This window comes from Vibrio ostreae (assembly GCF_019226825.1).
In the GTDB taxonomy this organism is placed as follows: domain Bacteria; phylum Pseudomonadota; class Gammaproteobacteria; order Enterobacterales; family Vibrionaceae; genus Vibrio; species Vibrio ostreae.
This window is the reverse complement of record NZ_CP076642.1, coordinates 633,962-691,632: the sequence shown is the minus strand read 5'-3', so window position 1 is coordinate 691,632 and position 57,671 is coordinate 633,962. Positions and strand designations below refer to the sequence as shown.

Genomic DNA, 57,671 nt, shown 5'->3' with positions numbered 1-57,671 from the left:
TCGCCCTGTAATCCTTACAGCGTTGGCCGCAATTCTAGCCTTTATTCCACTCACACACTCTGTGTTCTGGGGAACATTGGCTTACACGCTGATTGGTGGGACGTTTGCCGGAACCGTTTTAACATTGGTTTTCTTACCTGCCATGTATTCGATTTGGTTCAAGATAAGGTCAAACGCTTGAGAAACGTATCATGCAAAGAAGCTTATGCGACTGCCTACTATCGAGCCATATGTAAAAGGAAATAACACTAGAGGTCATCCATGAACAGAGCTGAAGAAATGAGAATTGTCATCACAGGAATGGGGACCGTAAGTCCCTTAGGGGTTGGTACAGAGGCAACATGGCAGCGCTTATTAGCTGGGCAGTCAGGTATTCGGATATTGTCCGATGAGTTAACGGCTGGCATAGGAACAGCGGTGGGAGGTCGAGTCCCCAGCTTGGAAGAAGATCCACTCGCTGGCTACAACCCCGATCATTTCATTGCGACGAAAGAACGGAAAAAGATGGATCGCTTCATCGAATTTGCCCTGGTTGCTGCCGAAGAAGCATTGACACAAGCTAATTGGCGCCCGGTTACGCAAGAGGAACAAGAACGAACCGCTACGATTATCGCTTCTGGTGTCGGAGGCTTCGGTGCTATAGCCGAGGCGGTTCGTACAACAGACTCTCGTGGCCCCCGTCGTCTATCACCTTTTACTGCCCCTTCGTTTTTAGCCAACATGGCTGCAGGGCAAGTTTCCATAAAATATGGATTTAAAGGTCCATTGGGTGCCCCCGTCACCGCTTGTGCCGCTGGGGTTCAGGCTATAGGGGATGCGGCTCGGATGATTCGCAGTGGCGAGGCTGATATTGCAATATGCGGTGGAACAGAGGCCGCAGTTGACCGAGTTACTCTCGGATGTTTTGCTGCTGCTCGCGCGCTATCGACAGGCTTTAACGATAATCCTCAACAGGCTTCACGCCCGTTTGATCGAGACCGGGACGGATTTGTGATGGCTGAAGGCGCGGGATTGCTGGTCATTGAGTCGTTGGCGCATGCACAAGCTAGGGGGGCTCGGCCTTTAGCTGAAATTGTTGGGTATGGTACCAGCGCTGATGCATATCACTTAACCGCAGGCCCAGAAGACGGTAATGGTGCCGAGCGCGCCATGAAAAAAGCGCTCAAACAAGCAGGTATTGATCCACACGAGATACAGCATATCAACGCCCATGCGACTTCTACACAAGTTGGCGATAAAAGCGAACTGGCGGCTATCAAGGCGGTATTTAGTGAAGGTTCTTCCCCGGCTATCACGTCAACTAAGTCGAGTACCGGTCATTTATTGGGCGCCGCCGGAGGGATTGAGGCTATCTTTAGCGTGCTTTCTCTTCGCGATCAGATTGTTCCGCCAACGTTAAACCTTATCAGCCCAGATACGGCAGCGGATGGCCTTGATTTGGTTGCCTTGCACGCGCGTAAAATGCAAATCCAGCATGCACTGTCAAACGGGTTTGGGTTTGGTGGAGTGAATGCCAGTATTGTATTGCGACGTTGGTCGTCTGTCTGACGCATATCGCTCAGACGTAGCGTTATTACTTTACGCAGGCGTTGTTCTATAAAGGAAGAGGACTTCCAAGTCGATTTTACTTAAAAGTGAGTGGGCATCCACTCAATAAGGAAGTGTGAAAATATGTCAAAGTTAACTGGGTTTACGGAAGCCAATGTCCCTGATCAATCGGGCAAATGTTTCATTGTCACCGGAGCAAACACAGGTATCGGCTTTGAAGTCGCCCGAGTGCTCGCTGCACGTGGTGCTCGGGTTATTATGGCTTGTAGGTCAAAGGAAAAGGCGACGCAAGCCATCGCCCAAATTCAACAGTTAAGCCCTACTGCCGATCTATCTTTTCTGCCTTACGATCAGAGCAATATTGATAGTATCCGTGAGGCTGCTAGTCAATTATCGAAAGAATCACGTATTGATGTACTAATCAATAATGCAGGCGTGATGACCCCGCCTTTGACACATACCAAACAAGGCTATGAACTTCAATTTGGCGTTAATCATCTAGGATGTTTTGCGTTCACATCTCTTCTGCTGCCTACACTTGCCAAAACTAAAGGGAGCCGAGTGGTGGTGACTTCTAGCATAGCCCATCGACATGCGAGCATAGATTGGGATGATCTTAATGCTGAGAGGAGCTACAACCGAACACAGCGTTATGCTGCCAGTAAACTGGCCAATGCGTTATTTTTGTTTGAGCTGGATCGTCGTCTGCGTGCTTCTGGCTCATCAATCACCGCGGTCGGCTGCCACCCGGGATTAGCTGCGACCAATCTTGGTCGTTATATGGGACCTATCCAAATGCTATTGCCACTGGTGGGTTTATTGCTCAACAACGCCGCACAGGGCGCTTGGCCCACGCTGCAGGCCGCAACCGCTCCAGTACTATCCGGTGGTTATTATGGGCCGATTGGCTTTGGCGGTATACGAGGTGTGTCTGGGGAGTCTAGTCGCACAGCGCGGGCAACGGATGAAGCACTTGCTCGTCGACTCTGGGATATCTCTGTTGCCATGACGGGAATTGATCCCGGATTACCGCAGTGCACGCCATCGTTCAAGAGTGACAGGCAATGAAAGAGTGACATTGAGGACCTAACGAGAACAAAGCCCGCTAACAAATGTTGACGGGCTTTCCAGAGGAAGTGCTATAGGAAGATCGGTATCGGGGTTATCTAAATGACAACGAGACCTTAGCTTGTGGCAACAGCGGAAGACATACCTCAGACTGAGTTAAAGTAAGCTACCGCCATCAATCACAATTTCCGACCCCACGGTCCAGGCTGAATCGTCGGAAGCCAAATAAAGCACCGCTTTTGCCACTTCCTCTGGCTTACCAAAACGGCCAGCGGGGATTGTTGCAACGATATCTTTCATTACTTGGTCATAGTAAGCATCTGGAATACCCGCTTTGTCGTAAAGCGGCGTATCAACTGGGCCAGGGCTTACTGCATTGATGCGGATCCCACGAGCAATTAGCTCGTTAGAAAGTGTTTTCGACATATTAAGTAATGCCGCTTTGGTTGAGCCATAAACAGAAGAGTTTACTGGCCCTGTGTGAGCATTGATCGATGTATTAAAGACCACGGATGCAGAGCTCGCGAACACGGGCAGTAATGCCTGCATCAGGAAATAAGGACCTTTAACATTGATGTTAAAAATGCGGTCGAAATTGTCTTCTGTCCACGTTTCGATTGGCATATAGACAGATATGCCAGCATTTAGGAAAGCGATATCCAATTCACCAAAGTGAGCCTTAACAGCCTGAGCTAGCTCTTTCTGTGCATCCACGTTAGCAGAATCAGCGCTCAGTACTAAAACATCGCTACCCAGTTCCGCTTTCGCTTTTTCGATAGAATCAGGGTTAACGCCAGTAACAATTACACGAGCACCTTCTGAAAGGAAAAGCTTAGCGGTCTCAAGACCAATACCACTTGTTCCACCGGTAATAAGAGTGCGTTTGCCTTGTAATTTGGACATATAAAGTCTCCTAGAGGTTATCTGGATCAGTCAATTCGCTGATCGGCAGGAGCTTTACTATAGGTTTATGTATAACCGTAGATAAGATGGATTTTTCGAATATGACTCATGCTAAATATGCATAAATAACAGGACTGTTGAATGGATCGATTATTGTTGATGACGTGTTTCGTTCGCACGGTTGAGACTGGAAGTTTTTCGGCGGCTGGGCGAGATTTGGGGCTAGGGCAACCTAACGTCAGCCGTTATGTTGCAGCGCTTGAGAATTACCTACAAACCAGATTACTTAACCGTTCAACCCGCAAACTTGCTCTGACTCCAGAAGGAGAACGCTATTATGTAGAGGCGCGGCGTATTCTTGAAGCCGTGGAGGAATCCGAGTCCTCATTGCGGGATAACATTGCTCCATCTGGGTTATTGCGGGTTGCCTGTCCGACGGCACTGGCACATACATTCTTGGTTCCACATCTAGCAAGTTTTCTGGAATGTTATCCAGAATTGACACTCGATCTCCAAATTAATGATCGCTATGTCAATTTAGTCGACGAGGGGGCTGAGCTGGCGATTCGCATTGGTCATCTGGACGACAGCGCAATGCGGGCGCGCCGTTTGGCAATGTTCGAACGGGTGTGTGTGGCAAGCAAAGCTTATTTGGCCAAACGGGGCATCCCCAAAACGCCAAATGAACTGAGAGAGCACGATTGCTTGATTTATACTCTGCTGTCAACGGGATCCACATGGCATTTTAAGGGAGAAGATATCCCTGTTTCTGGGAGGTTGCGAGTGAGTTCTCCGGAAGCCATACGTGCATGTGTAAATTCAGGACTAGGGATCGCCCAAGGCCCAGAATGGCTATACGAGGAAGGACTGAAAAATGGTAATCTTCAACTACTACTGAGTGATTACACAGCTCCACCAGTGCCCATTCAAGCTGTTTATCTGGCCAATCGCCTTCTTCCCAAACGAGCCGTTGTTTTCATGGATTTCGTTGCGAGTATATTTGCCAACAAGTCGACACTCACAACGCAATGAAGGTTGATCTGATACATTATTATTGGATCCCAATTTAAACAGCTTTTCTAGACCTAAGGTTGTTTGCTATTTTCAAATGTAGCAAAGTCACTGATAAATTGTTGCCCACGGACGTTTCAGTGCATCCAGCAAAAAACTGGCACCGATGTACGCTATGAAAAGACTCTTTGGCGCTAATTTAATCAGTTTGTTTTTCGAGATAAAGAATAAGTTGTTGTTTTAATTCGTCATATAACTGGCTTTGTACTTTTTCTAACTTATATTGGTTACGATCGAGGCACAACCTAAGCTTTCCTAGTGTCGGTAAACCATCCAACTTACTAATATTATTCGGGTGACTGAAAGAAGAGCGCACCGTAATTCCTAATCCAGCATCAACAGCACTCCATAAGTTGCTCAGACTTCGGCCAACAAAGGTGATTTTCCACGGAATTCCATCTCGATCTAATGCTGCTGTGGCTTGTTGTCTGATCGTGCAAGCGCCATCAAGCATAACCAATGGTACAGGTTTTGAGGTATCAATAGGTTCTTTAAAATATTTGTTTGCTGGCCCAAACCAGTACAGTGGTAATTCTGCCAGAAGCTCACTATATGGCGCCGATTTCTCACCTCTCCAGCCTAATGAAAAATCTAACTCACCAGATTGAATGCCATCCATCAGCTCCTGATGGCGCCCAACAATGGATTGCAATTGTAAGTTTGGATGTGAGCGAGAAAATACACCTAACAGTTGTGGCAATAGCACATCACTAAAATCTTCTTGTAAACCAAAAACTACTTTTCCCGTCAATGAATTTTCCACTAACTGGTTCAGAGCTTCGTCATTTAACTGAAGCATGCGCCGGGCATAAGCCAGAATGATTTCACCTGCTTCAGTAGGCTCCAGGTGTCGGCCGATTTTGGTCACTAATGGTGTATGGCACTGCTGCTCAAGCTTTTTTAGTTGGGCGCTGGCTGCAGAAGGTGAACGATTAAGTCGTTCAGCCGCAGTTGCAAAACTGCCTAACTCAATTCCTAGGACAAAACATCGTAAGGCATCTAAATCCAGACTTCGCATATTCAATCATCCTAAATTTCAAAATCATTAATCAAAATAGTTTTGATTTTTTATATTAAAAAATCAACTTATTCTTTTCCAGTCGACGAAATCAGCTAGGAAAAATATATGGATACAAAACAAAAACACTTAATGGAACTGCTTGCCAAACTCGTTCTACAATTTCATCAACTAACGGTAGGGCTATTGTGTGTACAGGTCAGTAAAGAAGATAGTATTCAATTCAATGGAATTAAATACTGGTCTTTCTCTTCTAGTCAATCATGGAAAGATGCCGTGGGGACAATAAAATGATAGCAATGCAATATAGAATCGTTCTGCCATCGGATTATCCGATGGAAAAAATAGAAACTCGTATCAGAGAAAAAGGAAATTTGTTAGATGGATACCCCGGTTTAGTTTTTAAGGCCTACCTTTATGCACGAAAAGATGCTGAATATTATTCCAACAGCAACAGTTATGCTCCATTTTACGTATGGAAAGATCATCACTCTATGGTGACTTTTCTGAGAAGTGAAGGATTTAACGGATTGTGTGAGCAATTTGGTCGACCGGAAGTCAGGATGTGGTTTATCGAGGATGAACCAACAATACCAAATTCAAAATGTTCGCTTGCATGTATAGACCATCAGGTCTGTGAGGATGCGGATATTCATGGTGTTAACTTTACCTCCTGGGAAACGGTGAGTATCTCGTGGTTCAGTCAACCAGAGTTAGCTGAGAAAATGAGCGGCGACATCTATTCTATCGGTTATATCGCCCACGGTTAAATTTAATGAACAATTAAAAATGGTACTCGTTTTTCATTGAACCAGGTTCAGGGCGAATCTGGCTTATTATTTTTACCCTTTTGTAGTTCAGAGCTGACACTTGTTCTTATCCTATCATTAAGATTTTCGCTACCTAAATTGTCCGAAGATACACATGGCCGTCATTTGTATTTTTTTACAATTCAGTAACGAAGTTAGTTAGAATCAGCTAATAATTTATTCAGATTCAAGGTAAACATGGAAGATCAAAAAGTAGCAATTATCACCGGTGGGGGGCGGGGGATTGGTGCTGCCACTGCAAAATTGTTTTCTCAAAATGGTTACGCAGTATGCATCAATTATAAGTCTGACTCGGAAGCTGCAACCTACTTAGCTAAGGACATTACATCTCAAGGAGGCAAATGCATTGTAGTGCAGGCCGATGTATCTCAAGAATCGGATGTGCTTCGCTTGTTTGATACTGTTGACAAAGAGTTAGGTTCTTTGACCGTACTAGTAAACAATGCCGGTATCCTACAGAAACAGATGCGATTAGAAGAAATGAGCGCTGATAGAATCAATGCCATTCTTATCAATAACGTAACCAGTTATTTTTTGTGTAGTCGTGAAGCCGTCAAACGAATGTCAAAGAGTTATGGCGGGCTAGGTGGTGCTATTATTAATGTTTCTTCGGGAGCTGCACGTTCTGGTTCTCCAAATGAATATATTGATTATGCTGCATCAAAGGGAGCGATTGACACATTAACAAAAGGTTTGTCGTTAGAAGTGGCTGCCGAAGGAATCAGGGTTAACTGTGTTCGTCCCGGATTAATTTACACAGATATGCATGCTGATGGAGGAGAGCCTGGACGGATAGAGAGGTTAAAAAGCAAAATCCCACTTCAGCGAGGAGGTTTGCCTGAAGAGGTCGCTGAAGCAATTTATTGGTTAGCATCTGAAAAATCGACGTTTTCAACGGGTAACTATCTGGATTTAACAGGTGGTTTATAACTCGCTTCTGCTTAGAGCTAGCTACGCCAGCTAGCTCAGAAGTGTCGATTATCTGTCTCCATCAAAACTAAATATCGATCTATGCCTGATTTATATTACTTCAGAGCTGATCGCTGGCTCGCATCTCATTTTTGTTCTGATACATGCTTTTATCTGCTTTGGACAGAATTTCGTGGATGATCGACTTATCCGCTTTGCCCTTGAATGTATAGAACCCAACGCTGGAGGATAACGGAATCTGTTCGCCTTGCCACTGCAGCGGTGAAGTCTTAATTAAAAGCTGTATTTTATCAATCAGTTGCTCAACATCGTCCGGGTTGTGCATGCGTGGCAGAATGACAATGAACTCGTCCCCGCCCATTCTGGAGATAAAGTCCGATGAACGTGTCGATTTTTGTAGCAACATTGCGATGTGTTTTAACACGGCGTCGCCGGCTTCATGGCCGTAAGTATCGTTGATCTTTTTGAACTTGTTGAGGTCAATATTTAGAATCGTAAACACAATGTTGGCGCTATTTTTCGCCATGATGCGGTTAAGCTCATTGAACAGATAACGGCGGTTCGGTAAATGGGTGAGGTCATCCTGCAAAGAATGTTTCTGAGCACGAAAATAGTTACTGATAAAAAATACGATCAGCAGAAAACCGGCTGCAAAGATAATGGTGCCCAGTGTCATAAACAGACTTTTGAAGCTGTTTATGTTCTCAATCTCATGTAGGTCTTTATATTTGGCAAACAGAGTCCAGCTGCCGTTAGGCAGACTTATCGGATACTGGATGTCAAAATCAGACAGAACGGCTCTATTACCTTCAATTAATCTCTGTTCGATCTCATCATGGCCGTTGGCAACCAGCGCTATGTCCGCTCCTTTAATGTTATGCAGGTTGGACAGGGCAATCAGTTTGTCGTAGCTAATCACCACGCTCAAACCGCCCCAATACTGGGTATTGTAAGGTACATCGGTAAATATCGGATAGCGGGCGATAATCGCTTTGCCGCCCTGGACCAGTTCTAACGGCCCTGCCAGGAAGACTTTTTTATTCTGTCTGGCAATTTGCACGGTTTTGTACTGATGGGGGACGGTTCGGAAGTCCAGTCCAATTGCTTTTTCGTTGCTTTGCAGTGGGTAAACATAATGGATTACATCGTTCGGCGCTAAACTTATGTTCCTGATTAGTTGCGCTTTTGCCAGGAATTGCTCACCTACTTTGTTCCAGTTGTGGATCGCGAATTGGGGATCGAGCGCCACCACGGAGGCGAAGCTGTCTGCCAGGTAGGTGTCGCGAAAGATGTTAGCCTCGATACTGTATCTGACTAAGGCGATGTCGTGTTGGATGGCTTCTTTTTCTTGCTGGACCTGGTTGTCAATAAACTTATCCGTCGTCAAGGTGATGACCGTGTAAGAAAAGAAAAGGTACGCTATGGTTAATACACCGTAAGACCAACGGCTCAATTTATAGGATTTGATAGCATTACTCTCTTAGGTGGATAAGTACGACAACGCTTGTTGCTCAATAGTTATTCATTGTGTCAATAAGGTCAAGTGATAACCGGGTTATCTGATTTCATGACATATCGGCAGTTATGAGATTCCGTCACAGTTGCAAGCGGGCTGAGTGACTGAAAATTATGATAGATTTTAGCCATTTAATCAATAAAAGCCAAAAAGGCGACCTTAGGTTCGCCTTTTTATGCTTCTTGAGTAAGTCTCAGATCTTGTCAAAACCGATGCTAGACAACATGGGATCATGTTGGAAGTGGAAAGTGTAAACTAGGTGCCAGCGTTAAAGATGAATGGACTTGGGGAGTTACCGATGACGGCCTCGCTCAAACTTATATCTGTTGGGGAACAAAAGTTCGCTTGATGCTCAAGAAGCAACATAGGTCCATGCTGCTAAGCGTTAATGACATTGCTTGATTTTCGCTCTCTCGCTATCGGTAAAGAGCGAACTACCGTGATTTTTAGCCGCTAATGAGTCGACGGCTTCTGAATGTAGTCAGATTGGGTTTGTCCATGTTGACCTCCTTATTGAAGAGTATGGTCAACATTAGTAGTGCCGTATTTAGCAGCATTTATACTGATGCTTGATAGAAGCAAACAGTAATAGAAATAAATAGAGGTATACCTTAGCCAGAATGTCGCTAAGCTATTGTAAATGTTTAGAACTTATTGATGTATCGTTCAGCGCTTGCGAATAACTTATCACATACTTTCTTCTGAGCCACAAACTCAGAAGTACCTTCGGCCATCTCATCTAGGACTTCTTTTGCTGCCTGGTATTCAGCGGCCATCTGCGCAAATCGTTCTTCAAAGTTGTTTTTTTGGATCTTTTTGCTCGATTTTTTGCCTGGTTTTCTCATGTCACTCTTCCTTATAAATCCCAAAGCTTCTTTTGTTCTCGTTCTAACAAAATATGCTCAATTTTTTTTCTTATCTTATGAATGCTCTCTGTGCTGTCATCTTTAGTAAGAGTCTTGCCTTTGACCATCTTAGAGTTGGTTCCTGCTAATGGTTTCTTCAAGCTCAATATCCTTCATTCATTTGGATTGAAAAACAACCTAAAGTCCTTCCCTGTGAATCTTTTATTTCACCAGAATTGTTCAATTCACAAAATGAAAAATTTAAGTCAAATAAGTGGGTTTCTAATTTGGGGAGGATATGGCGTTTTAAAACATCGCTATTTAGCTGATGTATTGTTGATGACCATGAGGTCTTATTTTGATGAAGGAAATATTTAACTGTGAACAATTAACTTTCCCTTTTGGTATTTTTGTTCACGTAAAACGTAATACCAGTAAATTTTTCTATTAGTTTTTCTGATTATAAACTCCCAGCTAAAGACTTAACAGAAAGCTCTCACCAAGAGGCAAGAGCTTTACTGATAGACTTATACTGCTGTAACGTTAGCCGCTTGCGGGCCCTTGTTACCTTGTTCTACGTCGAACGATACTTTTTGACCTTCTGTTAAGGTTTTGAAGCCATCGCTAGCGATTGAACGGAAGTGAACAAACAGGTCAGCACCACCATTGTCTGGAGTGATGAAGCCGAAGCCTTTTGTTTCGTTAAACCATTTTACTAGACCAGTTGTTTTATTAGACATATATATCTCGATAGATTGATTAAGTTAAAAAGAAAGCTACTAAATAAGGAATGAAGAAAAAGTTATCGCAGGATAGATATGACGACTTGGATCGAAAAACAACTGAGAAGATCTTGAACTAAATAATTTATCAATAGCTCACTGTTAGAGCTGCCGACACTATACACGATATAGAGATAATAGATATTTATTTCTCAATTAAATTTTGTTGTCCTTTTAAATCAATAGCTTAAATCAATAATTAAAATCAACTTTGTTTTTTAGGCGGGCTATTGCTGAATTCAAACCAGCCGTGTTTTGAGTACAAACAACGAAAACAGTGTATTTAATATGCGTTCGTACACGGAATCAGACTTCGAATTGGGAGATGACAGCTCGCTTTGAGGATTGTCCCTGTAGCTTTGCCAGTCATAAATCACTGTCAGAAGCTTCTTTTAACCATCTAAGTGCATTTATAACACGGACAAAAAAGGCGAACATCCGTTCGCCTTTTCAATGTTACAGCAAATGATCTTAGTCTTGGTAGGAATCAATGCTCGGGCAAGAACAGATCAGATTACGGTCGCCGTACACGTTATCCACGCGGTTTACGGTTGGCCAGTACTTGGCTTCTTTTGCTTGCTTCGAAGGGAAGCAGGCGATATCGCGTGAGTACGGGTGAGTCCATTCATCGCTTGCCAGGTCAACCTGGGTGTGTGGAGCGTTCACCAGCGGGTTGTCTTCCAGCGGCCATTCACCGGCGTGAACTTTGCTGATCTCTTCACGGATAGCGATCATCGCGTCACAGAAGCGATCCAGTTCTGCCAGATCTTCTGATTCGGTTGGCTCAACCATCAGAGTACCCGCAACCGGGAACGACATGGTTGGCGCATGGAAACCGTAATCCATCAGACGCTTAGCGATGTCTTCTTCGCTGATGCCCGTTTCTTCTTTCAGCGGACGGATATCGATAATACATTCGTGCGCGACGCGGCCGTTAGCACCACGGTACAGAACCGGGTAGTGCGGCAGCAGGCGTTCCATCACGTAGTTCGCGTTCAGGATAGCCACTTCCGTGGCTTTAGTCAGGCCTTCTGCGCCCATCATCGCGATGTAAGCCCACGAGATTGGCAGGATAGAGGCGCTGCCCAGGTCAGCTGCTGCGACTGCAAAGTCAGAACCTTCCACACCGCCTTCAATGTGGCCCGGCAGGAATGGCGCTAGGTGTGATTTCACACCGATAGGGCCCATACCCGGACCGCCGCCGCCGTGCGGAATACAGAAGGTTTTGTGCAGGTTAAGGTGCGACACATCAGAGCCGATGAAGCCCGGAGAAGTCAGACCGACCTGAGCGTTCATGTTCGCGCCGTCCAGGTAAACCTGGCCGCCGGCTGCGTGGACCATGTCACATACTTTACGTACCTGCTCTTCATACACACCGTGCGTAGAAGGGTAGGTGATCATAATAGCCGACAGGTTGTCCTGATGTTTCTCGATCTTGGCGGCCAGATCGTCGATGTCGACGTTACCGTTCTGGTCACATTTCACCACGACCACTTTCATCGATACCATTGAGGCGGTTGCCGGATTGGTGCCGTGCGCTGAGCTTGGGATCAGACATACGTTACGGTGACCTTCGCCACGGCTTTCGTGGTAACGCTGAATAGCAATAAGGCCAGCGTATTCACCCGACGCACCTGAGTTAGGTTGCAGTGAGAACGCATCGTAACCGGTGATTTCACACAGTTTTTGCTTCAGATCGCTGGCCAGGGCTGCGTAACCGGCTGCCTGTTCTTTTGGTGCGAACGGGTGGATAGAACCGAATTCCGGCCAGGTGACAGGGATCATCTCGGCGGCCGCGTTCAGTTTCATGGTACAGCTGCCCAGCGGGATCATGCCATGGGTCAGTGAGAAGTCTTTGTTTTCCAGCTTTTTCAGGTAACGCATCATTTGCGTTTCGCTGTGGTGCGTGTTGAATACCGGGTGAGTCAGGTAGGATGACGTGCGACGACAATCTTCCGGAATTGCTGCGAATTCGTTTGACTCGATGGCTGCTGACAGCGCGGTAACGCTTTCCGTCACGCCGAATACAGCAAACAGTGCTTCAACGTCTGCCACGCTGGTGGTTTCATCCAGGCTGATACCCAGTTGCTCTGGCAGTTTACGCAGGTTAATGTCTGCCTGCAGTGCTTTCTGGTACAGCGCTTCCGTGTTGCTGCCGCTGTTCAGAGTGATGGTATCGAAGAAGCTGTTGTGTGCCAGCTCAAAGCCCGCTTTAGTCAGGCCAGCGGCCAGAATTGCGGTCATGTGGTGAGTACGGCGAGCGATAGTGCGCAGGCCTTCAGCGCCGTGGAATACCGCATAGAACGAAGCCATGTTTGCCAGCAGAGCCTGTGCAGTACAGATGTTCGACGTCGCTTTCTCGCGGCGGATGTGCTGTTCACGGGTCTGCATTGCCATACGCAGTGCCTGGTTGCCTTTCTTATCGATAGACACACCGATAACACGGCCTGGCATGGTACGTTTGTGCGCGTCACGCGTTGCCATGAACGCTGCATGCGGACCGCCGTAACCCATAGGTACGCCGAAACGCTGTGCGGAACCGATAACGACGTCTGCGCCCATTTCACCGGCTGGCTTAAGCAGGGTGCTGGCCAGCAGATCAGTCGCAACAGTGACTAAGGTTTTGTTCGCGTGTGCTTTTTCGATGATGTCGGTCAGATCGCGCACTTCACCTGTGGTGCTTGGGTATTGCAGCAGAGCGCCAAACACATCTTGTTCCGCCAGGCAATCGATTGCGCCAATTTGCACTTCAAAGCCCAGGAAGCCTGCGCGGGTCTTCACCACTTCAATGGTTTGCGGGTGCACATCGTCTGCCACGAAGAAGACTTTGCTTTTGCTCTTACCGGCACGGTGACACAGAGCCATTGCTTCGGCAGCGGCCGTCGCTTCATCCAGCAGGGATGCGTTAGCGATTTCCATGCCGGTCAGGTCCATCACCATCTGCTGGTAGTTAAGCAGCGATTCCAGACGACCTTGTGAGATCTCTGGCTGGTATGGGGTGTAAGCTGTGTACCAGCCTGGGTTTTCCAGGACGTTACGCAGGATCACGTTTGGTGTGAAGGTGTTGTAGTAACCCTGACCGATGTAGGTACGCTTGATCTGGTTCTGTTTTGCGAACACTTTCATTGCGTTCAGCATGTCGGCTTCGCTTTGAGCCGGGGCCAGGTTCATCGGCGCTTCCAGACGGATATTGGCTGGAACGGTTTCTTTGATCAGAGCGTCAAGGCTGGCGGCCTTGATGGTGTTAAGCATTTTTTGCTGATCGTCAGCATTGGGACCGTTGTGGCGAGCAACGAATTCATTTTGTGTGCTTAGGCTGTGAAGTAATTCTGTCATTGTCCTTTACCTTTTCTACCCGGAACAGCTGGCGGCGAGCGCTTTACTGGGCCGGGTACAGAACCGCCGTTTCGGGCTGGGCGGTTTTGAAAAGCCGCCCGCAGGGCGACTTGATAACCAGAGACGATTAGTCTTCTTCGATAGAGCTCAGGTATTCCTCAGCGTCTTTCAGGTCGTCCAGTTCAGATGGATCAGACAGTTTTACTTTAACGATCCAACCGCCTTCATAAGATTCTTCGTTGATTAGCTCAGGGCTGTCCTGAAGCTCTTCGTTCACTTCTACGATCACGCCGCTTACCGGTGCGTAGATGTCTGAAGCTGCTTTTACAGATTCAACCAGAGAGAAGCTTTCGCCAGCTTCGCATTCGCTGTCCACTTCTGGCAGTTCAACGAATACGACGTCACCCAGCATTTCCTGTGCATGCTCAGAAATACCGATGGTTACGGTACCGTCACCGTTATCACGTACCCATTCGTGGCTATCTGTAAACTTCAGTGTTTTGTCCATTGCATTATCTCCAAAATATATCTCTAAATTGCAGCCTTCCCAATTGTGTCGCGGGGTGGTTCTTCGGGATACGACACTCAGTTTCCGGCTAAGCTAACTGTTGTTCAGGCAGAGTGCCTGCTGGCAGTCTGCTTTCAAATCTAACGACGGTTTTTTACAACTTTACTTCTTTGTTCAATGACATGATGCAGGGGCCGTGCCCGCATCATGCTTAACGCTTATTTCTTTTGTAGGGCGCTACGTTATTTATAGAGCGTCAAATGACTGGTAAAACGGTCATTTATTGGTAGAGCGGGAAGCGCTGGCATAGCGCCTTAACCTGTTTGCGCACCCGTTGTTCCACTTCCGGGTTACCTTGCGGGCTTGCGACCAGACCATCCAGCACGTCGCCAATCCACTCACCAATCTGTTTAAACTCTTCACTGCCAAAACCACGGCTGGTGCCCGCAGGTGTACCTAAACGGATACCAGAAGTAATCATAGGCTTCTCTTCGTCAAAAGGGATGCCATTTTTTGTTACATGTGATACCGGCACGTTCCAGTGCCTGCTCGACCAGGTTGCCTTTCAGGCCTTTCGGACGCAGGTCCACCAACATCAGGTGGGTATCGGTTCCGCCGGTCACGATGTCACAACCGCGAGTCTGCAATACTTCCGCTAAGGTTTTTGCGTTGTTGATCACTGAATCAATATAGGTTGCAAACTCAGGGCCTAATGCCTCACCAAATGCGACCGCTTTCGCGGCAATAACGTGCATCAGAGGGCCGCCCTGCAGGCCAGGGAATACCGCTGAATTGATCTTCTTAATGATCTCTGCGTGATTGGTCAGAATCATGCCGCCACGTGGCCCGCGCAGTGTTTTGTGCGTTGTGGTGGTGACCACGTCGGCAAATGGCAGCGGGCTGGGATGCGCACCAGTTGCGACCAGGCCGGCAATGTGCGCCATATCGACCATCAGCAGAGCGCCGACTTCATCGGCAATGGCGCGGAATTTTGCGAAATCAATGGTACGCGGAATGGCAGAGCCACCGGCAATGATGAGCTTTGGCTGGTTTTCCAGGGCTAACTGACGCACTTGATCGTAGTCGATCTCCATGCTGTCGCGGCTTACACCGTATTGCACCGCATTAAACCATTTTCCAGACAGAGCAGGGCGGGCGCCGTGGGTCAGGTGGCCACCAGCATCAAGCGACATCCCCATGATGGTATCGCCCGGTTGGAGCAGAGCCAGCATCACTGCGCCGTTTGCCTGAGCACCGGAGTGCGGTTGAACGTTCACGTATTCGCAATTGAACAGTTTCTTGGCGCGTTCGATGGCAATGGCTTCGACGCTGTCGACGTGCTCACAACCACCGTAGTAACGGCGGCCAGGATAACCTTCAGCATATTTATTGGTCAGGCAGGTGCCTTGGGCTTGCATGACTGCTTTAGAAACGATGTTCTCGGAAGCAATCAGTTCAATTTGTTCGTTTTGGCGGGCGAATTCATCCTGAATGCCGGCAAATACTGCGTCGTCAGTAGCCGCAAGATTAGTGGAGAAGAAGCTCTCCAGGCGATGATTTTGGTAAGCTTTATTTGCGTTGGCGTTCATAGTAGATGACCTTCCAATAATCTGACGAGCCTGGTGCGTCGTGCTGCTCGTCGGTCCTTTTAAACGGTCTGGCTGACGCCAAACCCTGCTTAAGTGGATTGTTCCCTAAATCACCTACCCATCTGACAAACCAGGTATCTGGCGATTCGGCGCTGACATTAAAAAATGAGCAAATCGAGCAATCTGCGGGTTCGCTGCTTTTATCATCTGTCCGGCGCTATTTTGTCTGGGTAGAAGCCCTAAAAACCAGGGCAAAACCCGCTACCAAATGTTAAATCCATTCCATCCGGAGGCGGTAAGCTGCATCTCTACATCTAACATGGATGTAACATACTCTTTGCTGTGTGAACAATCAATCAAAAATTTCCTATAGGAAACACAGATGTCGTTTTTGCTATGCAAAGCACGCTTTATTTCCAATTGTGGTCTTTAATCAACCAGTCGCTTCGTGCAACAATGCGGTTCTGATACAGGAAGGATAGATAATCGAGGGAAAGCATGTCTGAAGACATTTATGATGAGTACCCATCTTTGACACTGGCCAAGGAAGCAGGCGAGCAACACATTGAACCGTTAAAGCTGGGACATCGAATCAAAGATATTCGTGCCAAGCTGGGTATAACACTGGAAGAAGCCAGTCAGCGTACTGGCCTGGCGCGCTCAACGCTAAGCAAGATCGAGAACGAGCAAATTTCACCGACGTTTCAGGCAATGCAGAAACTGGCGAATGGCTTGCAGATTGATATGCCACAACTGTTTGAACCGCCTAAGAAAATGACCGCAAGTGGTCGTCGTGATATCACCAGAAATGATCAAGGTAAACCGCATCCGACCCAAACTTACGAGCACGAGCTGTTGGCAACCCAGTTGTCGAATAAAAGAATGATGCCATTTAAAAGTCGCATCCGTGCCCGCAGTTTTGAAGAATACAGTGACTGGGTTCGCCACGATGGCGAGGAGTTTCTGTTGATTCTGGAAGGTGAGGTGATGTTCTATTCTGAGTTCTACGAGCCGGTGGTTCTGGAGCAAGGAGACAGTGTTTACTACGATGCCAACATGGGGCATATGCTGGTTTCGCTGAGTGCAGAGGATGCTCAAATCCTCTGGGTGACGGCGAAATAGCCAGTTAATACAGAAGTTATAGCCAAAACAAAAAGTTTCCTATAGTGAAAGCAACCGTTTGCTTTTTGTTGTAATTTAAACAAAAATACGCCGCAGTGATGATTAACCCGTCACTGCGGCGTTTTTATTGGGCTCCGATAATGTGATTGAGTTGTTAATTATGACAATTTGCGCTGTTTGGAACTTGTTAATTCGGTCAAAGTGGCGCATGCTTGTTTACTATAGGAAACACGTTTTCCTGCACGGAAACTTTTAGCAATGATTGCGCAAAGCTCACCCGATGGAGTGCAATCAACGGCATATTGTTTTTACCCGCAATGATGCAGGGTTAATACAGCAGTCATGCCGGGTAAATTAGTGGCTACACTCAAAGCGGAGTCTGGCTATATGGAGAGAAAAATGACTCAGGAACATGCGACACAAGAACTCTTGACTACACCGTTACACGCGCTTCATATTGAAGCTGGTGCCAAAATGGTGCCTTTTGCGGGTTATGATATGCCGGTGCAATACGCTTTGGGCGTGAAAAAGAGCATCTCCATACCCGTGATGCGGCTGGTCTGTTTGATGTTTCTCACATGGGTCAGCTTCGTTTACGTGGTGAAGGTGCCGCTGCTGCTCTGGAAACTCTGGTACCGGTTGACATCATCGACCTGCCACAAGGCAAGCAGCGTTATGCTTTCTTTACTAATGATGAAGGCGGCATTCTCGACGATCTTATGGTTGCTAATCTGGGCGATCATCTTTTTGTTGTGGTCAACGCGGCCTGTAAAGAGCAGGACATCGCTCACCTGAATGCTCATTTGCCGGCTGGTGTTGAGATGGAAATCATCGCAGATCGTGCTTTGCTGGCGATTCAGGGCCCGAAAGCGGCTGAGGTAATGGCTCGCCTGCAGCCAGCTCTGGCAGAGATGCGCTTTATGGATGTGCAGCAAATCAGTATCGATGGTGTTGACTGCATTATCAGTCGCAGTGGATACACAGGTGAAGATGGCTACGAAATTTCGGTTCCGTCTGACCAGGCACAGGCATTTGCTCGTACTCTGACTGCTTTTGACGAAGTGGAGTGGATTGGTCTGGGCGCACGTGACTCACTGCGTCTGGAGTGTGGCCTGTGTCTGTACGGCCACGAACTGGATGAAACCACGACTCCGGTTGAAGCCAGCCTGTTGTGGGCAATTCAGCCGGTGCGCCGTCAGGGCGGGGCGCGTGAGGGTGGTTTCCCGGGAGCCGACATCATTCTGCAGCAGATCGCGACTAAAGATGTGGTGCGCAAACGTGTCGGCCTGGTTGGTCAGACTAAAGCACCTGTGCGTGAAGGGACGGAATTGTTTGATGCTGAAGGTGCACCGATTGGTACCGTGACCAGTGGTACTGCGGGTCCGACAGCGGGCAAGCCGGTTTCGATGGCTTATGTGCGCGCTGATCTGGCTGATGTTGGTACTGAAGTGTTTGCTGAAGTCCGTGGTAAGATGCTGCCAATGCTGGTGGAAAAACTGCCGTTTGTACCACAGCGTTATTACCGTGGTTAATTATTGAACGATTTGTTTTGCAATCCGGTGAATATGTGGTACAAGGCTTCTGGGCCATCGTTATAGCAACGATACGCATAAACACCTTGGTGTCATTATTTGCATAAATCGGCCCTGTGTTTCACAGGGCCTTTTATTTTACATTGAATTATATTGATACTTACATTAATAATAACAATTAAAACCTTAACTAAATTAAGCGAACTCAACAACGTCCTGTCTTTAAGTAGTCACTAAAGGATGATTAATATGAATAAATGGGTAGCCGGTTCGGCATTGTTCTGGTCACTGGGTCTGGCATCGGGCGTACAGGCAGATTCGGAAGTCAGTACGTATATTGTTAATGGTGAAGACACTACCATCTTGAGTTACACGTCATTTGCCAGTCTGTTTTACGACCGTATAGAATTTGACGGGTTATATGGTACACGTGCTTTTTGCGGCGGAACCATGCTCGATTCTACCCACGTGTTGACTGCAGCGCACTGTTTGTACGATGAGGATGGCGAGCTGAATTATGACTATATGCTATTTGCCGTTGCTGGGCAGGCTGATGATGAAAGCGACTTCCCTTCTTCGGTAACCACTGTGCGTGCAGAGCAGTTTTTTATTCATCCTGATTTTCAGGATACGGCATCCAGCCTGTGGCAAAATGATATTGCCATTATCCAGCTTGAGTCTTCCCTCAATCCGCAAGACACTGTCGTGCGGCCAATCACCCAGGAGTATCGGTTAGGTTCGGACGGTGTCGATAATGACACTAACGATTATGCGTTTCGGATTGTCGGTCACGGCAATACCAGTTCAGGTAATGATGCCACCACAATGCTGCAAGATGCCGACGTGAGCTATGTTTCGAATAACACTTGTGACAATAATTTGTCTGCTTTGACCAATAAACAAATTTGTTTTAAAGGCATCAGTACCACTCCGAATACCTCACTGACCAGCGGCACCTGTCAGGGCGACTCGGGTGGTCCGGTATACTGGGATAGTGGCAGTGGTCTGGTACAGGTGGGTATTACCAGTTTTGGCCCGACAACCTGTGGTGATGGTTTTACCGGCTCTGATGTGACTGCGGTATTCACCGAAGTATTCGATTACAGTACCTGGATTGATAGTGTGCTGGCTGGCAATGAGAGCGCCGATTTTGTTGGGACTGATGCTAAACGCCGAGCTTATCTGGCTGGCACCTTTGACCCAGAGATGCCTTCGGGTATTGCGGTGCCTTCAAGCGGTGGTGGCGGCGGTTCACTTGGTCCTTGGTTGTTAGCCATGCTGGCTGGCGTTGCGCTTTGGCGCAGACGACAGACTGTAGAGCTCTGAGCTTGATTTGTCCGGCTTAACGACAATGATGAAACCAGCGCCTGGCCTGAATGCCGGGCGTTTTTTATTTCTCCATTTTTCTTGATTACGGCTTTACCTTACGCTGCCTGACTGATGATCAGGTTTCGGCCATTCTGTTTTGCCTGATACAGCAAGACATCTGCTTGCTTAAGTGCCTCGTCAAGTGAGTCGTTCACCGGCCAGACACCGCCCGAAATCGTCACGTTGGGTTTCTGGATAAAACGGGCGACATCGTCTCCGATGCGCTCAAAGATGTTGACTGCCTGCTGCGCCGATTCGGTTTTGACCACCACAACGAACTCTTCACCGCCAAAACGAAAGGCGTAATCGGTGATTCTTATCCGGCTTTTTATTACTGATGAGACGCGCTTGATCACTTGATCGCCAATATCATGGCCGTATTTATCATTAACCGCTTTAAAATGATCGATATCGAGAATACAGGCGTAGTAGCCTTGTTGTGCGGTAAGTTGCGCACTGACTTTTTTCAGATAGTGGCGGTTGTGAAGGCCGGACAGTTCATCGGTATAGGTGATTTTAGTCAGCTCCAGCTTGTCTTTGCGTAACCGATAGAGGTAGAGACTTACCCCGGCCGTGATACTGCCCAAGAGCAGCACCAGATAAAAGTAGGGGGGCACCAGCTCATGATTATCAACCACTTTGATTAGGTAACTGGTGTGATTACTGACCAGCTTAAATTTACGGTAAATAAAACTGACATCGTCATATTCCATGATTCCGGCGTTACGGTTGCTGAGTTGCAGGTCGCGCCAGGCCTGGGGATATTTGCTGGCGATTGAGTCCAAGGCCTTTAAGCTTCGGTCAGTGCTTGAATAGACAGTGCCGTCCTCTCCCAGCAATAGGATATCCTTACGCGACACTTCAGAGAATTCACTCAGGTCAGCTTCAAGCACCAGATAGCCGATGTGACGAGTGCCCTGATAGAGCGCTTTAAACTCGGTTAAAAGGCGGGAATGAGGGGCGATAAACAGTTGTATTTGCTGTTTGTTCAGGTCACTGGTGTAATAACGGTTATATTGCTCGATTAATCTGGCGTAGCGTGTGTCATCGGGTTGCGTCGAGATAATTTTCAGGGACTTAACCAAGGTTTGTGTGCTTAGCAGCTGCTTTGAAACATCATTAAACTGTTGTGGTTCGCTAAAGTAATCGATGGCGATCTGAGTATCGGCCAGGGCAAGCAGGCTATCTGCCGTAGAGCGCTTGAGTAACAGGGTGTCTTGTAGCGTGCTGAGTTGCATACTGAAGTCTGCCTGCTTGTCAGCTTTGATAAAACGCATCGGAGTATTGATCAAAAAAATGATCACCAGCGTAAACAGCAGGCATTTCACTTCAAGATGAAACGATGATGAAGTCGAGAGAGGAGTCTGATTGAGGATCATACGCTGAAACAATTCCTTATGTTTCGGCGATAATATGGAGCAATATCACTAAAATCCACTCTGAAGCCATGAATCATTTGTGACCTGCAGAGTTAATCTGAGCTACCTCACAACTTAGTCCTTGTTTAGTGTAAGATTGCTCGACAAGGTATAACGGCTGGCACTCGCGAGCGACAGAGGCTTGGAAAACCAGTAACCCTGTAGGTACGATGCGCCCATTGCCTTGAATTTCTGATACATGGATCCGGTCTCAATCCCTTCAATCACAATATCGACGCCTTTGCTTTTAGAAAGCTGAATGATAAATTGCAGATATTGTTCAGATGATTGATTAGTCAACGTTTTAGCGGCCATTGAGCGATCGATTTTGATTTGATTGAGCGGCAGATCGAAAAAACTGTTGATTGAGCTGAAGCCGCTGCCGAAGTCATCCAGAGAGAGCTGAAATCCCAGGTTGCTAAGAGTGACTAATTGCTCGAGTGCGTTCTTGTTACCATCCAGAATCACGGTTTCGGTCAGCTCGAGCACGATAGATTGCGGAGCGATTCCGGCTTGCTCGGCCATTTTTTGTATCGTGGCAGGGAAAGCGGTATTGAGTAACTGCAATACCGATACATTGATGTTGACCCGGATACTCAGCCCGTTAATTCTGTTATAGCGTTCGATGAATTCACACGCTTTGCCAAATACCTGATAGCCTACATCTGTGATCAGGCCTTTCTTCTCGGCCACCGGAATAAACTCATCCGGAAAGATTTCACCAAATTCTTTAGAACGCCAGCGTACCAAGGCTTCAAAACTAGAAACCTGCCCGGTCTGGGCGTTGAGTATTGGCTGGAATTTGACCGACAAAGAGCGTGAACTCAGAGCTTCTTTCAGTCCGCGTTCAATGAAGAAATAGCGATCCACGCGTTTTTGTGTTTTTCCACTGTACAGTTCAACCCGTGAGCGGTTGGTTTCACGTGCATACTGGCAAGTGCGTGAGGCGATATTGACGATCTCTTCGGCCGTGTCTTCGTTGCTGAACGCCGGATAAAGGCCAATACTCACATGGTTGCCAAAAAGGTGGCCTTGCTCTTGGACCGATTTGGTGTAGCGTTGCAATATGTCCTGACACAAAGCGCGCAGTGCGGTATCGCTGTCGGTACGGTGTAACAGGATCGCAAAATCGTCCGAGCGTACACGGTAAAAGTCACCGTCTTCACATCGGATTCCGTTTAATGCGGCAATAACGTGTTGCAGGACATGTTCATTGACTTCGCTGCCATACTGATTTTCGTAAGATTTAATATCGTCAATCTGCAGATAAATCAGTGTGCTAGAGGCTTGAGTGTCCTGTTTTGCGTTATCAATATCTTTGAGCAGTTTGGTCATATTGCCCAGGCCGGAGATACTGTCGTAGTAGGCTGCCTGATTAAGGAAAGTCTCCATCAATTTTTGATCAGAGATGTCGCGATGATAGCCGACCATAAATCTGTCGCCGTTCAACTCGCGATTGATAGCGATACCTTCAAGCCAGATGTATTGACCGTTAGTTTTACGAACCCGGTAATGCGAGGTCACTTGATTGTGGTTGGTCAGGTGTTCAAGCACCCTTTTTTCAGCATGGCGCGATCTTGCGGGTGCACAACAGCGTACCATTCTTCCAACTGAATAGTATGAGCGCTAAAACCAAATTGTTGGTAAAAATCAGGGTTGTAAAAAGTTAAACAGCCCTGACTATCCATATGAAATATACCTTCACTGACGATATCAAAAATATGCACCAGGCGTTTTTTCTGGGTATCGGTGAGGTTGGGGTTCGTGCCTTGGGACAGTCCCTGCGTCAATGGCATAACAAATGTACCTGGCTCTTTTTAGAATCGCATTGATTCGAGCTTAACGATGAAAATGGCTACTCATGTAGCGGCAAGGGCAAACTGAACGTATTGAAGTTACTTTTTATTTTATGCAACCATGATAACGTTTATGAAACGATGTCTCAATTATGAAATTATTCTCTACTAATAAGCGTGCGATTGCGCATGTCTTACTGCATTGACGGTTTCCTGGCGCCAGCTTTTATGATAAGTCGAAATTGTTTATATATCATTCGGATTATATTGTATTTTTTTCCTGATTTGAGTCAAAATTATCTCTGTTTAGCGCGAAACCATGACCGGCTAAGAACGCAAAAGCGGTCCGAAGACCGCTTAAATATGCTTTTTGTAGTGGCTGCTCAGTCATTACACTGCGCCGCGTTAACCCTAATCAGCTCCGATTACCGGTCCCAGTAAGCTTCTTCCAGGCTGTCTTCTCGTTCCGGCAATGCGCGCGACAGGCGAGGAGAGTGCTGAGTCAGTACTTCATAACTGACTCGGTTGGCGTATTTACACACCTGCGACAGTGATGAATAGGTCAGATAGTGACGATCGTGCTTGGCGGAGTTTGGCACATTCTTGAGGTGGTAGCTATTCGCTGCCATGTCATGCAGTAGTGCCGACAACGCTCCGTCTCCGGCTCCGTTGGTGTTCTTGATTTTCAGCGGACCACCCAGATACGGGCCGATATGGGAGTATATACGAACAGGCTGTGAACAATCCTGCTGACGCATCGCACGGCTGAATTCATACTGGTTAAACTCAGCAATATGGCCTGGCAGCAGAGGCAGTTCGGTGCTGCGTTTGACCGCATCATCCACATAACCGGCCATATACAGGCCAATTGGCCCTGCAGTGCACAGCACCATATCGACCCAGTCCAGTGCTTTGTCCGCGGCTTGCAGCGGATCGCTAAAGCCGGTCAGTGCTGCGCCTTCATCTTCGTTCATCGCCAGAACCGTGACGTTCTCTTTCAGGTATTCTTGCCACCAGGCCTGATTACCTTCAATCACGTATTTGGTGCCGAGAGTCAGGACGACAGGAACCGAGTTTTTCTTCGCCAGTTCAATCGCACGCTGTACCGCTTTTGGCATCGGATCTTCCGGTTTGCCGCGCATCAGATAAGATGACACGACTAACGCAGAGGCTTTCTCAAATACTCGTTGCGGAATACTTTCCGGACGCAGCTGGTTCATCTGACCTTCATTGATAGCAAAAGTACGCTCACCGTCTTCTGAGATCAGGGTGTAGCAGCGACCAATCGGGCCATCGACTGTCTGCAGGTAGTTGAGGTTCATCCGGGACGATGTACTGCACAGGTAACGGTACGCGTAAGAGCCAACTTCGATGTTCTTTGACATCACACCAAGCAGTACGGATTTGCTGTCGGCGAGTACCGAGTAGTTGTGCAGAGTATTGCCAATGGTATCGCCCGGGTGCTGATGGGTGATCAGATTTCTTTCAACCAGCTCCTGATAGAGCGCTTCAGCTTGTGCTTCTTCAAGCACCAGCGAATGGCCTTTACTCAGATTATATTTTGCGATGAACTCGTCATCTACTTTGGCTTCGATATCCACCATGGTCTGGCCGATGCCGACGATAGTCGGACGGTGCATGGTCGGGGTTTCACGCAGCTGATTGACCAAAGGATCACGGGTGCTGGTAGGGAAATAGTGTTTAGATTTGCGTTGTCCAGGAAACTTCATCGGTTAAGTGGGCAAAATGGGAAAATTTCGCGAATAGTATCACAAAAAATTCACTGAAGTTTCATTTTTACATTTCATTTCTTGGTAAATATCACGCGACTCAAGTCGGGCCGCGTGATGCTTGTATTTTAATGGCGCAGTGGGTTACCGGTTTGTTTTTTTGCACCTGCTTATTGTATTTACATCTTGCTTATTGAGATGTCTCGGCCGGAAACGCGTTGTAAGCTTTTGTTCCCCACAACGGCACGGTCGACAGGCTGTGCTTAAAGCTGCCTGAGGTCTCTTTGGTCGAGTAAGACACGTACATTAATGTCTGGGTTTGCTCATCGAAAATACGACGAATTTTCATCGTTTTGAAGAAGATACTTTTCGATTTGCGGAATACAACTTCGCCGGATTTGGATTTGTCGATCTGAGCAATCATCTCCGGGGTAATTTCTCCGGTCTGACGACAGGCAATCGATGAATCAGACGGGTCAGCCAGGCTCAAATCGGCTTCGATACTGGCGATGTGACAGGTGACACCTGGTACTAAAGGGTCAGTTAAATTATTGAGTTTAATGTCTTTTGTCGTGAACAGCCCCAGGCTGACATCACCGACTTCGGAACGGTCACAACCGGCTAATGCCAGAGCACACAGGGCAACCGCTGCTAATTTCTTGATCATATTACTATTCCAACTGTTTATGCTGGAAATATGATAGCAGCATGTGTTGAGAATGACAGAGCCATGTGGTGAGAATAGGGCGATGTTGTTATCTTTTCCGCAAGACCGAGGTTTTATGAAACACCAGCCTGAGTTGTGATAGACTGCAGCCTACGACGCTTCGCTTACTATCCCGCCATGTGTGAGATGATTGGCCAGCTTATGATGTATTGTCCTATAAAAAGAAGTAAGGTCTTATGATCCAGTCATCTCTTCCAATTGTTGATACCAAAAATCAATGGCTTTGGAGCCAGGTAGACGTCGAATACCCGACAGCGGAAAGCCTGCAGGGGCGCTCGCTGTACCAGGCGCTGATTGAATCACGCCAGGTTGAAGAACTCAGCGTTTCCGCGTTGCAGCCCGATGTGGTGCTGGATGATATCTATTTGGTCGACTTTCATCGCCTGACGATTATGTTCGCACTTCTGCAAGCGACCCAGTTTGATTCCGAACAGCAACAAAGCCTGTTGGTGGAGTTTTTTACTCAAATCATCTATTCACAACCGTGTTCGCTTTATCTTGGCTTTGCCGATGGGCAGCCAGCGGCAGCGGCGATTGTCACTGAGCAAGATAACCAGGTTCTTGTGTCGGATATCGTGGTGAAAAACGCGCAACCATTTGGTGCTGAAAAAGAATTTGCCCTGGCAGTGCTGGCAAAATGGCGTCAGGCACATGAGTTTAGTGGCCAGGTTTACTGGCAACGCTAGTCTGGTTGTATTTCAGCACCAAGACAGAGAATGATTCTGGATGGTTAAAAAGTGACCTTGGTTGCGAAATTGATCTTACAGTTGTGAGAGCGGTTTCATTTCCTTCAATCGATCATCTCTCCTTCACAGTCTGACGATACACTGCTTAAAAAAGGAGCGTATATGTCTGACAAAAAAACGAACTGCGTTATTTTCGACTGTGAAGGTACGTTGGTCGATAGTGAACGTCTGTGCTGTGAGGCATTAGTTAACATCTTCAACGACTTGGGGGTTGAACTCACATTTGATGATGTGGCCGCTCACTTCGCTGGTGGGAAAATTGCCGAAATTCTAAATTCCACCCTAGAACTGGTTGGGATGAGTGCCGACCTGACCCTGCTCGAGTCACGTTATCGCCGTGCCGTTAAACGTCTGTTGATTCGCGAATTGCAGCCAATGGAAGGTGCAGTGCATTTGCTCGACACCCTCAGACACCATCAGGTTGAGTTTTGCGTTGCTTCAAACGCGCCACCCAAACGTATCGAATTTGCCCTTAAACTGGCGGGATTACTGCCTTATTTCGAGGGGCGTATTTTCTCTGCTTTCGAAGCCAACAGCTGGAAACCGGAGCCGGACCTGATCCGTTACTGCGCGATGAATATGGGATTCAGACTGGACGAGTGTGTTTACGTTGATGATACCGCAAAAGGGGTGGAAGCGGGGGTTCTGGCTGGCGTCACTACCTATCAGTTGCAACCGCTCAACCAGCGTAACCGTACCACTTATCAGCAAGTGGTGATTCTGGACAAAATTGATAACCTGTCGCAATTTGTTGTTCCGTCGGAACGTTTATCCGGAGCTCGCTAGTCACTTTTAGCTGGATCTCACGGTTAAACTTTACGGAGATCTCACAATGAAAGAATGGTAGGACAGACGATAACAAGTCGGTATATGCTTGATATTATGTCAGTATCCGTTCTCAAGATAGCAGATCGTCAGGCAGATAACAGAGCGCCCGATAAAGGAGGGATTTATGGACAGCCAGGCATTTTGTATCGTTTTGACCACCACCAATCGTCAGGAAAATGCCCTGCAGATTACCCAGAGCCTACTTTCCAAGCAGTTAGCTGCTTGCGTGCAGAGTATGCCGATTCAAAGTCACTATATGTGGAACGATGAGGTGTGTTGTGATGATGAAATCTTGCTGGTGATCAAAACCCGCAAAGCGTGCTATGCCGAGTTAGAGCGGGAACTGGCTACGCTGCACTCCTATGAGGTGCCGCAGATTGTCCAGGTACCGATAGTGGAAGGGTTTCACCCTTACCTGGCCTGGATTGAGCACAACACTCCCCGCTGAGCAGCTTCATCCAGGCCAGCGCCGGGTTTAATCGAAACGTTTTGGCTGCCGTGCCGATTGCCAGCTGAGGATCAACAGGGCGGTCAGTGCGCCCAGGGTATCGCACAGCATGTCTTTTTGTGCATCCCAGATATCACCTTGAGAACCCAAAAACGCAATGCCGTCTTCTCCACCGGCCAGGTCCGCGTACCACCATTCGATGATTTCATAACCTGCAGCGATACTCATAATACAAAATAGGCCAAACATGCCGGCAATCCAGCCGTTGGTCAGTTTTTTGCGGATCAGATATTCGGCGATCGGGTAGGCATACAGGCCAATTGCAAAATGAGCAACGCGATCAAAGTTGTTACGTTCTGAGCCGATTAGGTGATTAAACCAGTCAAACGGTACGTCGGCAAAGGTGTATTTGGCTCCTATGGTATGCAAGGTCAGCCAGACAAACATCAGCAGGTAGGCGGTTTTACTGAGTCTTTGGTGAGCGGAGGTCCACCATATCCCTGCCAGAATCAGCATCACCGGGACAATTTCCGCAATCCATACTGAGCGTGATGATGGCGCGATGGCAGAAAACAGGAACACCATGGCGTAAGCCAGACTGAGGCCAATTAAACTTTTCGGGAAAGAAGGGCTGTCACTCATCTGTTTTTATCATCCTTGTTAGTTAGCTGTTATCATGGTGCCATTTTAATGAACACTGTACAATTGTCTGCGCTGGAAATTTGGTCAGAGTCGCGTAAACTTTTTTCAACTCAGCTAAAGTTCAATATATAATCAGCCGGGCCAAAAATAACCAATTTGCTTGAAAACAGCGAAATTCGCCCAAACTTGCCCGATTTAAGGCGCAAGTTCCGATTAACGTTTGCTTTACAGCACAGTGGCTCTTAAAATCGCGCGCTTATCGTTACACACAGATGCAAACAACAACGTTACACACAGATGCAAACAACAAAAAGTAAAGTTATGAAACTGGAAACTATCGATTATCTGGCACCAGATGCCCCGGAGCAGTTCGTACAGTCACTGCGCAATACCGGATTTGGAGTTCTTAAAAACCATCCGATCCCGAAAGAGTTGGTTGAGTCTATCTACCGTAACTGGTATCAATTTTTTACTTCAGAACGTAAGAATGAGTTCCAGTTTAATGTCGACACCCAGGATGGTTATTTTCCGCCATCGGTTTCAGAGGTCGCTAAGGGTCAAACCGTTAAAGACATCAAGGAATACTTCCATGTTTATCCGTGGGGACAGATTCCGCAAGAACTGAAAGACGAAATTCTTGATTACTACCAGCGTGCGAATGAATTTGCTTCCACTCTGCTGGCCTGGGTGGAAGAGCATGCTCCGGCGGATGTACAACAACGTTTTTCGGTTGCGCTATCGGAAATGATCCGCAGTAGTGAGAAAACACTGTTGCGCGTGCTGCATTACCCGCCAATGAGTGGTGCAGAGGAGCCGGGGGCGATTCGCGCTGCCGCGCATGAAGACATCAACCTGCTGACAGTGCTGCCGGCTTCGAACGAGCCAGGCCTGCAGGTGAAAGGCCGTGACGGTGAATGGATCGATGTGCCTTGTGATTTTGGTAACCTGATTATCAATATCGGTGACATGTTGCAGGAAGCGTCCGGCGGTTACTTTCCGTCCACGACACACCGCGTTATTAATCCGACCGGTGAGCGCCAGACTCAATCGCGTATTTCACTGCCGCTGTTTCTGCATCCTAAGCCGGATGTCGTGCTGTCTGAGCGTTATACGGCGCACAGCTATTTGATGGAGCGTCTGCGCGAGCTCGGTGTTATCTGACCTCGAGCCACCCTACTAAAGTCAATCTGAGGCCAGCATTACGCTGGCTTTTTTGTGTCAGAGATTGATCAGAAAAAGAGCTGAGTCCAAAAACTGACACACAGTCAGCGGAGGTTGCTCGACAAATTGCAGTGTATAGATTTGAATTAAAGCAGAGTTTGCTGAATGAGCTAATTATGTCTGATACACAATCGCTGAGTGCGGGCTTCCAGACTTATATGGAAAACCCGCTGCTATGGCCTATTTTGGAAGTGCTGAAACGTCAACCGTCCGGTTGGAAGGTCCATACTCTGGCGGCCCATCTCAGCGAGTTGGAGCTGGTTCCGGTTCTGGATGAAGCACCAGATAAGGATCTGTTTAAACGCAATTTTCTCATCATGAATGCCTTGTACCAGTTGCAGGAAATCCTCTACCCGAAAAAGTGGCTGCAAGTGGAGGCGATGGACATTGTTCTGATGGCGAATTTTCAGCATGCTAGCCATGTGATTGATGCCGAAGAGCCCCTGCGTGATTACTACACCCGTTGGGAACATTACGAAGCGAGTGAGGGCGAGGTTAAACGCCTGCTTAACGAGTTCTGGACCCGTTACCGCCGCTTTGTGGGGGGCGATAATCTGCAAAGTCTGGAACGCAGTGACGCTCTGCGCCTGTTTGAACTGCAGGCCGATGCGAGTGCGATTGAGATCCGTAAGACCTGGCGCAAACTGGCCCTGCGCTGGCATCCGGACCGTGATAACGGTGATGCCGAGCGTTTTCGTGTCTTGTGTGCGGCGTGGAATGTGCTGCGTCAGGATGATGAATCGCCTCACAAATTAATATAAGCGCCAATAAATAAAGGCTCGCGAATGTTCACTTCGCGAGCCTTATGTTTTTTGCTTTGTTGCTTAAGCTCTTTGCAGTATCAGTTCTTCTGACAATGCTCCGATAAGTCTGGATGTGCGAGGGTTAACAGAGCCTTAGAATTAAAGAATTAACAGGCTTTAAACTGGGATTTACGCATCCGGTTTAGTGCGGCCATCGCGTCCACAATACGTGGCTTCGCCAGATCGCCATGATTCGGCATCACGACGTGCCATTGATCACTCAGCATGGCTTCCATATCTTTGGCCGGGTTCTTCGACCAGCCTGGCAGTTGTGCCAGTTGGAACCACAACCAGCCGATAGCATGCACCTGAGCGGATGACTCAAGCTGCTCCAGTGCGGTCAGATCCGCAAATTCTTTACCAAAGCGCAGTGAATCAACCCCTTTCGCCGCGACACGGAAATTACCATCAGCCAGAATTTTCTGCAGCGCGGCACGATTCAAACTGCGTGGCGCAAAGGTTGCTAGTGGACTTTCTGATTCATTACGACGTTCGCTCGGGTGCTGAGCAATCACCTGACGGGCTTTTTCGGTTACGTCCACGGCCTGGTAGTCGTGCATCTGAATCACGCTATCTGCCACGTCCAGATAATCGCCGGAGCCGCCCATTACGATCAGAGTTGAGATATCGAGGTCATTGCGCAGCTGACCGATGCGGTCAACTAATGGCGTAATCGGCTCATCACCTTTACTGACCAGCGCCTGCATACGTTCATCGCGAATCATAAAGTTGGTGGCTGAGGTGTCTTCGTCAATCAGTAGAGTGCTTGCGCCAGCTTCAATTGATTCCTGCAGCCAGGCTGCTTGTGACGTCGAACCAGACGCATCCTGAGTGCTGAAATCTGTCGTGCTTTTACCCATCGGCAGATGGTTGATGTAGTTAGCCAGGTTCAGGCTGTGTACGCAGCGACCGTCTTCGGCGCGGATTTTAACCGCATTGGCATCGGTCACGATACGCTCACGACCATCGCCGGGGATATGGTTGTAAATCGCACGTTCCAGCGCAGTCAGCAACGTTGATTTGCCGTGAAAACCACCACCCACAATCAGGGTAATGCCTTTACGAATACCCAATCCGGTCAATGGACCCTGGTTTGGTGTATCAAGTGTCACGCTCAGCGATGACGGCGCGCTAAACGCAACCGCATCTTTCATTGGTAAATCACAGTTACCGGCAACGCGGGGCAGGATACTGCCATTGGCAACAAAGGCGACCAGGCCATGCTCGGCAAGTTGAGCGCGAAGCGCATCCTGATCTTCCACGACTTCACAGTGATGAATGAGTGCTGCTTTGTCCAGTTCACGTTCCAGTGTGGCGCGTCGAATGAACTTTGGCAGGTGGAAGGTGAGAATATTGAGTGCTTTCTTGGCGAGAATGTTGCGGCCTTCAGCTGGCATGTGCATGCGAAAACGCAGTTCGATGCCCTGATCGTTAAACAATACGGCGGTGTTATCCAGCACGGTCTGACCGGTCAGAGCTATTGACAGTGCATTCTCTTGTTTGGCCAGTTCGGCGAAAGTACGCGCGATAAAGTCACGGGCGGCAATTTGGTATGACGCCGATTTTTCGCGCAGCCATTCCAGGCCGGTCAGTGACCAGGCGCGGGTGGAACGCAAACGAGACGCAGAAGCATATGGATCAGACTGAATATGGTCGATGTACAGAGTGAAATCACCAAAATCATATTGGCCTTTAATTTGCTGATATGCCCGATAGTTCTGTTTTTCGAGTTTTTTCAGATTAGCAGTTAATACATCCATCTCGTTTGGTCGCTCGTTGAGAAAGAGAAAGGGGGGCGATTATAGGAAGCTGTGTCCTGTGAGTAAAGGCATGATGATGCTTAATCATCGTCACGCCTGTAAGTTGTCCGCTGCGGGCAGATTTTATTTGGCAATCGACTCACGCTGATTAAACATGACCAGTTCAAACTCCTCGGCGGTGAGTGGCTGCGCATACAAAGCGCCTTGAGCGACATCACAGCCCTCTGCGCTAAAAAAAGTCTCCTGATCCGAGTGGTCAATCCCTTCCAGAGCGATTTGCAGCCCGAGTTTTTTGGCGATATGAATAACGGAACGCAGGGTGGATGGGTCACCACGATCTGAGGAGAGCTGGCGCATAAAGTGTTTATCGAGCTTAATGCCATCGAAAGGCAGCATTTTAAGTTGATGAAAAGAGGTAGGCCCGGAACCAAACTCGCTTAAGGTCAGATGAATCCCCATATCGTGCAGGCTGCTCAGCGTATTGCGCAGGGTGACGTCATCGCCCTGTAGCGCGTGCTCCGGTATTTCCAGTTCGATATGGATGGCGGATAGATCATGAGCATTAAGCAGCGCTTCGATTTGCCAGGCGAGCTGGCCATTTTCCATCTGTTGTGCTGACAACGGAATGGCGATGGTCAACTGGCTGAACTGACTATACCAGCGACTCGCTGTCTCTATGGCCTGGCGCAGAATAAAGTTACCCAGTTCGGCACCCAGGCCGTTTTGTCTGGCAATCAGCATCAGGCTATCGTGGCGGATGTCACCAAGTTGCGGATGTTTCCAGCGCAGCTGTGGTTGGGCGCCGACCCAAAGGCGCGATTTGGGCTGTACCTTAGGCGCAAACAGCATGACAATTTCGTCCCCCTGCAGCGCCTGCTGCAGGGAGCCTGAGAATGCATTGCCCGGACTGAACGTCTGTTCTGTCGCCGATGAGTGGTAGTGAAAACCATAGCCAGAGTTTTTACACACCAGCATGGCGCCATGCGCATGCTCAAGCAGGGCGTGCACATCACGGCTGTCGAGGCTGGTAGCAATACCGACGTAGGCATGCAGATGAAAACGTTGTTGCTGCCACTCCCATTCCGACTGGTGCAGATTGAGCAGTTGATGGCACAAGGTGTTGAGATGATAGCTGAGATGTGAAGAGGCGATCAGCAATACCAGATCGGTTGCACTGGGGCGAGCGATGGTCAGGTTAAGTTCCGGCTTCGACTCAATGTGTCTGGCATACAGGCGCAAAATCTGCTCCCAGGCCTGATAGCCAAAGCGCGCTTGTAAATGACGGCCATTGGCAAAACCAAGATGCAACACTGCTATTTCTGCATTGATGTCCGCCGCCAGGAGGCGCTCGAGTTGATTTTCCAACCCCTGCTGATTAAAAAAGCCGGTGCCGGCATCGTGCAAATGTTGATGTGCTAATAATTGCTCCGCGGCCTGGCGCTTATCGATTTCCTGATTGAGGGAATAATTGAGTGCGGCAAGATCCTGGGTACGACTTTGTAAACGCGTTTGCAGCTCCTCGTTTTCTCGCTGCAGTGAGTGTTGTTGCCACAGGCTGTGCAGGTGAGTTTCAATCGTGCGTCGCAAGCCATTCAGTAGCTGCAAGTAGTGGTTGTACGCCAGCGTGGCGTTATCAGACGATTCTTTATCATCATGCAATAACTTCGCCGCCGATAATTCGGATAGATAGGATAATTCAGGTAAACAGGATAATTCAGGTAAACAGATAGCCCCGAACGTTTCTCCGTCAGGCCAGCACAACGTCAGAACGGCAGATGGTGCGTAATTGGTGCCCGACCGTTTTGTATCTCCGGAGGCAAACCATGCCATATGTGACGCCTCTTCCGATGGTGATAAGTGGGCGGTCTGACGGCTTGCGGCCTTCACTCTGTTCTCTTTGCTGGCCCTTTTATCGGCCAGGCTACGGCTGTTACTGCAACTGCATATGTGATGACTGAGCGATGGGCCGAGCGTTATCATTGCGGGTGATACGTTGGCAAAATCCGCCAACTGACTGATGAGAGTCTGCCATCCATTGAGAATTTGGTCTGAAACCAAAGGTTTTGGGGAGGTTACTTTCGACATAAATGCCATCCTTAGCAAGTCGATAAAGAGTGAGCGCTCCGAGCTCTGTAATCATGCGGCTACTGGTTTGAGTATAAGAAGAACTGGTGGGGATAGACAAAAAAAGTCCCGACAAAGGGTCGGGATCTTCACATATTGACGTTAATTAAAATAAATCTGGCACTGCAGACTAGATAAATGCTTTAAAGGGTTCTAAGTCGACATCGGCACTGTAATCAATGTTGTCAAATCCAAAACCATTCAATCGCAGAAACTCCGCTTTGAAACCGGCATAATCGCCGATTTGTTGGAAGTTGTGTCCGTTCATTTCGCTGAGCAGTTGGCGGACTTTTTCCTGGGTATCAGGATTGAGTTCCCAGTCATCCATCCGCACCAGACGCTCGCTATCAACCGGAACCTTGTTCTGACCATACAGCTTATCGCTGAACAGGCGCTGCATCTGTTCGATACACCCTTCGTGGGTCTGTTTCGCTTTCATCACCCGATACAGGGCCAGAATATAAGGGCTGAGTCCGGGAATAAACACACTGGCTTTGGTGACCAGAGCTTTACACACAGTGGCATACGCTGCGCCGTCAAAATTGGCCAGTTTCAGGTTAAGAGAGTGGCTGGTCTGATGCAGGTCGACTTTAGCCCGGCCCAGCGTACCATCAAGGTAAATTGGATGGGTGACTTCCGGTCCGACATAAGAGAAGGCGATGGTTTTACAACCCGGAGCCACAGATTCGTTGTTGATCAGGGTATCAATCCAGCTTTCCCAGTCTTCGCCGCCCATCACCCTCAGTGTGCTGTCGATTTCTTCCTGACTGGCCGGTTCCAGAGTGGCATCCACCCATTGATCGTTTTCCAGCAAAATAGTCGAACCGGATACCGGCTCGCCAATCGGCTTAATCGCTGAGTGCCAAAACTGATCACTGCCTGGCCGACGACGCATACCGCTGGCGATGCTGTAAATCACCAAATCCACTTCACCTTCAAAGTAGGTTTCGATCGCTTCGATGACCTGAGTGCGCACGTCGGCGGAAAACACATCGCCATTGATATTGACGGCGGTGCGACCTTCCCGTTCCGCGTATTCAGTAAAGTACAGGTTGTTATAAAAACCTGCACTGCCAACGCCTTTTTCTGAAGGCCCGCGTTCAAAAGAGATCCCGATGGTGTCTGCTTTTGCACCACCAAACGTCAACGCGATACGTGCTGCGAGTCCAAAACCAGAGGAAGCACCAAGGATCAGTACCCGTTTGGGTCCGCCAGTGATCGGTTTTGCGGATTTAACGTACTGAATTTGTTGTAATACGGCTTGTTCACAACCGTAAGGATGAGCGGTGCGAGCTACCACTCCCTGGATAACAGGCTCAATGCGCATGGAGAATTACCTTTTTAATTAAAGTAGGGTAAGTCGTTACATTATCGTAAAGCTGGGTAAAGTTTATTGAGCTAGACCATTAAAAGGGGGATTTTAACTCAGAGAACGCCTCTTCAACCGCTATCCAGGATTGAATGGGTTCTGAACCAGAATGGGTGAAAACGCGCTATGTTTTTAAAGCTGGAGCAGGTTTTTAAAAGCGGTAGCAAAGCTCTAAAAGCGGTAGCCGGGTTTTAAAAGTCTTAGCAGGCTGAGCGTTGACAGCAGATGCCGCTCATACCACCAGGCTGGCTATAATAAAACAGGAAGCAGATTGAGTGCGGCCCGCCTCCTGTTGTTGTGTTTTTAAGTGCGGTTCTGTTGCTCATGACTGTTCGTTTTAAAAATATAATGTTGGTTTAATTTTGAGCAAGTGCAACCGCTCTTAAGTAAACATTTCGGCAAGGGCTCTTTCAGTCAAAGGAGCTATCTAGAGCAACGGAGAAAGCTGTTCTGCCATAAAGCCAGCGATCCAGGGCTGTGCTTCAGGCTTAGGATGTAAGCCGTCGTTCATCATCCAGTCTGGCTTGACGATCACTTGTTCGAGGAAAAAAGGGATCAAAGGCACGGATTTCTCATCCGATAACGCCGGATAGAGCTGGGCAATCGCGTTACTGTAGCGCTGGCCGTAGTTAGGCGGGATGCGGATCTGCATCAGGATAACCTGGCTGTCGGTTGCTTTGATTTGGTCAATCATGGCACGCAGGTTGTTTTCAACCACATTAGGCGGAAAGCCGCGCAGGCCGTCATTCGCACCAAGTTCAATCAGCACAGTGTCGGGTTGGTGCTGCTTGAGCAGTGCGGGCAGACGGGCCAGGCCATTGCCTGTGGTATCGCCGGAAATGCTGCCGTTAATGACTGAAACACTTTTGCCTTTTTCCTCGAGCGCACCACCGAGTAGACTGGGCCAGGCTTGCTCAATCGGCATTTGGTAGCCCGCGCTCAAACTGTCACCGAGAACCAGTAAGGTTTGACTGTTTGCGCCGGCCGAAAACAGTAGAATCAGAATTAAGGAAAATCGTCGAATCATGCAAACACCTGTCATTTCAGCTCAATCATTATCCAAAGTAGTCTCCACCAATCAGGAGCAATTAACAATCCTTAAAGAAGTGAATCTGCAGATTCATCAGGGAGAAAGTGTCGCTATTGTCGGTACTTCGGGGGCGGGTAAATCGACGCTGATGACCCTGCTTGCTGGCTTAGACACTCCGAGTGGAGGAGAAGTTCACTTGCTCGGGCAGGCTCTTTCTGCCCTGGATGACGAAGCGCGGGCCGCGATTCGCAGTGAATCGGTCGGGTTTGTTTTTCAAAGTTTCCTTCTCATCCCCAGCCTGACTGCGCTGGAAAATGTCACTCTGCCTTGCCTACTCAAAGGCGAGGCAGAAGACAAAGAACGTGCGACGGCATTACTCGCGTCGGTCGGGCTGGAACATCGTATTCACCATTCGCCTGGTCAGTTATCCGGCGGTGAGCAGCAGCGGGTCGCCCTGGCACGGGCGTTTATGATTGGCCCGCAAGTGCTGTTTGCTGATGAGCCGACCGGCAACCTGGATCAGGAAACTGCAGCGAAAGTGATTGATCTGCTGTTTGATCTCAATAGTGAGCATGGCACCACACTGATCCTGGTGACGCATGACCCGAAACTGGCGGCACGTTGTCAGCGTCGTTTCCATATGCAGGCAGGAATGTTGGAGGAACGCACATGAATCATGACTCGGCCCCGGCGCTCAATCGCCGTCTCATTCGCTGGAGCCTCAGCGAAATTCGCCACGGTCAGTTGTGGCCGATTTCGGTCGCGCTGACCCTGATCATTGCCTGTGTGTTCGCTCTGACAGCCTTGGCCAGCCGGATGGAGCAAGTGGTCGTCAAACAGGGTAAAGATGCCCTCACGGCCGACAGCGTGTTTGTGTCGGCCAACCCGATACCGGAGTCTTTAACCCAGCTTACGCAGCAGCAAGCCATTGCTACCTCAAATATGACCCGTTTTCGTACTATGGCATTCAGTGACAACAGTATGCAGCTGATTACGGTTAAAGCGGTGGACAGCCAGTATCCGCTGCGCGGTGAAATGCAACTGTCAGACGGTACGCAGACTTATTCACAGGTTCAACCAGGCCAAATCTGGCTTGATGAACGTATTTTCTCTCAGCTTGGCGTTGAGATTGGCGATCAGATTACGGTGGGTGACGCGGACTTCATTGTCAACGGGCGCATTGTTGAAGAGCCGGGTCTGAGCTTTAACCCGTTTCAGCAAATGCCATCTGCTTTTATTCACCAGCAGGATGTCGGGCGCACCGGCGCCTTGCAACTGGGCAGTCGGGTCCGTTTCAGTTTATTTATCAATGCAGAGCCCCAGCAGGTTGAACAGCTCAAATCTGCCGTCGAACTCTCACCCAGTGATCGCTGGCTTGACCAGAATAGCGCAAGTCGCACTAATGAGGTGTTTGAACGAACGGAGCAATATTTGTCGCTGACGGTGGCGATTGTGATCATCATGGCGGCCACGACCCTGGTGCTGACTTGTCAACACTATGTCTCAACCCGGATTCGCACTATAGCAATGCTCAAAAGTCTGGGGGCGAGTAAACACTGGATTCGACGCTGGTTATCGCTGCAGGTGCTCATGCTGCTCGCGTTTGCTTCGGTGATGGGCATTGTGATTGGTATCGGTCTGGAATATCTGCTTCGGGTTCCGCTGGTGGATTTATTACCTAATCCGTTGCCAGGTTATGGGATTACCCCGGCGCTGGTGGCTCTGGTTTCGAGTGTGTTGATTGCGGTGCCTGCGTTGGGTATCCCGCTCGGACATTTGCTCAGTGTCAGCGCGGTCAGTGTGATGCAACCGGCCCAAAAGCAGAGCCGTAAACGCTGGAATCTCGCTCTGATTCTGGTGCCCTTAGTGCCGATGGTATTGGTTTACTGGCAAAACCGTCTGGTGTGGATAGTTCTGGCCGGTATTGTGGTGTTGTTTGCCGTCCTTGCGGTGCTGAGTATCGCGATTACGCGTCTGCTGGCCAGGCTACCTCTCAATACTTCAATGAAGCTGGCATTAAGCCGTATTAACCGCTCCGGCACGGCGACAGGGATCCAATTTGGTGCTCTGGCTCTGTCTCTGATGTTGTTGGCGGTAATATGGCTGGTGCGCACTGATTTGTTGTCTGACTGGCGCAGAACTCTGCCACCGGATGCGCCGAATGCGTTTGCGCTTAACATCGCCGAGTATGAAAAGGATGCATATCTTGCGACTCTGGATGAAGCTGGGATTGCACGTTCGCAGGCGTTTCCTATCATTCGTGGCCGTCTGACTGAAATTAACGGCACCGATGCCAAGGCGCAGACTCAGGGTGAAGAAGGTTCCGATGCACTGCGTCGTGAGCTCAACTTTACCTGGGGTGACAGCCTGCCTGAGTACAATGAGGTGCTGTCCGGCCAGTGGACCAAGACCAATGGTGTTTCGGTTGAAGAGGATGTGGCGCGCGATCTGGGACTTAAGATCGGGGATACCCTGACGTTTGTTATTAACAGTCAGCGGTTTGAAGCGGTGGTGAATACCATTCGCCATGTGGAGTGGCGCGATATGAAGCCCAACTTCTATTTTATCTTCACGCCGGATGTAATGCGTGACATTGCCGGCAGCTGGCTGGTCAGTTTTCGGGTGGAAGCAACAAATGACCCACTACTCAACCAGCTGTCACGTAGCCATCCAACGGTCAGTCTGCTTGATATTCGCTCTATGGGGGCCAAGATACAGGATTTGCTGACTCAGATCGTTTGGTCGATTACCGTGTTGGCAGCGTTGGGGGGTTGTGGCGGGGATCCTGTTGATCTTCACTCTCTTGCGGCTCAGTTTGAGTCAGCGCCAGCAGGAGATTCAGCTTTATCGCACGCTAGGGGCCAGTCGCAGGCGGGTTACACGTACCATTTGGGCTGAATATGGCCTGATGGCGCTGATTGCCGGTCTGGTTGCCAGCCTCAGCGCCGACATTGTCGTCGCCAGTGTGATGAAATTTGGCTTTGAGCTGACGCCGTCGGTGCATTTTATGCTTTGGCTGATGCTTCCGGTTGTCACGTTTTGCACATTGGCGCTGGTGGTCAGCAGTCTGATCAAGCGGCTGTTAGTCCCTATAAATAAAGCGTTTAATTAAAACCGAATCAGCTGAACAGGTGAGTTATCCACAAAAACAGTGGATAAAGTTTGGGATAACTCGACCTGTTAATAACTGGTCTTTTCGTGCCAGCCTTGTGGGCCGGAGGATCCCGCCAATGCGTTATACACAAGGGGGTGAAAATTGGTTTTTCGCAATTATCAGTCAAGCATTTTTTTTCATTTTTTTGTCTTGATTTGTTCATGAAGTGATCTAAGCGCCTAAATGCACATACAATGGGAGGTGGTTATGAAAGGTATTGTTTTTACGTGCTAAGACCGCGTAAAAAATGTGATTTTCATAGCGTTTTACAACCATTAGAATAAGCAGTGAATGAATGACAATCGGCAGTGAAATGTTACAAGTATCCGAAAATAGCGTGTCACCCAGCGTTGCCATTATCGGTGGTGGTGTTGCGGGGGCTACCGCAGCAGTACATATGAGCGAACTAGGGCTTGATGTATTGCTGATGGAAAAAGGTCCGGGGCTGGTCAACGGTCCGCCTATCTGTCACTTACATGCTGGTGGCAACCTGTATCGAGAGATCTCTTTACAGCAGTGCATTGAACTGTTGCGTCAGTCGATAGATACCGTGCGCCTTTATCCGCATACGCTCAATAAACGTCCTACCGTGATAGCTGTGCCGCATTCTGATCCCGGTGTGCCGGATGATATCCTGCCGCGTCTGGGAGTGATTCAACGCGCTTATCAACAACTGGTGGATGAAGATGAACGCAATCGGGTGCTGGGTTTTCCGGCCGAGTACTATCAGACATTTATGCGCGAGGATCTTGATCGCCTTGCCAAGCTGACTCAACCCGAGCAACCGGGTACGATTGAAGAGTGGCTGATCCCGTTTGCCCAGCACACCGATCTGGATACGCTTAAATATCCGGTGATCGCAGTACAGGAGTATGGCTGGAGTGTTTTTCGTCTTGCTGCCAGCGCGGAGTTGGTACTCGAGGCACTGCCAAACTGCCGGGTACTGGCCCGTTCAACTCTGGTAGCGTGCGATTTTGTCGACAATCAATGGCAACTGACCTATCTGGATGAGCAGGGCAAAACCCGCCATGCGGCCTGCGATTATCTGGTCAATGCCTGTGGTTTCGAAACAGGTAAGCTGGACGATATGGCGCGTCAGCAGCGTCAGCGTCTGGTTGAGTTTAAGGCTGCTTATGTCACTCAGTGGCCGCAATGTCAGCAGGCCTGGCCGGAAGTTATATTCCATGGCCCGCGTGGCACGCCGCAGGGGATGGCTCAGTTGACGCCATACGCCGATGGTGTGTTCCAGCTGCATGGCATGACACAGGGCATTACCTTGTTCGATGACGGTCTGGTTGCCTCAAACGAAACCTCTTCCCAGCCAGAATTACCTCAACATCTGGAAAACAAAATTACCCGCGGCTGGCAGCCGGAAGCGACTCAGGAACGGACTCAGCGTGCGATTGTACATATGAGTCAGTTTATTCCTGACTTCGCTCGTGCGGAAGTGGGCGGTAAGCCTCTGTTTGGCGCGCAGCAAATTCCGGGTGATGATGCCACACTGCGTGCTGCGGATGTGACCTTTGCCGGCCAGCATTACGCGCGTATCGAGGTCGTGAAAGGCTCTTCTGCGTTAGAAGCGGCGGAGAAAATCGTTGCAACCTGGAATTTAGTGAAGGCGAATCAGACTGGTTCGATTGAAGATTTGCATCCGGTCAGTATGAGACTGACGGCTGAGCAGGTTGAACGGAAAGCTCTCCAACTGGCTGATGAACGCGGCTATCCGCGCGCGCTGGCCAAGGTTGTTGGTAGTGCTTAATCAGTCGTTAAACTGGTTTGCATGGAAAAAAGCCCTGATTATTCAGGGCTTTTTTGTTCTCTGTCGTGGGCGGAAACCCGTAGGAGCACGGCTGCTATTAAAGAGTTGTCGAAAAGGCTAATAGCCGAAAAAGCGCGCCCACTGGCACCATACTTCCTGTAAGCCTTCCAAATCACCTTTGACAAAACGTACGCTCTGGCCGGGTTTGGCCTGAGCCAGTCTCGGTAAATCGATCTTCGCGACACATCCGATTTTCGGATACCCCCCGATGGTTTGGCGGTCGTTGAGTAACACGATCGGCTGGCCGTCCGGCGGGATTTGCACCGAGCCCAGAGCGATACCTTCTGATAAAATCGGCTCTTGTGGTGGCGTGACAGCCGGGCCGGTAAGACGATATCCCATACGATCGGCATGCTGACTCACAGTGAAAGTACGGGTGAAAAAGGTATGGCGCGCCGCGTCACTGAAGGTCTCATTCTGATAACTTTCAATCACCCGCAGGCGCAGTGGCAGATTGTAATCCGGTTTAAGGCGAAACGTCATCTGCAACGGTTTATTATCCAGCGTATGGGGGGCGAAATGCAGTTTATCGCCAGCCTGCAGTGGCTGACCATTGTGATGTAATCCGCCCAAGCTCTCTTTGGTGACGGTAGCAACGCTGCCCAGGTGAGGCTCGACATGAAAACCGCCGCGTACCGCCAGATAGGCGCGCAGGCCGTTTTTCGGCAAGGCAAACTTGATACGCTGACCTTTACGTGCGCTGAACGTACACCAGTTTGTCAGCGGTACGCCATCCAGCGTTGCAGCCAGATCACCGCCAGTGATGGCGAGCTGGCAAGCATGACCGATTTTAAATTCCGCTTGTCCCAGGGTGATTTCCAGAACCGGAACATTGACCGGATTGCCAAGCAGGTGATTGGCCCAGCTGTAAGCGTAATCGTCTACCGGACCGGATTGAGTAATGCCAAGGTGACTGAGACCAAAGCGGCCAAAGTCCTGAATCAGGCTGAGCTGGCCGGGTTTAATGGCTGTGATAAAACCGCTCATGATGTGCGTCCCCACTGAAATTGTTCTGGGCTAATTTCTCCCCCCAGATCGAGAAACTCTTCGCGGCTGATGGCGCGAAATTTGACCCGGGTTCCGATTTCCCAAAGCACCATAGGTGAGTGGTCGGGTGTAAACAGTGGCTGCGGGCAGTTGCCGATGATGTTCCAGCCACCGGGGGAGGCATTCGGATAGACCGCGGTCTGATGTTCCGCGATGGCAACACTGCCTTTGGGTAAGCTGAGGCGAGGTGAGGAATGGCGCGAGCGGCGCAAAGGTGCTGCTACTTCGGTCATAAAGGCGAAACCAGGCGCAAAGCCAATGGCTCCCACGGTATATGTAGGCTCGGTATGCAGGGTAATCACTTGCTCAAGTTCCAGCCCCTGCTGCTGATAAAGGGCAAGATCGGGGCCGACGTCCGGATGGTAGTACACGGGCAGCTCGACGATCTCCCCGAGGCTGTTTTCCTGGCTAACCGCTTTATCGATACAGACAATCACTCTTTTTAAAAAGTGTTTGCTGGCGATACGGTAGGGTAGATAGTCGATTAAGATGGTTGTGTAAGATGGGGTGACGTTCATGATGTAGTCACCCAGCGCCAAACGGATTCGTCTGGCGATGTCGCCGATCACCAGCGAAAGCGCGGCACTGGATTCGTTACCAAAACGAATCAGCAGGCTGCTTTCGGCGACAGGCTCAATGGAATAGTTGAGTTGCAATTGAAAATCCTTTTTCGTTTGATGACCCGGCTTATAACAGATCCCGAATTCTGGCTATCAAGCCAATGGCCTCATCGTTATCGCCGTGCACACATATTGTGTCTGCTTCAATCGGAACGACAAAACCGTCGGCGCTGGTTACCTTGCCGTAATGGGCGATCTGCTGTACCTGACCGAGGATGTCATCTTCATTTTTCAGCACGGCATTAGGCATTGAACGGGGAGTCAGTGTCCCGTTTGCTAAATAAGTCCGGTCTGCGAAGGCTTCAAACAGCAGCGGGACATCGTAACGGTCTGCAATATCCAGATAGTCCTGGTTATTGGATGAAGCCAAGATCATCAGCGGCAGATTAAAGCAGGACACGGCATCGACTACGGCGCGAAAAATGCTTTGGTCGCGCATCATGTCGTTGTAAAGCGCGCCATGTGGTTTGACATAACCAAGCTCGGCATTTTTGCTCTCACACAGTGCTTTCAAAGCTCCAATCTGATAGATCAGCAGTTCGCAGATTTCTTCTTCATTAAAGGCCATGGAACGGCGCCCGAAACCTTGTAAATCCGGATAGCCGGGATGGGCACCGATCATGACATCGTGCTGTAACGCGAGATCGATAGTTTTGCTCATCACATGCGGATCTGAGGCATGAAAGCCGCAGGCAATATTGGCCATATCCACATAAGGCATTACCTGGTCATCGGCCCCCATAGTCCAGGCTCCGAAGCTCTCGCCCATATCACAATTGAGTTTGATTGTTCGTTTCGTCACCGGTTTACTGTCCTTGAGGGTTAAAGGATGAATTTTACAGAGCACAGCATTATACGCATTGCTCGTTTTATGTTTGCTGTCTTTGCTTGTTCACCGTTTGTGCATACTCTTTTCTATGCGCCACCTAATCAGCTTAGGCAATTTTGCCTGGAGTGATGCAGCTCTGGCGGAGTTTTTGCCTGGCGATGGCTGGCTTAGCATCTGAGGCTAAAAGAGCGATAGATTCTAGTGTGCTGTTTCTTCAGGCTTTGTCTACATTTTTTAGTCAAGATCAGCAACATTGAATGCATATTGGATTGACATACTGCCGGGCAGCTTCCTCAGGCGGTCAAAAAACAGTGCTGCCAAATCAGCTGAGTAGCATCATCGCGCTTATTGCTTGTGGTGGCAGAGTTTGGCTTGACTTGCCACGCTTTGGGTAAAAATCGCAGATTGTTAAATGATCTCAGTAACTAATGTCGCTACAATATGCGCAAACGCAAAGGAGGCTAGTGATGAAGGTTTTAGTAACAGGCGGGATGGGGTACATAGGTAGCCACACCTGTATTCAGATGATAGAAGCGGGAATGACGCCGGTCATTCTCGATAACCTGTACAACAGCAAATCGAGCGTTCTGGCACGAATTGAAAAAGTGACCGGTGTGCAGCCGCAGTTTGTGCAGGGCGACATTCGCGACAAAGCGTTGCTGGTTGAACTGATGCAACACCACCAGATTGAATCGGTTATTCACTTTGCCGGATTGAAGGCGGTCGGTGAATCGGTACAAAAGCCGTTGGAATACTATGATAATAATGTTAACGGCACCCTGGTACTGGTGGATGCAATGCGTGAAGCCGGCGTGAAATCTCTGGTTTTCAGCTCTTCTGCTACCGTGTATGGCGATCCGGCCAGCGTGCCAATTACGGAAGATTTTCCGACCAGCGCGACCAACCCCTATGGGCGCAGTAAACTGATGGTGGAAGAGTGTCTGACGGATTTTCAGGCTGCGAACCCGGACTGGAGCATTACGCTGCTGCGTTACTTTAACCCGGTCGGCTCTCATCCGTCAGGTGAACTGGGTGAAGACCCGCAAGGTATTCCCAACAATCTGATGCCATTTGTGTCCCAGGTTGCAGTTGGACGGCGTGAATTCTTGTCGGTATTTGGCAGCGATTATCCAACTAAAGATGGCACTGGTGTCCGTGACTATATCCATGTGATGGATTTGGCTGATGGTCATATCGCCGCACTGCAACGGGTTGGCGCAAAAGCCGGTCTGCATATTTATAATCTGGGCACGGGTAATGGTTACAGTGTGCTGGAGATGGTGAAAGCCTTTGAACAGGCATCGCAAAAGCCCGTTCCTTATCAATTGGTTGCACGTCGCCCGGGTGATATTGCGGAGTGTTGGGCTGACCCAACCAAGGCGCAGCAGGAGTTGGGCTGGCAGGCTAAACGTAGCCTGGAAGAGATGACCACCGACACCTGGCGCTGGCAGTCAGCGAACCCGCAGGGCTATCCGGACGCATAATTTGGTGCTTTTATCCGAGTGGTAATAAAAAGCCGGTCAGTTCACTGAACTGACCGGCTTTTTTGTCAGACTGTATCTAACATAAGCAGAGGTGCCGCTTGTGGGCCAGCCATTACCGAACCATTCGCAGCATGCTCATCAGTTGGTGTGATAACGAGCCAGGATTTTACTCAGGTTTTCGGTTGCCTGAGCGATGCTGGCAATACCGGCTGACGACTGCTGCGCTACGCTGCGGATCGCGTTGGACTGGCTGCGGATATCACTCAGTTCTGCGGCGATGCCATTGGCAACCGAACTCTGCTCTTCAGCTGAAGTCGAGATTTGAATACTCATATCATTAATGCGTTGGGCCGAATCGGCAATCTGGTTGATATCCTGGCCGATATCTGCGACCAGATCACTGCTGCTTTGCGCCTGGGAGACGGTTTGCTGCGTCATATCGGCGATGTTTCTGCTTTCAGCCTGCAGTTTTTCTATCATCGACTGAATTTCAACCGTCGCCTTTTGCGTGCGTCCTGCCAGCGTGCGGACTTCGTCCGCAACGACGGCAAAGCCACGTCCTTGCTCACCGGCGCGCGCCGCTTCAATGGCCGCATTCAGCGCCAGCAGGTTGGTCTGTTCTGAAATCGCATTAATCGCAGTGATGACTTCGTTAATCTGAATCGCGTTTTCGTTCAGCGTGGTCACCGAAGAGGAAGTCTGCGAAATGAAATGTGATAGTTGGTTGATTTCATTAATGGCCTGCTCGACACGTTGGCGGCTGCTATCGACCTGCAGTGCGTCTTGCTCAGCCTGTTGTGTCGCTTGCTGTGAAATCCCCGACACCTCCTGAGCAGAAGCGGTCATTTCTTCCATCGCCGTGGCTGCAGAATCGAGGGAGGCGTATTGCTGGTGGATCTGGGATTCACTCTCTTTCATCTCACGGGCAAAAGCAGTCGAACTCTCACGCAGAGTTGCTGAGTTGCCCTTTACCGTCACCACCAGATCGGTCAGGGTATCCATCGCGTTATCGAGTGCGCAGCCAATGGTGCCGAATTCATCACGTCCCGGATAAAAGCCCAGGCGAGAAGTCAAATCACCGTCCGCAATCTTAAGCGTGGTGGTGTAAAGCACCCACAGCGCCCCGCCGATAAACGTTGCCACCCAATAAGTAAATATCGCAAACGGGATGGCCCACAGATAAGTCAGAGCAAAAGAGGTCATTGCAGCAGAGCGGGTTGCCGCTTCCTGAGCAGAAAAGTCTTCTGACAATGCGAAAATACCACCGTTTTGCGCTTGCGCCGTAGCGGTCACTTTACCGCTTAAGTATGAGGTTGGGGACAATGTACTGCGGCTTTGTAAACCCGGCAGCGTATTCACGTCACCGTGACTCAGCATACCCTGTAATTTATATTCAACCGCCTGTTTCGATTGGGTTTCGAATTGGTCGAGAGTGTCAACATAACGCAGAGCGGCCAGGCTGGATATGGCAGCGATAAACAGGGCAAAGATGACCCACATTTTGTCGTTGATGGACATCTTGATAAACACGCGGTCAATCGTCCTGAATTGAACTTCTTTCATGGTTACTCCGATGCAGATGAAAGTACGCTTAAACTCTGCACATCGTACCTGTTAACTTGCGGTTCATTGCATAAATTCATGCAATGTATGTTATTGAAATGTCATAATTGAGACTTATGTCATATTTATTGGCGTATAAAAAAAGGTGGCCTGCATAGGTCACCCTTTGTGGTGTTTTTCATCGTTCAGAGTGAACGATGAAAAACTTGTGAAATGGTTCAGCCAAGTGCAGGCAAGATTCCGAAGGTGATCATCAGCTGCGCCCCAATGATCACAACGCCGACGACGCCTGTCAGCATTAGAGCTGGAGTGCCACCCATGACCTGGTAATACTCTTGATCCGAGGTTTGACGGCGAACGCGCACGACCATGCTCAGTGGCAGGAAAATCGCCAGAACTGCCAGCGCGATAGCTGCGTAACCCAGAGCCATGATAAAACCCTGCGGGTAAAACAGCGCGAACATCAGCGGCGGAATAAAGGTGATCAGAGCGGCGGTAACGCGCTTGATCGTGCCACTTTTGTACGCACTTTTCTTATTGATGGAGTCGCCCATGAATTCAAACAGGCCCAGACTCACACCAAGGAAAGAAGTCAGCAGAGCCAAATCAGCAAATACCCCGATAACGCTGCTCAGATTCGATTGATGAACTGTCTGCGCCAGAGTACCAATCAGAGCACTCAGGCCAGCGTTTTCGACCAAATCAGGTTGGCTGACCACACCCAGAGTCACGATTTGCCAGAAGACGTAAATGAGCAGTGGGATGGCTGACCCCACCACGATCGCTTTGCGCAATGATGGTGTGTGCCCATCCAGGTAGTTGACGATGGCCGGAATACTGCCGTGAAAACCGAATGAGGTGAAAATAACCGGAATTGACGCGATCACCAGACCTTGTCCCAGCGGCATGCTCAGCAGGTAAGATTCCGAAACATTCGGTGCCAGAAAGCTCAGTACCATCACCATAGTCACCATTTTACCGGTAAATAGCAGGCGGTTTACTTTGTCGACCGTGCCAGTGCCAATGGTTACAACGGCTGCAACAAGCAGAGTAAACAGCAGCGTACCTGCCGTGCCGCTAACCTGGATACCAGCCAGCTCTGAGATTCGGCTGCTAAACTGTGCGCCGCCCCCGGCAATGTATGCTGCGCAAAGTGCGTAGAAAAGGAACAGCATAGCGAACGTGGCGATCCATTTACCTTTGGTACCGAGGATCTGTTTGGCCAGGGTGTGAAGCGTAGCACTTTTATCTGCATATTGGTGAATTTCCACCATCAGCAAGGCGGTAAATGCCATCAGGGCCCACAGGGCGAACATGATCATCAGAGAGGTTGAAAAACCGATTCCAGCCGATGCCAGCGGCAGAGCCAGCATCCCGGCTCCAATCGTGGTGCCGGCGATAATCAAAGTACTGCCAAAAAGCTTTGATTTCATCATAGTGTAAATATTCTTATACAGTTGTTGTGGTTGCATAGTGCGTTGTGCGAATAATGAACGCTAATAACTGCCATATTCGCTAGATTTTGGCTATTTTGTAGCAGGAATAAGGTTTGGTCAATGCGTTTGTAAAAATAAAAATCCAAAACCGTAAATAATTTCGTACATCTGTCGAAGCCAAGATAATGATCGGTGAAAGAGTGGAGTGTGCGAACAACCTATGATAAACATCATACTTTACTGCAAAATGACTTTCGGTTTTCATTCGGGCGTCATATAAACGGTATAAAATGGAATCTGGTCGCCCAGGGTGGGCAGGCCTGAACAAAAAGAAGGAGGTCAACAATGAGTGACCAATCAACACAGCAAGAAGAGAGTCTGGAGCTGCTTGATGCGCTGGAAATCGGCTTTGCGCTGACAGACTATAATGACGGCGAAGCCTTCGCTGAAGCGTCTTAATCACCATACCGGTTTGCATATTGACGATTAACCTATGAACTATCTCGCCCATTTGCATATTGCCGATCACTGTCAGAGTAGTCTGCTGGGCAACCTGCTGGGCGATTTCGTGAAAGGTGATCCCGACAGCCAATATGTGGCTCCCATCGCCAGCGGGATACGGCTGCATCGGCTGGTGGATGCCTATACCGATAGTCATCCTGTCATTTCGCATGCCAAACAATGCTTTAGCGCCGATACCCGTCGTTTCGCACCCATTGCCCTCGATATGTTCTGGGATCACTGTCTGGCCAGTCAGTGGGCCCACTATCATGACCTGAGTTTATCGCGTTTTGTGCGTCAGGCGCACCAGCGCGTAACCCGTGAGCAAGCTATTACATTTGCTGCAGCCGCTAATTTTTCTGAAACCAGAGCGTCTTCTGAACCGATCGCGTCTCCTCAACCCATCGCCCTGCCGGACCGTTTTAACCGCGTCTCCGGTGCGATGTGGCAGGGCGGCTGGCTTGAATCCTACGCAGAACTCAGCAATATCGAATTTGCTCTGCAGCGTATGTCGCAACGCAGTGTGCGTATGGGGAAGCTGGCGCACTGCTTTGATGGTCTAAGCCGCCATTACTCCCGCTTAGCCGAGCTATTTACCGTCCTGTATCCGGATGTATTAGAGAAAGCCAAACGCTCTGAGCTCTGATACAATTCGCGCCCATTCAACACATTCACATCCGTTTATGTCTCTCTGTGTGAGATAAACCGGTTCATTGTTTAAGAGATTCTGATATGTCCGAAACGACTTCGACCTTTGTTTCTTTAGGTATTGCCCCAGAACTGGCGCAACAGCTCGATAGGCTGGGGATAAAAACACCGACTGAAATTCAGGCGCAAGCCATACCGCCGGTATTAGATGGTCAGGATGTATTAGCCGGAGCACAAACCGGAACGGGTAAAACGGCCGCATTTGGTTTGCCTGTCATTCAGCGCTTCGTCAATCAGCCGAAAGCACGCGAAGCCAACTCGAAAGATATTCGGGCGTTAGTTTTGGTTCCGACCCGCGAACTGGCGCAGCAGGTATTTGATAACCTGACGGCCTATGCCGCTGACAGTGAGCTGAAAATTGTCACCGCGTACGGCGGAACTAGTATGAAAGTCCAGGTTCAGAACCTCAAAGGCGGTGCAGACATTCTGATTGCAACGCCAGGACGTTTACTCGACCATGCCCATGTGAAAACACTCTATTTGGGTAACACGGAAGTATTAGTGCTTGATGAAGCGGATCGCATGCTTGATATGGGCTTTATGCCCGATATTCAACGTGTGCTGCGTAAGCTGCCGCGAGAGCGCCAGACGCTGTTTTTCTCGGCGACGTTCGACAGCAAGATCAAAGCAGTAGCGTATCGTATGATGCAGACGCCGGCTGAATTACAGGTTACCCCGACCAACTCAACCGCTGAAACGGTGCAGCAGATGGTGTATCCGGTTGATAAAAGGCGCAAACGTGAATTGCTGGCTTACCTCATAGGCTCACGTAACTGGCAACAAGTGCTGGTGTTTACTCGCACTCGGCAGGGCAGTGATGATTTGGCTAAAGAGCTCAAACTCGATGGTATCAAAGCAGCCTCAATCAATGGCGATAAAAGCCAGGGCGCAAGGCAGAAAGCGTTAGAGGATTTTAAATCCGGTAAAGTGCGCGCGCTGATCGCGACCGATGTTGCCGCGCGTGGTATCGATATTGCCGAGTTAGAACAAGTGGTTAACTTTGATATGCCATTTAAGGCAGAAGATTATGTGCACCGTATTGGCCGTACCGGTCGTGCAGGCAAAAGTGGTTTTGCGGTCTCACTAATGAGCCCGGATGAGGAGCCTTTGCTGGAAGCGATTGAACGTCTGCTTGACCAGCGTTTGCCACAAGAGTGGCTGCAAGGGTATGAACCTTCTCTGGAGGTGCAGATGGATGAAAGCCAGGCTCCGCGCCGTAAAGGTCGCTCTGCTGACAAGCGTAAGATGAAAGCCAAGCTGAAAATCCACGCTAACCGCGGTAAGAAAAAATAGTGCTGTGGTTAGGTTTAGGTGGTTAGGTTTAGCGGGAACCTGAACCAGGCGGCATAAAGTTAACTAATCAAATAGGGGCTGGATATACAGCCCCTATTTGATCCGAATAAAGAGTCAGTTTACTGCATTATTTTATAAGACTTAATTTGTTAAGCTTGATAACCCTTATTTGTCTGATAATGACGCCCGACACGGTAACGTTTCTTCTTCGCGGTCTTTGTTGTCGTCCTGACAACATAGAGTCACGCACTGTTTTTCCCAATCATAATCATGGGGATGTAACAGAGCTTTGACTGAGGTCGGTTTTAACACCGCTTCCTCCGGAACATGGAATTTCTGCGCCATCATCTGGTTGAACAGTTGCCAGTGACGCAGCAGGCAGTCATCGACATCATCGGTTTCATCTGACCAGGTATCTTTGAGCAGTGGCGTCATGCTGGCAGCACTGTGGGCAAACATGATGAGGTGCCACTTGGTTTCCCAGATATTTATCGGTGTTTCGGGATATTGCTCATTGTATTGTTCGGCGAGCGCTGCGATTAATGCTTCCATTTCACCTGCATTATCAATGAAATAGTCGACCAGGGCATTTTCCTGACGGGCAGCATCGGCAATCAGCTGGATCGGCTGCTTGATGATCAGGGCATGAGCCAGAATCCGGATCAGGAAACGATAAAGTTTGATATTGGCTGGTGTGTCAGCAGGAATATGGGCAATCACGGTTCGGATGTAGGACTGCATATACAGATGCAGGCCATCGCTGATGCTGTGCCAGATTTTTTCTTTACTGCCGAAATGATGGCGGATCAGGCTATGGGACACACCTGCTTTTTCACTGATGTGACGTAGCGACACCCTGGCATAACCCAACTCGCAGAACATCTCTGCAGCGACTTTGAGAATATGGTATCGGGTCTTTTGTGCATCCTGGGCGCTGCGTCGCCCCTGTCTTTTTTCAGTCATTATATTCTTTGTCCGTCTGGTCGGCCGATGTTGTACCAGATCTGATCCGGAGTTTCACGGAAAAAAGTAGGGTCTTACCGACTGTTTGGCTATTTATTCGCCCCGGGATGCATAATAAGCAGCAATGTCATTTAAGTCCTCATTATTTAACCTTTGCAACTGCGTTTGCATCATCTCTGCCATTGGACCCTTACGTTGACCCTTTTTATATGCCTGCATGGCTGAGAGCAGGTAGCCCTTGTCCTGACCTTTCAGATTAGGATAACGCGGGTTTTCAGCGATACCATCCCCACCGTGACAAAATGGACAACTTGGAATCTTTTGTTTGCCAAGATCGGGATCACCGTCATAAGCCCAGGCGTTCATAACGATAAGTAACATGCTAATAAAAAGTGATAAGCGCATGGTTAGCTCTCCGTAAAATACTCCCGTCAGAATAAGGTATTCCCTTAGGTTAACCTCAAGTGTTGATTGAAAAATTTGTTACTACTGCAGGGGCGCTGGCGGATTGTCTTTGTCAGTTCAGACAGAGTGGATTAACGTTATGATTTGCCAAGTAAAAGGCTAGGAGTCTGAGATGTGATTTTTGAAAGAGTGAAATGGTATGCATTTTTTAACATGCTGATTTTTTAACAAAAAAATCAGCATTCAGCGAACGATGTACGATTAAAGGTGTTGTTTCAGAAAGTCTTAGATCTACGTCACGAAATTTCATATCGCCAGGTCAATAAATTGCATATCGCCAGGTCAATAAATTGCATATGCCACGTATTGTATTATTTTTACATTAACGGTTTCTAAAGTAACAACGCAGGCTGGGTGACAAGCGTTTATATTTGTCACCATTATAAAATAATTTAACCATGTTGTTAGTAAGGTTAAATTAAAGATGGACCTTTTGCAAGGCAAATAAAAATTACTATGCCCGCTTTGCAGAAAATGGCTTAAAAAGGATGGTTTTCATGCGTTTGATCAAGCAATGCGGCGTCGACCTGTGGGCAGTTGTGGTGGTGTTCTATTGTCCTGTTGCTTATAGTCAGGATGATACACAGTATCTGGACTTCACAACCAATGTTACCACTCTCAATCAGACGGTTGTTCGTCAAGGTATTGAGATTGACCTCAATCAATTGAATGAACTGCAGTCGGGTCAGCAGATTTCGGAGGTTAAAAAACTGCTCGGCGAGCCAGTCAACATAGATACACTGACCAGTCGCTATGAGTGGGAATATAATATTATTGTTCCGCTGGAAACTAATAATAACCACATAGTCTGCCAGTATAAAATTATATTCTCTCCTCAGCATCAAATTAGGGCAACGCAGTGGCGACGCGATGTTTGCGAACGTCTGTTCAACGCGGCGTTGACACCTCAATCCTCTGCCAATGTTAGTCAAACTTCTTCAAAAACCAATCCTGTTACCGTCGATGTAGAATTCGAATTTAATCAGTTCCAACTGACTGAGGCTGGAAAATTATCTCTGGACAAACTGGTTGCGACGCTTAGCAGCGATTATCAGAATCCGGTCATCACCTTAGTCGGGTACACCGACTATATCGGTGCCAGCCAATACAACATGCGACTTTCAGCGCGAAGAGCTGAGACAGTTAAACAGTATCTCAGCGCTCATTCGATTCCTATTCAGTCTATTTCAACCCAGGCTAGAGGCGCAGATGATCCGATTGTTCAATGTCAAGGCAGTGAGCGGACTTCGGATGTTATTGGCTGCTTAAAACCAAATAGACGAGTCGAAGTTATCGTAACTGAGCAACTCTGAATATATCGAAACTATTTAAATTAACGAATTTAATAATAACAAAGCGTTAGTAACGGTTAGTGGGTGAGTATTATGTCGAATTTTGAAAAAATAAATGTAGTTGATAAGCAATCCGGTATTTCTTCATCGCTTTCTGGTGAGGAAATGACGAATCCGACTGGTAAAGTTTTTATTTTAGAATCCGATTTTGACGGTGCGTTCCAGGCCGCCAGACAGGGAAACGATTTACTGCTCACTACCGCTGCTGGCGAGAATATTGTCATCCAGGGCTTTTTTCTGGCATCTGGCGACGCGAGAAATGAGTTGGTGATTAAAGATGATAACGGCGTGCTTTGGCTGGGCCAACAGGAATCGTTGTCTGCAGAATTTTCTTTCGCTGAAATTAACCTGACAGAACCAGCTGCAGCGATGGCTGCCGAAGGAGTGAGCTGGTGGTGGATTTTAGCTGGCGTTGGAGGCGTTGGTCTTGCGGCGGCTGCCATCTCTGGAGGTGGAGGTTCGGATTCTGATTCAGATTCTGACTCGGACTCAAATTCTGGTTCCGATTTTGAGCCGTCACCCGCAGTGACTTTTGACCCGGTCGAAGTGCAGAGCTCTTCTCCGCAGTTGACCGGTCAGGTTAATGACCCGCAAGCATCAGTAACGGTGATGGTCGATGATAATGAGTATCCAGCCACCAATAATGGCGATGGCACTTGGACGCTGGATGAAGGCACCTTACCAGCGTTACCTAACGGCGAGACTGAAATCACGGTTACGGTGACGCAGCCTGATGGCGAGAGTAATACAGTCACCGGCACAATAATGGTTGATATGCCTGCTCCGCAAGTAATTATGCCAGACGATCTTAATGACGACGGGTGGCTTAATGCTGATGAAATGGCGGCGAACGTAAATGGAGCGATTGATGTCACTGTGATGTTACCCGAAGAAGCGGTGGCAGGTGATATTGTTCAGCTTGATGACGGTACGATCAGTCAGGAGATTACGCTGACCGCGGACGATATTGCGAATGGCAGTATTACCGTTTTATATCCATTACCCGTTGAAGGTGAAACGCTGGAACTGATGGCAGTATTGATTGATTCTGACGGTAATATGTCTGCTTCACACAGTGGCAGTCTCACCGTCGATACCACACTGGATTCGGATGGTGATGGTGTGATGGTGTCCTTTGATGCAATCAGTGATGATTCTGACACCGCGGATGACTTTGTGACCAGTGATAACACGCTGTTGTTTACCGGAACCGTCGATTCTGCAGATGGCAACCAGCTATCAGTGACAGTGGGAGAGACGACTTACCAGCAGGGGAGCTCTCCGGAACTGAGCATTGATCAGAATGGCAACTGGACTCTGGACCTGAGTGCGAACGCATTGGATGACGGCACTTATCCAGTGGTTGCGACAGTCAGCGACGCTGCGGGGAATAGTTTTAGTACCGATGCGCAGAATGTGATGATCGATACCGATGTCAATGCCGATGAAGGCAGCTTCATGGTCAGTATCGATGGGATTAGTGATGATACCGGCACTGCGGATGATTTTATTACCAGTGATAACACTATTGTAATTACTGGTACTTTGGACTTGGATGACGATACCACGCTCAGCGTAACTTTTAACGGAGTGACTTATACCGAGAATGATCCTGAGTTGGTCATCGATGCGCTGCCTGATGCTGATGGGAGCGTCGTCTGGGCACTGGACGTTTCCGCGATCACGTTAGCAGACGGGACGTATCCGGTCTCGGCTACGGTCACAAACAGTCAGGGCAATCAAATTCATGCCGAGCAGGAAATCATGATTGATACGTTGTCCGGTGCTAATGGCAGTGCGCCTTTGGTCAGCATTAATGCGGATCTTAACGATGATGGCTGGCTCAATAGCGCTGAAATGGAGGCGAATGGGAGTTTCAGTTTACAGGTCGACGTAACTTTACCCGTAGGCGCCGTGTCCGGAGATAGTATCCGACTCACAGATGGCAATGATACCCAACTAATAACCTTAACTGAGCAAGATATCGTGAACGGCAGTATTACGGCCGACTACCTGGTACCTATTCAGGGAGAGACTCTTGAAATCAGCGCGGAGCTGGTCGACCAGGTCGGTAATGTATCGGCAACAGGTACGGATTCGGTGACCGTTGATTCCCTGATAGATGGTGATGTGGATGGACATACGGTCACGTTTGACAGTATCAGTAATGACACCGGTATGGATGGAGATTTCATAACCAACGATAACACTCTGGTCTTTAACGGTACCCTGGACACGGACGATAGCACCACCCTCAGTGTGACGGTGAACGAAACCACCTATGTACAGGGTGCTGATCCTGAATTAAGTGTGGATGACAGTGGCAACTGGAGCTTAGATTTGAGTAACACGCCGCTTGAGGACGGTACGTATAATCTGGTCGCGACGGTGACGGACCAAGCCGGTAATACGATCAGTACTCAAGGATCACAGGTGGTGATTGATACCACGGTTGATACGAATAGCGACGGCAATACCGTGAGTTTTGATGCCATCAGTGAGGATACGGGAGTTGATGGGGATTTTATTACCTCTGATAACACCCTGCAGTTGCGCGGTACGTTGGATAGCACTGATGGTAATACGCTGAGTGTTACCGTCGGTGATACGACTTATGTCCAGGGTGACGATGCGGAACTGGAGGTCGATGAGGACGGTAACTGGCGGTTGGACTTGAGCGCTTCGCCACTGGACGATGGTAATTACAGTGTGGTCGCAACGGTCACCGATGCGGCCGGTAATACGGCATCGGCCCCCGCTCAGACTGTCCTTATCGATACGGTAATTGATAACAATAGTGACGGTAATACGGTGACTTTTGACGCCATCAGCCAGGATACAGGGACGTCAGGCGATTTCATCACTTCAGACAACACACTGGTGCTGAGCGGCAGGGTCGATCTTGATGACGATAATACTTTAAGTGTCAATGTGGGCGAAGTGACCTATCAGTTTGGTCGCGATCCTGAACTTAGTATTGATGCGAACGGAAGTTGGAGCCTGGACCTGAGTGCGACGCCGCTGGATGACGGACAGCACGATGTGATTGCGACCGTTACCGATGTAGCAGGTAATACCGCAAGTAGTGCGATTCAGACCGTTATTGTGTATACCGGAGTGGATGGTGACGAAGATGGATTTACTGTCAGTATTAATGGGGTCAGCGAGGATACCGGTGCTGTAGGAGACTTTATCACTAGTGATAATACATTAGTGATTTCTGGGACGGTTGATGTTGATGACAATAATGCGCTGAGTGTGACATTCAATGGGGTGACCTACACAGAAGCCGATACCCAACTCGTACTTGCCCCTGTACCGGATGCCAACGGCGTGGTCGGCTGGTCTCTGGATGTATCTGATACCAGCTTAGCTGACGGAACTTATTCCATTACCGCAACGGTCACCAGTAGCGCCGGGAACCAGATTCACGCTTATCAGGATGTGATTATCGATTCTGTCGCGGGTACTGACGGCAGTGCTCCGCAAGTGATACTCGATGCGGATGTGAATGATGACGGCTGGATCAATGCCGATGAACAGGCTGCTCTAAACGACATCGGCGTAACGGTGACGATCAATATTCCTGACGGGGCTGTGGCAGGTGATACGATTGAGCTGACTGACGGCACGAATACGAGTACTGTTAGCCTGACCGAGCAGGATATTACCAGCGGCAGCATCAGTGCCAGCTACCCGTTGCCAGAAGAGGGAGGCAGTCTCACGGTCACCGCAGTACTCATTGATCAGGCTGGCAATACATCGGCGCCGGGCAGCGATAGCGTGACTTTGGATACACTGGCAGATGGGGATGGCGACGGACAGACGG

The 57,671-nt window shown here is 48.8% G+C and carries 44 protein-coding genes and 4 pseudogenes (2 of these 48 running past the window's edge); 23 read left to right on the top strand and 25 right to left on the bottom strand.

Translation table 11 applies throughout. From position 1 onward, the window contains the following. The 3 genes from KNV97_RS02990 to KNV97_RS02980 form a co-directional block, all read left to right on the top strand. On the top strand, positions 1–181 hold the 3' portion of the coding sequence (locus tag KNV97_RS02990; protein WP_218562090.1) for an efflux RND transporter permease subunit. Its footprint begins 2,879 nt before the window's first position; the window shows 181 of its 3,060 coding nt (coding positions 2,880–3,060); its start codon lies beyond the left edge, outside the window; its stop codon occupies positions 179–181. A gap of 80 nt (positions 182–261) precedes the next feature. Continuing rightward, positions 262–1,548, top strand: coding sequence for a beta-ketoacyl-ACP synthase II (fabF, locus tag KNV97_RS02985; RefSeq protein WP_136483903.1), 1,287 nt, complete (start codon positions 262–264; stop codon positions 1,546–1,548). A gap of 123 nt (positions 1,549–1,671) precedes the next feature. Further along, positions 1,672–2,616 carry an oxidoreductase gene (locus KNV97_RS02980; protein WP_218562089.1) on the top strand — a complete coding sequence of 315 codons (945 nt, stop codon included), beginning with the start codon at positions 1,672–1,674 and terminating at the stop codon, positions 2,614–2,616. 156 nt (positions 2,617–2,772) lie between these two features. Here the strand turns inward: KNV97_RS02980 and KNV97_RS02975 are convergent, their stop codons facing one another. Then, a complete protein-coding gene (locus KNV97_RS02975; RefSeq protein ID WP_218562088.1) occupies positions 2,773–3,519 on the bottom strand; it encodes an SDR family oxidoreductase in 747 nt (248 codons plus the stop codon). 141 nt (positions 3,520–3,660) lie between these two features. Between KNV97_RS02975 and KNV97_RS02970 the strand changes: the two genes are divergently transcribed. After that, positions 3,661–4,551, top strand: coding sequence for a LysR family transcriptional regulator (locus KNV97_RS02970; protein ID WP_218562087.1), 891 nt, complete (start codon positions 3,661–3,663; stop codon positions 4,549–4,551). 178 nt (positions 4,552–4,729) lie between these two features. Here KNV97_RS02970 and KNV97_RS02965 read toward each other — a convergent pair whose 3' ends face one another. Further along, positions 4,730–5,608 carry a LysR substrate-binding domain-containing protein gene (locus KNV97_RS02965; RefSeq protein ID WP_136483907.1) on the bottom strand — a complete coding sequence of 293 codons (879 nt, stop codon included), beginning with the start codon at positions 5,606–5,608 and terminating at the stop codon, positions 4,730–4,732. Between the two features lie 108 nt (positions 5,609–5,716). Here KNV97_RS02965 and KNV97_RS02960 point away from each other — a divergent pair, with 108 nt between their 5' ends. The 3 genes from KNV97_RS02960 (at position 5,717) to KNV97_RS02950 (ending at position 7,368) form a co-directional block, all read left to right on the top strand. Continuing rightward, positions 5,717–5,902, top strand: coding sequence for a hypothetical protein (locus tag KNV97_RS02960; RefSeq protein WP_218562086.1), 186 nt, complete (start codon positions 5,717–5,719; stop codon positions 5,900–5,902). Further along, on the top strand, positions 5,899–6,378 hold the full coding sequence (locus tag KNV97_RS02955) for a DUF4865 family protein (protein ID WP_136483909.1): 480 nt from the start codon (positions 5,899–5,901) through the stop codon (positions 6,376–6,378). Before KNV97_RS02960 ends, KNV97_RS02955 begins: the two co-directional genes overlap by 4 nt. Positions 6,379–6,615: 237 nt before the next feature. Continuing rightward, positions 6,616–7,368, top strand: coding sequence for an SDR family oxidoreductase (locus KNV97_RS02950; RefSeq protein WP_136483910.1), 753 nt, complete (start codon positions 6,616–6,618; stop codon positions 7,366–7,368). Between the two features lie 100 nt (positions 7,369–7,468). Here KNV97_RS02950 and KNV97_RS02945 read toward each other — a convergent pair whose 3' ends face one another. The 7 genes and pseudogenes from KNV97_RS02945 to KNV97_RS02915 form a co-directional block, all read right to left on the bottom strand. After that, positions 7,469–8,755 carry a diguanylate cyclase gene (locus tag KNV97_RS02945; protein ID WP_256611874.1) on the bottom strand — a complete coding sequence of 429 codons (1,287 nt, stop codon included), beginning with the start codon at positions 8,753–8,755 and terminating at the stop codon, positions 7,469–7,471. A 773-nt stretch (positions 8,756–9,528) separates the two neighbouring features. Further along, complete coding sequence (locus tag KNV97_RS02940; RefSeq protein WP_218562085.1) at positions 9,529–9,729, bottom strand: hypothetical protein; 201 nt, start codon at positions 9,727–9,729, stop codon at positions 9,529–9,531. A gap of 11 nt (positions 9,730–9,740) precedes the next feature. After that, positions 9,741–9,890, bottom strand: a complete 150-nt coding sequence (locus tag KNV97_RS02935; protein ID WP_168796962.1) for a hypothetical protein — start codon at positions 9,888–9,890, stop codon at positions 9,741–9,743. Positions 9,891–10,256: 366 nt separating this feature from the next. After that, positions 10,257–10,469 carry a transcription antiterminator/RNA stability regulator CspE gene (gene cspE / locus KNV97_RS02930; RefSeq protein WP_136483914.1) on the bottom strand — a complete coding sequence of 71 codons (213 nt, stop codon included), beginning with the start codon at positions 10,467–10,469 and terminating at the stop codon, positions 10,257–10,259. A 513-nt stretch (positions 10,470–10,982) separates the two neighbouring features. Continuing rightward, positions 10,983–13,847 (bottom strand): aminomethyl-transferring glycine dehydrogenase, encoded by a 2,865-nt coding sequence (gcvP, locus tag KNV97_RS02925; protein WP_218562084.1) that lies wholly within the window; start codon positions 13,845–13,847, stop codon positions 10,983–10,985. A 127-nt stretch (positions 13,848–13,974) separates the two neighbouring features. Next, complete coding sequence (gene gcvH, locus KNV97_RS02920; RefSeq protein ID WP_136483916.1) at positions 13,975–14,355, bottom strand: glycine cleavage system protein GcvH; 381 nt, start codon at positions 14,353–14,355, stop codon at positions 13,975–13,977. A 280-nt stretch (positions 14,356–14,635) separates the two neighbouring features. Beyond that, positions 14,636–15,944 (bottom strand): annotated as a pseudogene (locus KNV97_RS02915) (serine hydroxymethyltransferase). Between the two features lie 498 nt (positions 15,945–16,442). Between KNV97_RS02915 and KNV97_RS02910 the strand changes: the two are divergent. From KNV97_RS02910 to KNV97_RS02900, 3 genes and pseudogenes are all read left to right on the top strand, one after another. Next, positions 16,443–17,066, top strand: a complete 624-nt coding sequence (locus tag KNV97_RS02910; RefSeq protein ID WP_136483918.1) for a helix-turn-helix domain-containing protein — start codon at positions 16,443–16,445, stop codon at positions 17,064–17,066. 399 nt (positions 17,067–17,465) lie between these two features. Then, positions 17,466–18,598: pseudogene (gene gcvT, locus KNV97_RS02905) on the top strand (glycine cleavage system aminomethyltransferase GcvT). A gap of 249 nt (positions 18,599–18,847) precedes the next feature. After that, on the top strand, positions 18,848–19,924 hold the full coding sequence (locus KNV97_RS02900; protein ID WP_218562083.1) for a S1 family peptidase: 1,077 nt from the start codon (positions 18,848–18,850) through the stop codon (positions 19,922–19,924). A 98-nt stretch (positions 19,925–20,022) separates the two neighbouring features. On the opposite strand, the gene KNV97_RS02895 is transcribed toward KNV97_RS02900, so the two are convergent. From KNV97_RS02895 to KNV97_RS02880, 4 genes and pseudogenes are all read right to left on the bottom strand, one after another. After that, a complete protein-coding gene (locus KNV97_RS02895) occupies positions 20,023–21,345 on the bottom strand; it encodes a GGDEF domain-containing protein (protein WP_218562082.1) in 1,323 nt (440 codons plus the stop codon). A 114-nt stretch (positions 21,346–21,459) separates the two neighbouring features. Then, positions 21,460–23,180, bottom strand: a pseudogene (locus KNV97_RS02890) (sensor domain-containing protein). Between the two features lie 425 nt (positions 23,181–23,605). Then, positions 23,606–24,910: an inosine/guanosine kinase gene (locus KNV97_RS02885; protein WP_136483923.1), complete on the bottom strand. Its 1,305-nt coding sequence runs from the start codon at positions 24,908–24,910 to the stop codon at positions 23,606–23,608. 190 nt (positions 24,911–25,100) lie between these two features. Continuing rightward, the gene (locus KNV97_RS02880; RefSeq protein ID WP_136483924.1) at positions 25,101–25,577 is read right to left on the bottom strand and encodes a CreA family protein; all 477 of its coding nucleotides are present in this window, start codon (positions 25,575–25,577) and stop codon (positions 25,101–25,103) included. Between the two features lie 236 nt (positions 25,578–25,813). Here KNV97_RS02880 and KNV97_RS02875 point away from each other — a divergent pair, with 236 nt between their 5' ends. The 3 genes from KNV97_RS02875 (at position 25,814) to cutA (ending at position 27,659) form a co-directional block, all read left to right on the top strand. Beyond that, positions 25,814–26,323 (top strand): hypothetical protein, encoded by a 510-nt coding sequence (locus KNV97_RS02875; protein WP_218562081.1) that lies wholly within the window; start codon positions 25,814–25,816, stop codon positions 26,321–26,323. Positions 26,324–26,485: 162 nt separating this feature from the next. Further along, positions 26,486–27,169, top strand: a complete 684-nt coding sequence (locus KNV97_RS02870; protein ID WP_136483926.1) for an HAD-IA family hydrolase — start codon at positions 26,486–26,488, stop codon at positions 27,167–27,169. Positions 27,170–27,335: 166 nt separating this feature from the next. Then, positions 27,336–27,659 carry a divalent-cation tolerance protein CutA gene (cutA, locus tag KNV97_RS02865; protein WP_136483927.1) on the top strand — a complete coding sequence of 108 codons (324 nt, stop codon included), beginning with the start codon at positions 27,336–27,338 and terminating at the stop codon, positions 27,657–27,659. 27 nt (positions 27,660–27,686) lie between these two features. Here cutA and KNV97_RS02860 read toward each other — a convergent pair whose 3' ends face one another. Beyond that, positions 27,687–28,301 (bottom strand): DUF2238 domain-containing protein, encoded by a 615-nt coding sequence (locus KNV97_RS02860; protein ID WP_218562080.1) that lies wholly within the window; start codon positions 28,299–28,301, stop codon positions 27,687–27,689. A gap of 321 nt (positions 28,302–28,622) precedes the next feature. On the opposite strand from KNV97_RS02860, the gene KNV97_RS02855 reads away from it, so the two are divergent. Both KNV97_RS02855 and KNV97_RS02850 read left to right on the top strand, forming a co-directional pair. Further along, positions 28,623–29,462, top strand: coding sequence for an isopenicillin N synthase family dioxygenase (locus tag KNV97_RS02855; protein ID WP_136483929.1), 840 nt, complete (start codon positions 28,623–28,625; stop codon positions 29,460–29,462). Positions 29,463–29,638: 176 nt separating this feature from the next. Further along, positions 29,639–30,283: a DNA-J related domain-containing protein gene (locus tag KNV97_RS02850; RefSeq protein ID WP_218562079.1), complete on the top strand. Its 645-nt coding sequence runs from the start codon at positions 29,639–29,641 to the stop codon at positions 30,281–30,283. Positions 30,284–30,432: 149 nt separating this feature from the next. On the opposite strand, the gene KNV97_RS02845 is transcribed toward KNV97_RS02850, so the two are convergent. The 4 genes from KNV97_RS02845 to tesA form a co-directional block, all read right to left on the bottom strand. Then, positions 30,433–32,085, bottom strand: coding sequence for an ABC-ATPase domain-containing protein (locus KNV97_RS02845; protein ID WP_218562078.1), 1,653 nt, complete (start codon positions 32,083–32,085; stop codon positions 30,433–30,435). Positions 32,086–32,208: 123 nt separating this feature from the next. Continuing rightward, on the bottom strand, positions 32,209–34,170 hold the full coding sequence (locus KNV97_RS02840) for a bifunctional diguanylate cyclase/phosphodiesterase (protein ID WP_218562077.1): 1,962 nt from the start codon (positions 34,168–34,170) through the stop codon (positions 32,209–32,211). Between the two features lie 169 nt (positions 34,171–34,339). Then, on the bottom strand, positions 34,340–35,536 hold the full coding sequence (gene fabV, locus KNV97_RS02835) for an enoyl-ACP reductase FabV (protein WP_218562076.1): 1,197 nt from the start codon (positions 35,534–35,536) through the stop codon (positions 34,340–34,342). 469 nt (positions 35,537–36,005) lie between these two features. Further along, entirely contained in the window at positions 36,006–36,605 is a 600-nt protein-coding gene (gene tesA / locus KNV97_RS02830; protein ID WP_136483934.1) for a multifunctional acyl-CoA thioesterase I/protease I/lysophospholipase L1, read from the bottom strand. On the opposite strand from tesA, the gene KNV97_RS02825 reads away from it, so the two are divergent. From KNV97_RS02825 to KNV97_RS02815, 3 genes and pseudogenes are all read left to right on the top strand, one after another. Next, positions 36,604–37,281: an ABC transporter ATP-binding protein gene (locus tag KNV97_RS02825; protein WP_136483935.1), complete on the top strand. Its 678-nt coding sequence runs from the start codon at positions 36,604–36,606 to the stop codon at positions 37,279–37,281. The two genes, tesA and KNV97_RS02825, sit on opposite strands and share 2 nt — an antisense overlap. Next, positions 37,278–39,720 (top strand): annotated as a pseudogene (locus KNV97_RS02820) (ABC transporter permease). The gene KNV97_RS02825 and the pseudogene KNV97_RS02820 overlap by 4 nt, the downstream one beginning before the upstream one ends. A 337-nt stretch (positions 39,721–40,057) precedes the next feature. Then, on the top strand, positions 40,058–41,521 hold the full coding sequence (locus KNV97_RS02815) for an FAD-dependent oxidoreductase (RefSeq protein ID WP_218562075.1): 1,464 nt from the start codon (positions 40,058–40,060) through the stop codon (positions 41,519–41,521). Between the two features lie 117 nt (positions 41,522–41,638). On the opposite strand, the gene KNV97_RS02810 is transcribed toward KNV97_RS02815, so the two are convergent. From KNV97_RS02810 to KNV97_RS02800, 3 genes are read right to left on the bottom strand one after another with little or no spacing between them, the layout of a single operon-like run. Then, positions 41,639–42,568, bottom strand: a complete 930-nt coding sequence (locus tag KNV97_RS02810) for a 5-oxoprolinase subunit C family protein (RefSeq protein ID WP_136483938.1) — start codon at positions 42,566–42,568, stop codon at positions 41,639–41,641. Then, entirely contained in the window at positions 42,565–43,284 is a 720-nt protein-coding gene (locus KNV97_RS02805; protein ID WP_136483939.1) for a 5-oxoprolinase subunit B family protein, read from the bottom strand. Before KNV97_RS02805 ends, KNV97_RS02810 begins: the two co-directional genes overlap by 4 nt. Positions 43,285–43,315: 31 nt before the next feature. Further along, positions 43,316–44,050 carry a 5-oxoprolinase subunit PxpA gene (locus KNV97_RS02800; RefSeq protein ID WP_136483940.1) on the bottom strand — a complete coding sequence of 245 codons (735 nt, stop codon included), beginning with the start codon at positions 44,048–44,050 and terminating at the stop codon, positions 43,316–43,318. 494 nt (positions 44,051–44,544) lie between these two features. Here KNV97_RS02800 and galE point away from each other — a divergent pair, with 494 nt between their 5' ends. After that, entirely contained in the window at positions 44,545–45,561 is a 1,017-nt protein-coding gene (gene galE / locus KNV97_RS02795; RefSeq protein ID WP_136483941.1) for a UDP-glucose 4-epimerase GalE, read from the top strand. 138 nt (positions 45,562–45,699) lie between these two features. On the opposite strand, the gene KNV97_RS02790 is transcribed toward galE, so the two are convergent. Both KNV97_RS02790 and KNV97_RS02785 read right to left on the bottom strand, forming a co-directional pair. Beyond that, a complete protein-coding gene (locus KNV97_RS02790) occupies positions 45,700–47,124 on the bottom strand; it encodes a methyl-accepting chemotaxis protein (RefSeq protein WP_136483942.1) in 1,425 nt (474 codons plus the stop codon). A gap of 218 nt (positions 47,125–47,342) precedes the next feature. Then, complete coding sequence (locus KNV97_RS02785) at positions 47,343–48,560, bottom strand: aromatic amino acid transport family protein (RefSeq protein ID WP_136483943.1); 1,218 nt, start codon at positions 48,558–48,560, stop codon at positions 47,343–47,345. 493 nt (positions 48,561–49,053) lie between these two features. Between KNV97_RS02785 and KNV97_RS02780 the strand changes: the two genes are divergently transcribed. Both KNV97_RS02780 and KNV97_RS02775 read left to right on the top strand, forming a co-directional pair. Continuing rightward, complete coding sequence (locus tag KNV97_RS02780) at positions 49,054–49,707, top strand: acyl carrier protein phosphodiesterase (protein ID WP_218562074.1); 654 nt, start codon at positions 49,054–49,056, stop codon at positions 49,705–49,707. 86 nt (positions 49,708–49,793) lie between these two features. Next, a complete protein-coding gene (locus KNV97_RS02775) occupies positions 49,794–51,062 on the top strand; it encodes a DEAD/DEAH box helicase (RefSeq protein WP_218562073.1) in 1,269 nt (422 codons plus the stop codon). A gap of 165 nt (positions 51,063–51,227) precedes the next feature. Here KNV97_RS02775 and KNV97_RS02770 read toward each other — a convergent pair whose 3' ends face one another. Both KNV97_RS02770 and KNV97_RS02765 read right to left on the bottom strand, forming a co-directional pair. Further along, positions 51,228–52,025 (bottom strand): TetR/AcrR family transcriptional regulator, encoded by a 798-nt coding sequence (locus KNV97_RS02770; protein WP_136483946.1) that lies wholly within the window; start codon positions 52,023–52,025, stop codon positions 51,228–51,230. Positions 52,026–52,118: 93 nt separating this feature from the next. After that, entirely contained in the window at positions 52,119–52,430 is a 312-nt protein-coding gene (locus KNV97_RS02765) for a c-type cytochrome (protein ID WP_218562072.1), read from the bottom strand. Positions 52,431–52,987: 557 nt separating this feature from the next. On the opposite strand from KNV97_RS02765, the gene KNV97_RS02760 reads away from it, so the two are divergent. Both KNV97_RS02760 and KNV97_RS02755 read left to right on the top strand, forming a co-directional pair. After that, complete coding sequence (locus tag KNV97_RS02760) at positions 52,988–53,803, top strand: OmpA family protein (protein WP_218562071.1); 816 nt, start codon at positions 52,988–52,990, stop codon at positions 53,801–53,803. A gap of 72 nt (positions 53,804–53,875) precedes the next feature. Next, on the top strand, positions 53,876–57,671 hold the 5' portion of the coding sequence (locus KNV97_RS02755) for an Ig-like domain-containing protein (protein WP_407701879.1). It continues 5,654 nt past the right edge of the window; 3,796 of the gene's 9,450 nt are visible here — the first part of the coding sequence; it begins with the start codon at positions 53,876–53,878; its stop codon lies off the right edge, out of view.

Bases quoted from the DNA above. Each gene is read 5' to 3' on its own strand.
- fabF (WP_136483903.1), top strand. From the start codon at position 262: ATGAACAGAGCTGAAGAAATGAGAATTGTCATCACAGGAATGGGGACC.
- KNV97_RS02980 (WP_218562089.1), top strand. From the start codon at position 1,672: ATGTCAAAGTTAACTGGGTTTACGGAAGCCAATGTCCCTGATCAATCG.
- KNV97_RS02975 (WP_218562088.1), bottom strand. From the start codon at position 3,519: ATGTCCAAATTACAAGGCAAACGCACTCTTATTACCGGTGGAACAAGT.
- KNV97_RS02970 (WP_218562087.1), top strand. From the start codon at position 3,661: ATGGATCGATTATTGTTGATGACGTGTTTCGTTCGCACGGTTGAGACT.
- KNV97_RS02965 (WP_136483907.1), bottom strand. From the start codon at position 5,608: ATGCGAAGTCTGGATTTAGATGCCTTACGATGTTTTGTCCTAGGAATT.
- KNV97_RS02960 (WP_218562086.1), top strand. From the start codon at position 5,717: ATGGATACAAAACAAAAACACTTAATGGAACTGCTTGCCAAACTCGTT.
- KNV97_RS02955 (WP_136483909.1), top strand. From the start codon at position 5,899: ATGATAGCAATGCAATATAGAATCGTTCTGCCATCGGATTATCCGATG.
- KNV97_RS02950 (WP_136483910.1), top strand. From the start codon at position 6,616: ATGGAAGATCAAAAAGTAGCAATTATCACCGGTGGGGGGCGGGGGATT.
- KNV97_RS02940 (WP_218562085.1), bottom strand. From the start codon at position 9,729: ATGAGAAAACCAGGCAAAAAATCGAGCAAAAAGATCCAAAAAAACAAC.
- cspE (WP_136483914.1), bottom strand. From the start codon at position 10,469: ATGTCTAATAAAACAACTGGTCTAGTAAAATGGTTTAACGAAACAAAA.
- gcvP (WP_218562084.1), bottom strand. From the start codon at position 13,847: ATGACAGAATTACTTCACAGCCTAAGCACACAAAATGAATTCGTTGCT.
- gcvH (WP_136483916.1), bottom strand. From the start codon at position 14,355: ATGGACAAAACACTGAAGTTTACAGATAGCCACGAATGGGTACGTGAT.
- KNV97_RS02910 (WP_136483918.1), top strand. From the start codon at position 16,443: ATGTCTGAAGACATTTATGATGAGTACCCATCTTTGACACTGGCCAAG.
- KNV97_RS02900 (WP_218562083.1), top strand. From the start codon at position 18,848: ATGAATAAATGGGTAGCCGGTTCGGCATTGTTCTGGTCACTGGGTCTG.
- KNV97_RS02895 (WP_218562082.1), bottom strand. From the start codon at position 21,345: ATGATCCTCAATCAGACTCCTCTCTCGACTTCATCATCGTTTCATCTT.
- KNV97_RS02885 (WP_136483923.1), bottom strand. From the start codon at position 24,910: ATGAAGTTTCCTGGACAACGCAAATCTAAACACTATTTCCCTACCAGC.
- KNV97_RS02880 (WP_136483924.1), bottom strand. From the start codon at position 25,577: ATGATCAAGAAATTAGCAGCGGTTGCCCTGTGTGCTCTGGCATTAGCC.
- KNV97_RS02875 (WP_218562081.1), top strand. From the start codon at position 25,814: ATGATCCAGTCATCTCTTCCAATTGTTGATACCAAAAATCAATGGCTT.
- KNV97_RS02870 (WP_136483926.1), top strand. From the start codon at position 26,486: ATGTCTGACAAAAAAACGAACTGCGTTATTTTCGACTGTGAAGGTACG.
- cutA (WP_136483927.1), top strand. From the start codon at position 27,336: ATGGACAGCCAGGCATTTTGTATCGTTTTGACCACCACCAATCGTCAG.
- KNV97_RS02860 (WP_218562080.1), bottom strand. From the start codon at position 28,301: ATGAGTGACAGCCCTTCTTTCCCGAAAAGTTTAATTGGCCTCAGTCTG.
- KNV97_RS02855 (WP_136483929.1), top strand. From the start codon at position 28,623: ATGAAACTGGAAACTATCGATTATCTGGCACCAGATGCCCCGGAGCAG.
- KNV97_RS02850 (WP_218562079.1), top strand. From the start codon at position 29,639: ATGTCTGATACACAATCGCTGAGTGCGGGCTTCCAGACTTATATGGAA.
- KNV97_RS02845 (WP_218562078.1), bottom strand. From the start codon at position 32,085: ATGGATGTATTAACTGCTAATCTGAAAAAACTCGAAAAACAGAACTAT.
- KNV97_RS02840 (WP_218562077.1), bottom strand. From the start codon at position 34,170: ATGTCGAAAGTAACCTCCCCAAAACCTTTGGTTTCAGACCAAATTCTC.
- fabV (WP_218562076.1), bottom strand. From the start codon at position 35,536: ATGCGCATTGAGCCTGTTATCCAGGGAGTGGTAGCTCGCACCGCTCAT.
- KNV97_RS02825 (WP_136483935.1), top strand. From the start codon at position 36,604: ATGCAAACACCTGTCATTTCAGCTCAATCATTATCCAAAGTAGTCTCC.
- tesA (WP_136483934.1), bottom strand. From the start codon at position 36,605: ATGATTCGACGATTTTCCTTAATTCTGATTCTACTGTTTTCGGCCGGC.
- KNV97_RS02815 (WP_218562075.1), top strand. From the start codon at position 40,058: ATGACAATCGGCAGTGAAATGTTACAAGTATCCGAAAATAGCGTGTCA.
- KNV97_RS02810 (WP_136483938.1), bottom strand. From the start codon at position 42,568: ATGAGCGGTTTTATCACAGCCATTAAACCCGGCCAGCTCAGCCTGATT.
- galE (WP_136483941.1), top strand. From the start codon at position 44,545: ATGAAGGTTTTAGTAACAGGCGGGATGGGGTACATAGGTAGCCACACC.
- KNV97_RS02790 (WP_136483942.1), bottom strand. From the start codon at position 47,124: ATGAAAGAAGTTCAATTCAGGACGATTGACCGCGTGTTTATCAAGATG.
- KNV97_RS02785 (WP_136483943.1), bottom strand. From the start codon at position 48,560: ATGATGAAATCAAAGCTTTTTGGCAGTACTTTGATTATCGCCGGCACC.
- KNV97_RS02780 (WP_218562074.1), top strand. From the start codon at position 49,054: ATGAACTATCTCGCCCATTTGCATATTGCCGATCACTGTCAGAGTAGT.
- KNV97_RS02775 (WP_218562073.1), top strand. From the start codon at position 49,794: ATGTCCGAAACGACTTCGACCTTTGTTTCTTTAGGTATTGCCCCAGAA.
- KNV97_RS02770 (WP_136483946.1), bottom strand. From the start codon at position 52,025: ATGACTGAAAAAAGACAGGGGCGACGCAGCGCCCAGGATGCACAAAAG.
- KNV97_RS02765 (WP_218562072.1), bottom strand. From the start codon at position 52,430: ATGCGCTTATCACTTTTTATTAGCATGTTACTTATCGTTATGAACGCC.
- KNV97_RS02760 (WP_218562071.1), top strand. From the start codon at position 52,988: ATGCGTTTGATCAAGCAATGCGGCGTCGACCTGTGGGCAGTTGTGGTG.